A 57,671-nucleotide genomic window follows, 5' to 3' on the forward strand; every position below is an offset into this window, starting at 1 on the left:
GAGCAGACGGTAACCACCGCTATCATCACCGCCGGCATGGTGGCCTTCAGCACCAACCGGCCGATAGTCAACGCCGCCTCCTGCTCCAGTGCCTTGGGCGAGGCCCGCGGGTATTGGCTGAATCTCCTCAATGGTTCCGGCGCGATCGGCGTGACCGGTACTTGCGGCGGCACTCGCTCCTCCACCTTTGTCGGCGGCGGATTGCCCCCGTCCCCGGTGACCGGAATAGTCACCGTCAACGGCGCAGCGCAAAACGTGGTGATCGGCGCCGCCAAGCGTGACGGCACGGCCAGTACGGCGATCGGCGGGCAGGAGCTGAATCCATCCATTTCAACCAAGCGTTCCCGCATCTACTGGCGGACCGCCGGCGACACGTATTGACGGGTGACCGCAACGCCCTGTCCACGAAAGACCTGAAAAAAACGTCAAGCACATCTGTCTACGAAATACACGAAAGGAAAAACAACATCTTGGGTAGGCTGAGATTGCATTCAACGAAGTAATCGGCGGGCTGCAGCAAATCACGCCGAAGAAACGGTTGCCGAATTTGCCGTGGCATAGCGGAATGAGGTGCCTGAGAATACCAATTCCCCATCCGCAGATTCACGCAGATTATTTGAAACAGAATCTGCGAAAATCTGCATAATCTGTGGATTAAAAGTGTTTCTTGAGAGCCTACTCGCCGCGTAAGGCGCGTGTCGGGAGACAGGGTGTAGTTTTTCCTTTCGTGCTTTTCGTGGACCAACGCTTTTGACGTTTCTTCAGGAATGTGGTCAGGCCGAATACCAGGAAAAGCCCGACGTTATCGACATCATGCTCTCGACGAGGCGCACTCCACCTTATCTGGACTGCGCTAGCATGCGGGATATCCCACAGACGAGGCGCCGACCGGCGTGCAGATGCCCACCTTGCCGACAAGACTGAGATTTACCTGTGCCTGCTCTCCGAGAGCGGACTGGATACGGCATTGCCTGCCGGCGTAGCAAAGCCCCGCACTGGATCGAAGCTTGGATCCGATGCAAATGTGGCAGTGGTGAGTGTGGCGCCGGTGAAATTTCTGGAGCCGACCTGTTTCAGATCGCAACTGCCAGCCGTCGCGCAAGTGCAGGCGCTGCCGAGCTTCATCCCGTAGCACCATGATGCGCCGGTGGAGGAGTTGATAAATACAGTCTGCTTGCTTTTGATTGCTTGCAGGCGGGCAAATTGGAGATCGCCGCGCAGCGCGTCGGCCGCGCCTTTGAGCCAATATTTGTCGATTGCGTCCTGAAAGCTGGGCAATGCCCGAGCCGCCAAAATACCGATGATCGCAACCACAAGCAACCTTGTGACGATCGTGATGCCTTGCTGTCGCGTCCAGCGCAGCGCAGATTTCATCATTGACTCCGGAAAGTAGTGTTCGGATCATACTTTGTCGCTTCCCCCGGTCGGAAAAGGCGGTGCGGCCCAGCAAATCAGGCTCGCCAACCTGACCGACAACTATGCGACGAATCCGTCGAGTCCGCGCAATGTCTACACCTGCCTTGGATCAAGCTGCGCAGCCAACAGCCTGCTCTCATCGATGCCATTCGCAACCACCAATGCGAATATCACGGCGGCAATCCTCGGCACCAACGTTCCGGCGCTGGGCATCACATCGATCGCGCGCAGCAGCAGCACCGCGACCGTCACACTCTCTTCAGCGCCCAGTCCGGCACTGGTTGCAGGACAGTCCGTGACGATTGCAGGATCGCAATATCGAGAGTTCAACGGGACCTTCTCCATCACCCCGCTGACCACGACGACTTGCAGTTATCCCATCGCGATAGACCCGCCGACACCGTCGACCGGCACTTATACTGCCACTGTGCCGTCCAATCCGATCGCCGTATCGCTGACACGATCGGGTACGACCGTTACCGGCACGTCCACAGTTGCCCATGTCTATGCGACAGGACAGACGGTCACGATCGCGGGGGCGACCGGTTCGCGCTACAACGGCAGCTGGACGATCACCAACACGGGGACGAGTTGCACCGGGGGCACCAAGTCAGGCAACAAACCGCTTAGCTTCTGCTTCAATATCACCAGCACCCCCGCATCGCCAGACCCGAGCGCTGCAATTACTGCAGATGGTGGAACCAGTCCACTCGCCATCACGAGTATTTCTTACACCGTCGGCACCTGTTCCGCTACGGCCTATTCCACGGTTCTGGTCACGGCGGCCACATCTTCAGCGCCAACTTTTGTGGCCGGTGCCCTCGTCAGTGTGGGAGGTACGGTCGCGGCCAGCGAAAGTGCTTACGTTGGCAGCTTCAAGGTTGTCAGCGTTAAAACCAGTACGCCGTACAACTTCACCTATAACATTCCGACGAGCCCCGGAACTGCCGCGACCTGCACCGATTCCACCTCGGGCATGACCGCGTCGACGCAAGGTGTCAGCAGGGATTCGCTGATCAACTGGCTGCGCGGCGACGACAACATCGGCGACGAGGCCAGCCCCGGCAATGGCATCACGATCCGCCCCTCGGTGCACGGCGATATACTGCACTCGCGCCCTGCGGTCATCAATTACGGGCGCACGACCGGCATCGTCGTCTTCTATGGCGCCAACGACGGCACCTTCCGTGCCGTCAATGGCAATCAGCCGCCGGCCGCCAACGCTGCGCCGGCCCCGATGGGGTCGTGCACGCTATCCACGAAATGCAACATCGGGGGGATTCCTCCGGGCGGGGAGCTGTGGAGCTTCGTGCCGTCCGAGTTCTATCCGAAGCTGCAGCGGCTCTACAGCAACAGCCCCATCGTGCAGCTCGCCACCACGCCCACGGGCATCATGCCGACACCGCAGCCCAAGGACTACTACTTCGACGGCACGCCGGGCCTGTATCAGAACGCTGCGGCCGGCAAGGCCTACATCTTCCTGTCCGCGCGCCGCGGCGGGCGCCTGCTGTATGCGCTGGATGTGAGCGATCCCACTGCACCGAAGTTCATGTGGGAGCACACCAACGCGGATGCGGGCTTTTCCGAACTCGGACAGACCTGGTCGCAACCCAAGGTGGCCTTCATCAAAGGTAATACAAACCCCGTGCTGATCTTCGGCGCCGGGTACGACCCCAATGAGGATGCCGAGCCGCCCACCACCGATACCATGGGCCGCGGCATCTTCATCCTCGATGCCGTGACCGGCGCGTTGCTGTGGCAGGCCTCGCCCAACACTAGCTGTGCGACTGGCGCCACCTGCGTGCAGGTGACTGGCATGACCTATGCCATGCCGGCGGACATCACGCTGGTCGACCGCAACTTCGACGGCTACATCGACCGGCTCTACGCGGCCGATCTCGGCGGCAACATCTGGCGTGTGGACCTCGAACCCGTGTCGGGGAGCACTTCACTCAGCAAAGCACAAGTCACGCTGCTTGCGGCGCTGGGCGGAACAGGCACCACCAAGCGCAAGATGTTCTTCCCGCCGGACGTCGTACCGACGACAAAATACGACGTAGTCGTCGCGAGCACCGGCGATCGCGAACACCCGCTGTCCACCCAGCAGGCCGACAATATCGTGAACCGCTTCTATATGGTCAAGGACACCAATGTCGGCATGAGCGCCGCAGGCTGGACAGCCGTGTCCGATGCCACCAGCAGTACGGCCGACAACCAGCCCGCCATGCTGTTCAATGCAACGTCGACTACCTACGACAAGTCCCTCAGCGGCTTCTACATCACCTTGTCGGGAACGGGGGAGAAGGGCGTGAACGCGCCAACGACGGTCGGTGGTACTGTCTACTTCGGCACGAACAAGCCGGGCGCCGTCAGCACCACCAGCTGCCAAGGCAATCTCGGCACGGCGCAAGGCTACGCGGTGAACTTCATGACGGGGCAATGGACTTCCACGGTGTTCGCCGGCGGAGGGCTGCCGCCGTCCCCGGTGTACGGCATCGTCACGGTCAGCGTCAACGGTAAGCCGCGGCAGCTGCCTTTCCTGATCGGCAGTGGGACTGGCTCGGGCGTCGACTCGACGTCGGGCCTGGGCGTAGCGAAGGCGAATATTCCCGTTAAGTCGACGAGGAAGAGAACCTACTGGTATCGGAACGTCGATCAATGAGACGAAGAGGGCAAAGGCGCAGGGCTCTGCGCCAGCGCTTTGAAGGACAAGACCACCGTCATTACCAGGAGCACCACCACCATCGGTCTGGTCAATGTCCGCAGCAATGCGTGCGCTGAATATGAAGGTGCTGGAAGGCCGCGACGACGCCGAATCGTTCGCCTTCGTCGAGCAGGGCAACGCAGATGCCTGCGCGATGGACGACGTGCTGCTGTACAGCCTGCGCTTAACGACGGCGAATTCCAGAAGATATACAGCTACTGGTTCACCCAGCCGACCGGTCCCAAAGGGATCAATATGAGCATGCCGATGAGTTATCTGCTGCGTGATTCATTGGCCTGTCCGTCGGCCAAGACTGCCTACTGAGGGGGATATCCTGGCTGGCCAAAACCCCTCATCTTCGGGTATGAACATAGTAACGGGGGGCAAATTAAATACTTTAATTACCACGTGATTAAGGAGAGAACAATTTTTGCCATAATATACATAAAACAAGTGACGGTTTTGGTCACGTCAGTTCTCAAAAACGCCCAATTTTGTCAGATTTATACTGGATAAAACGAGATTTTATGTTGCTCAAGGGTAAGAATAACCTGGCACGTTCCCTGCGTTGTCGGGGGAGTAGTTCAAACTTAATCCACAGGGGGTTCCAAATGAATAAATCTATCCGTCGCATGTCGACACAGGCACAAAAGGGCTTCACACTTATCGAGTTGATGATCGTGGTGGCTATTATTGGTATTTTGGCTGCTGTGGCGTTGCCAGCTTACCAGGATTACACCACCAAAGCCAAAGTGCAGGAAGGGGTAAGCTTGGCCAGTCCAGCAATGACAGCAATGGGCGTGTCCTGCAGCGATGGCACTCTTGATGCGTCGACCAGCAATTCTAGTCTAGGATTGCCCGTGTCCACGACCATCACAGGTAAATATGTTACGTCCGTAACGGCTACAGGCATTTCCGCAGCTGCTGGCAAAATAGACATTTTGTATAATACTGTGATTGCAGATGCGCTCGTTAGTGGACAGACGCTCACATACACTGCCGCATGCAGTACATCTGGCTTGGTGTGGACACCTACAGGCCTCGGCAAATTTACGCCTAAAACCTAATAATCAATTCCGTATGATCGGCATATTTTGTGCTGACACGAACGGATCGAACTTTCAAAACACTCCATTCGTGGGGTGTTTTTATTTGTACGTGCAACTTTACCGTTATCTGAATCGTGGTCGTAGCCCCTTCACTTGAGGTTACTTTAGTCACCGTCGCGGCTACCTCTGATCAGTTTAAACACCGGGCTGGACAATTTTTTCGGAAGTAGCGCTACTAGGTCGCACCCGGGATAATGCACTTTATCGAAGTAATGCTATTTCGGTGATTTTTCCAAAGATAGGAATGGAATGTTTCGCAAAACAGAAAATAATCACGCTCTCACGTTATTGGCAGCGTGTCTGTCTCTTTCGTATTTGTTGCCATTTCATGTAACACCGTTCCGGGCCTTTTTCAATGATTGGCTTGCGATCTTGGGCATTGTGATTGTTCTTGCTTATTTTTTGGAAGATAAATCGGTATCGATACAGCTGCCATGGATCGCGATTATTCCTTTCGGGTTGGCGATGGTCATCGCGCTACAGACAACAATGGGCATGTTAAGTGAAAACTGGGATGCCCTTTTGCCCGTCGCCTATTTTTTAGTCGCCACAGTTGCGATCCTATTGGGAGCGAGCATTTCCGCTCGCCCGGGTGGCGCCGCCAAATTATGCATGGCGTTGGCAATTGCCCATTTATTTGCCGGGTTGGTATCTGTTGTCATTGCATCATTGCAATTCATAGGCGCTGAAATCCCGTTTGCACCCTTCATGATGCTGATGCTACATACAGCAGGGAGCCAGATGCGACCCTTTGCAAACATTGCCCAACCCAATACCTTGGCGCTGCTGTTCTGCATATCGATCGCCTCTGCCTGGTGGTTATTCCAGGCAGGACGAATAAAGTCGGGGGTGGCGATTGGAGCGGTAGTATGTTTGTTGTTTGGGCTGGTGCTGACACAATCGAGGATTGGATGGATCATCATCCCTTTATTTGCGTTCACGCTTCGATTCTGGCGTGGCAAAGTGGGCCCCAGACCGATATCAGGATGGGTAATCGTTGGGCTGCTGTTGAGCTACTTCGCGTTGGTGGGTGTTTTGCCATTGATAGCATCGGCATTCAATGTCTCGGTCTATTCACCTGTCTCGCATGCTGTAGGGACGCGCTCCGAGCGGATGGCGTTATTCGAGGAGGCCTTGAAAATCAGTTTGGCGCACCCCTGGTTTGGTGCCGGCTGGTTTCAATTTGGTCCGCAGCAAATAATGGCTGGGCTGGACTTCCCTACCAGCATGTATTCGCATTATGCCCATAATATTGTGTTGAATTTTGCCGCCGAACTGGGATGGCCCATCACTATTCTAGTTTTCGGGGTACTGGCATTCTGGTTTGTTCGGAGTTGCATTTCCCGTCCTGTCAGTATCGAGGTGGGGTTTTCCATGCTTTTTTTCCTGGCGGTGCTGGTGCATAGCTTGGTGGAATATCCTTTATGGTATGCATTCGTTCTATTGCCCGTATCCCTCCTTATCGGATTGGTTCACCGGGAACAGTTTGGGGCAACGACAAAGGTATTGTCGCGTCATTATTTGCTTGTACTGGTATTTCTCATGGCGTCGGGTTTAGTGGCCATCGGGATGGACTATCGGCGTGTCGTCGCCGGATTCCAGGAAATTGAATTTGAAGCGATGGGAATTACTTGGAATAAAGCCGCTACACGGCAACCTGGCATTACTGTTTTCCCGTACATGTTCGATTATTTTCGATTCCTTGGTATGACGGTGCATACACAGATGTCACAAGAAGAGATTGCTTTCATGGAGCGCGTTACAAAACGGTTTGGTGGAGCACTGATGTTGACCAGAATGTCTCAAGTGTATGCGATGAACGGAAGAGAAGACGACGCAGTCAACTCGGCATTAACGGTTCGGCGACTCCACGGGGGGCGCTACAAGCAGTTGTATGAAGATTGGCGTCATGCCCCAGAACAATATCAGACCATCTTCAAACGATTGCCTGCGCCAGTCTAAATACCAGGAAACGGAATTACCAAAGCTTTGGCTTGTTCAGATAATGCCAAAGAACAATCACTGAAATCAGACTCCTGTTGGGTATCCATCAGCATGGGCGCGTGCTCGTTGGACGCGAGAGTGCCATAACTTTTGTGTGCAGGGAATATCATGTCAGCAATTAAAAGGGCCATGAATGCCATGCGAGAAAATGGACTGCTAAATTTCAGCGCATCATTTGACGCCACCGGTAAATTTGAAGTCCGGCAGACGGGCGGATTTCCAGTCGAGTGTGTTTTGAACGGGGATCGACCTACGTCAGGATGAAAGGATACCGAGTGCCGACGACCTGCGGGTTGCTGCGCGATCTGCACGCAGCAACCCGCAGGAATTCCATGGTGAAGGTTTACTCAGTGAGGCCGCTGCAACGAATGGCAAGGTGCATCGCGCACCATGTTAAAACCGACGATGCATCTGGAAAGTGCGCCGAATTGCACCGTCATGAAGCACGAGTTCCACATTGTCACGATGCCCCAAATCAGAATTCGGCATCCAGTTCATCGATTTCTTCCGGCTCCAGTTTCGCAGCCGCCACCCATTCCTTCACCTGCGGCAACGCCATAACGGACTCGCAGTAGGCGCTACAGACCTCATCCAGCTTCACGTCGTAGGTCAGGAAACGCGTGACCACAGGTGCATACATGGCGTCGGCCATGCACGGTTTTGCACCAAAAAGATACGGCCCGCCATAAGTGTTGAGGCATTCGCGCCAGATGACTGCGATGCGTTCGATATCGGCCTGGGCGCGCGCCCAGACTTTGAAATTCTTGAAATGCCCCTTGAGGTTCATCGGAAGCGCCGAACGCAGGGCGGAAAAGCCGGAGTGCATTTCGCCGCAGATAGCGCGGCAGTGCGCGCGTGCGCCGCGATCGGCGGGCAGCAGGCCCGCCTTGGGCTTGACTTCGTTGAGATACTCGCCGATCGCGAGCGTGTCCCACACCTTGACGCCATTATGGGTGAGGCAGGGCACCAGTATCGACGGCGCCAGGAGTAGAATTTCTGCACGCATTGCCGGATCATCGGACGATATGATCTGTTCGTCGAAAGGAAGCGTGGCGAATTTCGCCAGCAACCAGCCGCGCATCGACCACGATGAATAATTCTTGCTGCTGATGGAGAGGATAGCTTGGGCCATTTTGCGTATTCCCTTCTGATTGCCTTGTTTGGGCGTAACCTACGGTAGACAACTCAACGAAAGTCCGAGCAAGCCGCGTGCCAGAACGGTGGTGGCCTGCAACTTGCTAAGAAGCTGTCTATGATCTGTAACCTCAGCTGCGCTGACCTGAGCGTCAGTTGGGTCACACGGCGCGGAGAAACCGGAATGGTCTTAAGACCATGAGAATTTTGAGCAGCGTTTAGCACCAATCACGTCTGCGCAGTAAGATCATAAACAGGTTCCAAGGCCTTGTATATCGTTCCCTCAAGGGAGACGGGAGGATCCATGAAGTATGAAGTCTATCAAGCGCAGTCTGACATGATGGCGAGGATGCGCTTGTTCACGGACGCTGCCGTCACAGCGATGTCTCATCCCTGGTTGAGTGCGCACCCCGGCATTCGCAAGCTCACGGCAGCCTATCAGGTGTTTTCGAGCGCGGAGGTCACGCACACGCGGCCGGATTTTTGCATCGGCAACATACGCGTCGGTATAGGTGAAAGTGCCTGCGAGGTAGCCGTGCACGAAGAGACGGCACATGTCGCGCCGTTCGGCACGCTGTTGCATTTCAAGAAAGAAGGCGTAAACGGTCAGCCGCGCGTGCTGATCGTCGCGCCCATGTCCGGCCATTTCGCGACACTGTTGCGCGAGACCGTGCGTACGATGCTGATCGACCACGATGTGTACATCACAGACTGGCACAATGCACGCGATGTGCCGTTGACGGCCGGCCGCTTCGGACTGGACGAATATGTACGTTACCTCATCACATTCCTGGAAGTCATGGGTCCGGGCGCGCACATGGTGGCAATCTGCCAGCCCTGCGTGTCCGCCCTGGTTGCGACTGCCATCATGGCCGAAGATGGCCACCCGGCGCAACCGCGCAGCCTGACGCTGATGGCGGGGCCAATCGACACGCGCGTCAATCCGAGCAAAGTCAACGAACTCGCCACCAGCAAGTCCATCGAATGGTTCGAGCAGAATCTCATTAGCACCGTACCGTTGCGCCACCCCGGCGCGATGCGCCGAGTGTACCCCGGCTTCCTGCAGCTCGCGGCTTTCATGAGCATGAACCTTGAACGGCATGTGGATTCCTTCAAGGGACTGTATAACCAACTGGTTGAAGGCGATCTGGTAAAGGCCAACACGACACGGGCCTTCTATGAAGAGTATTTCGCGGTGCAGGATATGGCCGCCGAGTTCTATCTGGAAACGATACGCCACATCTTCCAGGAGTACGCTTTGCCACTGGGCAAGCTGGAGTGGTGTGGACGCATCGTCAATCCTGCAGCCATCCGGCACACTGCGCTTCTGACTATCGAAGGCGAGCATGACGATATCTGCGCAATCGGGCAGACAATGGCCGCGCAGGACCTTTGCAGCCGCATCCCGGGTTATATGAAGTCGCACTACATGCAAACCGGTGTCGGGCATTACGGCGTGTTCAGCGGGCGGCGCTGGAACCAGGAGGTCTATCCCATCGTACGGGAAGTGATCCACGTCAGCCAGTGAAGCCGGGGGCCGCGCTGCTGCTACATCAGCAGCGTCCAAGATTCAAAAACGTGCACAACACTGGTGAATTTCAGATGCCCCATTCCTGGTAGCAACAATAAAGCGGCAAGCAAATTCAACCGTTACAATTCGTGACGAATGATTGGTCACAGCATATGCAAGAGCTCAGTACAATTGCATATGCTTATGAAACGCATCAAATACAAAAAAATGACTGGCATGGGCGGCCTCGTCGCCCTCGCATGGCTGGCTTTTACCACCGCAGTTGCCGTAGGCCAACGCAAGCTGATTTTCAATCCGGTGCGCGCCAAAGAAGTCGAGCGTCCCCGTAGCATCGGGCATCGGACCCGACCTGTCGTGTTGCGCAGCGCCGATGGCACCCGACTTTCAGGATGGTTGTTGACGCCGCGCGCGCCCGGCCCCCATCCAGCCGTCGTGTATTTCGGCGGTCGCTCGGAGGAAGTCTCCTGGGTGGCGCGCGATGCGTGGCGCATGTTCCCCCATATGACTGTTCTTGCCATTAACTATCGAGGCTATGGGGACTCGGAGGGGATTCCGGGGGAGCGTCATATGATAGAAGACGCTCACATGCTTTTCGACTGGTTGGTCGAGCACCGCCATATCATTGCCGGACAAATCGCCGTGGTCGGGCGCAGTCTTGGGTCGGGCGTCGCAGTGCAGGTAGCGGTTAGCCGGCCGGTCGCGGCCGTGGTATTGATTACGCCTTATGACTCGCTGCTGGCATTGGCAAAGCGCCGTTTTCCGTCCGTACCGGGTTTCGTTCTCAAGCATCGCTTCGATTCAGTGAAGCATGCGTCTTTGTTTTCCGCGCCGACCTTCATCATTCGCGCAGCCTCCGACGACGTGGTACCCGGCTCGCACACCGACTTGCTGGTGGCCAAATTGACGGCGACGCCACAGGACGAAACCATCGTTGGCTCCGACCATAGCAACATCCCGTATCTCGAAGCAACCCAGGAGCGTATCGCCGCCTTCCTGACGGATAAATTCAACGAAGTGACCAAAAATGACGTCGCCGGTACGCTTTAGGCTGTGGTTGGAAGTACAGTCTTGCGGTGTCGATTGCTGATATTGACGCGACTCTTAAATTTCGCTTGCGATCAAATCCGCAATTTCCGGGTAGGTACGCATTTGCGACTCGTCACAGTTAAGCGCATGTGAAAATGCGTGAAAATGCCGTTCGTTGAGCCAGTAGTATTCGTGGTCCCGTAGCGCTTCAACGAATTCTGCAGCATCTTCTGTCGTCGCAAATGCCTTGGCGATGAATGTGTCGCTGTCCTTGAAAACGCCGGCTTCCATTGCCAGTGTGATGGAGTCCAGCGCGTAATTGACTTGCATGCCGGAACCCTCAAGCTCGTCGGATATTTCTCCAAACCGCAAAGGTGTGTAGGCCTTCTTGGCTTCATCATATCCTCCAAACGACCGGTATTTGTCATAGGAAGTCGCGTTGAGTTCGACGGGTGTGAGTTGAATCGTGTAGGGCTTGATTGGCGACATGATGGCTTCTTTCGGTATAGCTGAATGAACGCAGATGTTACGCCGGATTGTAACGGGGTCGCGCAACTAATCGAACGAAACGCACGGTAAGGCCCGCACCGGCTTACGCTGCGGGCTTTTTTCTGCGCGAACGTCAACAACACATTAACCGACCAGCTCAAGCAACTTTTGGCGCAGCGCTGGGGGTTAAGATCGGGCGTTAAGGCGCTTTGATGTTCGAAGCCTGCTTGCCCTTAGGGCCTTGCGTAACGTCGAACTGAACTTTTTGCCCCTCTTTCAAGGTCTTGAAGCCGTCCATTGTGATGGCGGAGAAGTGGGCGAACAAATCCTCGCCGCCGTCGTCTGGTGTGATAAATCCGAAACCCTTGGAGTCGTTAAACCACTTTACTGTACCGGTTGCCATAATGAGTCTTTCAAAAATTGAATGATACGAACGTAGTCGGTAAGCAAGGCATTGCCCGCCCACTGCCGCACGCTCGAGTTCCGCCGAGACTTAATCTCGAAACGTGTTGGGTTAAGTATAGCGCGCAGTATTGCAATAAAGGTTACTTTTTTTACGGTGGCGGAGTAATGGGAAACCTGGCTCGACCTCAATTCCTATGGAGCGCTGTTCGCCTGCCAGATCACCTCGGATAATTCCGGCCAACGCGATTTGGCGACCCATGGCCCGCCTCAACTATCCGGTCCGTCGCGGCGGCGGCTGTAGCGAATGCGTGGGAAGATGGTATGGTGTGGTATCACGTGTTCCAAGCGGGTGCCGGCGTTGCACCCGGGATAGATGCTGTAGCCTTTTTTATCTGGCGGCATTTTAGATATCATTTATATGAAACTGAGAATTCTGGGGTGTAGCGGCGGCATCGGCGCTAACCTGCGCACAACCGCCATGCTGCTCGACGACGACGTGCTCATCGATGCCGGTACTGGCGTCGGTGATCTTACCCTCGACGAAATGGTGCGGGTCGACCATGTCTTCGTCACCCACTCGCATCTGGACCATATTTGCAGCATTCCTTTGCTGGTCGATACCGTCGGCTACAGGCGTAAAACACCGTTGACGGTGTACGCTACCAGAGAGACGCTCGATGCCTTGCGTGCCCACGTTTTCAATGATTGCATCTGGCCTGACTTCACCATGCTGCCTCTGCCTGAGGCACCCTATCTGCAGTATCGCGAGATAAACCGGGGCGAGACCGTGACGCTGGCCGGACGAAAAATTACCGCGCTCTGCGCCAATCACCTGGTGCCGGCCGTGGGGTACTGCCTGGATAGTGGCGTCGCGAGCTTAGTATTCACGGGCGATACCGGCCCCAACGATGCCTTGTGGAAAGTCGTCAACGGCATCGGCAATCTGCGTTATCTGATCATCGAGACCGCATTTTGCAACCGCGACTACGCGATCGCAATGGCCTCCAAGCACCTGTGTCCCAGCTTGCTTGCCAAGGAAATCAGGAAGTTGCGCCTTCCTGCGGAAATCTTCATCACCCATCTGAAGCCAGGCGATATGGCGCTCACCATGTCGGAAGTTGCCGCAGCCGTCAGTGCCTATCAGCCGAGACTGCTCGAACATGGGCAGGTATTTGAATTTTAAAAAGCGCTTCATCCGGCTGCGCGACTGGAAAACTGCACATTCGGCCTCATCCAATCACCATTTCTTAAAGAAATTCCTTGGCGATATCAATGCTCGAGCGCTGGCCGATGTGGCGGTAGTTTTCCTCGAGCCAGGCCTCGGCTTCGATCCGTCCCTTGTCACGCAACGAGCACAGGAAATCCCAGTCGGCGTTGTACTTGCTCGACACCCCGAGCGCAGCCATGGTCTGGTCGGACCGAATCGAGTGGATCAACATCTCCTTCATCTCGCCGCGCTCGATCTTGCCTTGCTGGATCAGCGTGGTGACGAAGGCGATGGCGCGCATCTCGCGCATCAGTGACGAATTGAAGCTCACTTCGTTGATGCGGTTGAGGATCTCGGCCGCCGTGGTCGGTACGCCGCGGCGCACGATCGGATTGATGTGGATAATCACCACATCGTGTGTGCTGCAGTTGTAGATCAGCGGGAAAATGGCCGGGTTGCCGACATAGCCGCCGTCCCAGTAATGTTCGCCGTTGATCTCTACCGCCTGGAACAGGGTCGGCAGGCAGGCCGAAGCAAGCACCGCCTCGATACACATGTCCTGACCCGAAAAGATGCGTATCTTGCTGGTCTCGACATTGGTGGCACAGAGATAAAGTTGGATCGGGCAATGCAGGCGCAACGCGGCGAAATCGACATGTTGCTCGAGTATCTTGCGCAGCGGATTCATGTTGTGGGGATTGAATTGGTACGGGGACAGGATGCGCAGCATGATATCCGCCATCAGGTACAGGGGCGAGTGGTCCAGTCCGAAGGTATGGGTTCCTTTCAACCATGGTATCTGGCGGAACGGGTTGTAGCTCTCCGCCGATTGTGCAACAGCACGCCAGAACTCGTGCAGCGCCTGGCGCGCGTTGTCGGCATCCCCCTTTAGCAGCCCGTAGGCCAGCACTGCGGCGTTCATCGCACCTGCGCTGGTCGCGCTGATGCCTTCAATTTCAAGCCGGCCGTCCTCCAGCAGCCGGTCGAGCACGCCCCAGGCGAACGCGCCGTGCATGCCGCCGCCTTGCAGTGCGAGCGCGATCCGCCGTTTTTTGTGCTTCGTAGCCATCAAACCTCCTCAGTGTTGGGTCCAGTCACGCCCGATTGCACCCGCCCGTTGCATTGCGGCAATGCCCGGCGATCATTCGGGTAATGCACTGCGCCTGCCGGCCAGGAACCAGGTATGCAGTTCACCCATCCCCTTGGCCTTGATGATGCCGCGCTCCTCGAACAGGAACGGCTCACCCAGCCGCCGCCGGGTCGCCTCCGTCACCTGCACGCGGCCGGCAACGCCGTGGGATTCCATCCGGCTGGCGGTGTTCACCGCATCACCCCACAGGTCGTAGATGAACTTGCGCTTGCCGATGACGCCGGCCACCACCGCGCCGCTGTTGATGCCGATGCGCAGCTGCAGGCGATAGCCGTTGCGCTGATTGAAGCGGTCCAGCGCGTCCAGCATGTCCAGCGCCATGTGCGCCGCCCGTGCCGCGTGATCTGCTGCCGGGACGGGCAGTCCTGCGGCCGCCATGTAGGCATCGCCAATGGTCTTGATCTTCTCCAGGCCACGGTGGTCGGCAATGCTGTCAAAGTCGGTGAAGATTTCGTTCAGCATGGCCACCAGTCGTTCGGCGCTCATGCCCGCCGACACCCTGGTGAATTCGACGATGTCCGCGAACAGCACCGTCACCTCCGGGAAGCGGTCGGCGATGGCTTCCGGGATGCCATCGGCGCTGAGGTCGGGGCGCGCCTTCAGGCGCTCGGCAATTGGCGAGGGCAGCAGGTTGAGCAGCAGCCGCTCCGACACCTTTTGCTCTGTCACGATTTTGTCGTACAGGCGCTTGATTTCGTCACTCTGGCGACGGATCAGGTCACGGCTTGCCACCGCTTCCTGCAGCGCCTGCGCCAGCATTTTGCTGTTATTCAGCGACTCCTTGTGCAACAGGCGCACTTCCAGCATGTTGTAGACGCGCGTCAGCACCTCGGCCAGATCAAACGGCTTGCTGACGAAATCCTTCGCGCCGGCTTGCAACGCGCGCAGCTTGTGACCCGGCTGGGCGGTGATCACGAGGACCGGAAGATAGCCATCCGTTTCGATTTCCTTCAAGCCTTCCATCACCTCGAATCCATCCATGCCGGGCATCTGCAGATCGAGCAGGATCAGGTCGTAGCGGTTTTTGCGGTGAAGCTCGCAGACCGCGTACGGATCCATCGTGGATGTGACGGCGGCATAACCGGCGCCCTGCAGCATCCGCTCAAGCAGCAGGACATTGGCTTCCATATCGTCAACGACCAGGACGCTGGCGTCAAGTATGTCGGATGAGCTGATCATGGTGTGCGTCCCGCCTCATTGGCGCTGGTTAACCTGCGCGAATTCCAGGGCCACGTTCAGCGCATCCATGAACGCATCGAGCTTGATTGGCTTGGTGACATAGCGGAAGAAGCCTGCCTGCATGCCTTTCTCGATGTCGCGCGGCATGGCATTTGCACTCAGGGCAATAACGGGGATGTGCGCCGTGGCCGGGTCGTGGCGCAGGATTTTCAGGGCGTCGGTGCCGTTGATATCCGGCAGATTGATGTCCATCACGATCACCTCCGGCTGCGCGCTGCGCGCCAGCGCGATGCCGAGCTGCCCGTTCACCGCGGTCAGCAGGCGCATCTCGGTGTGGCGCGCGATGAGTTGCTCGACCAGTGCCAGGTTGGCCGGATTGTCCTCGACATACAGCAGGGTGTGCTGCGCTGCGCCGTTCTGGACTTGCGCTTTGGCAACTGCGGCGGGTGCGGCGCCGCCAGCGGCGACTTGTGGTGCGGCCACAGCGAGCAGTTCGAACCAGAACACGCTACCCGCTCCGACGCTGCTTTCTGCGCCGATGGCGCCCCCCATGAGCTCGACCAGTCGCTTGGCCACCACGAGGCCGATGCCGGTGCCTTCCTCGGTGCCGGCTTCTTGTCCGAGACGATTGAACGGCTGGAACAGCTGCGCCAGCTTGTCCGGCGGCAATCCCGCGCCGGCGTCCCTGACGTTGACGCGCATGCGGTCTGGGGTGCTCGCAGTGCATGTGACGTCGACCGTTCCCTGCTCGCGGTTGTATTTGATCGCGTTGGACAGCAGGTTGATGAGAATCTGCTTGATCCGGGTCCGATCGCCATGGACGAAGCAAGGGACGTAGAACTGGGGAAAGGTTATGCGAAGGCCCCGCTGTTGCGCCTGCGGTTCGATCATGCCCTGGCATTCGAGCATGACTTCGGCCAGCGACACCGGTTCCTGCGACAGCGACACCTGTCCGGACTCGATCTTCGCGAGATCTAGGATTTCATTGATGAGCGTCAGCAAATGCCATCCGGCCCGGAGAATCTGGTCGATGCTGGCCTGCTGGGCGGGCGTCGGCGGCGGGGAGTCGGACGCCATCAGTTGGGCGAAACCGAGGATCGCATTCAACGGGCTGCGCAGCTCATGGCTCATGCCGGAAAGGAAATCCGATTTCGCGCGGTTGGCTCTTTCGGCTGCGGCCTGCAACTGCTTCTGGTCCTCGATGTCGGTGCTGGTTCCAACCCATCTGACGATATGTCCATTAGCGTCTTTCACCGGTAATGCGCGGCCAAGATGCCATCGATAGACGCCATCGGCGGCTCTTTTCATGCGGTATTCAATTTCATAAGCGTCGCCGTTCTCTAATGCGCACGTCCAGCGATCGATCACAGATTGCAAATCATCCGGGTGGAATACTCGACGCCACCAATCGTCCGCACGGCTTTGCTCCACCGTGAGTCCGGTATAGGTAAGCCACCGTTGGTTGCGGTACTCCTGGCGACCATCCGGCTCGACTGTCCACACCATTTGGGGAATCGCATCGGCAAGCGATCTGAAGCGTCGTTCGCCGTCATCTATTTCACCCTCGGCAGAAGGCGATTTTCCCGGGGGTTTGGTATGTTGTTTTCGCATGTTCGGCTACCTGAATAAGCGTAAATACACCTTTTTAGGCACCGCGCCCACGCTTTGGGAGGTGCACCCGACGTCCGGTTCCACCAACCCCCGTAAACGGTACCGCTTATCCCGCTCATCCATCACCGGATCTTGCACAGCATAGTGTGTGCCGTGATACAGGACACGTCAAGCTGCGGCCAGCGTGTAATCCGTAGGGCTAACGTTCCGTTCGACGAAAAGGAGCGCTGCTGGTTTATCGGTGACTTTGTGCATGCCAGCTGCTAGAACCAGCGAGGAACACGGCTTGCATACTGCGCCCAGCGCGCGCCGTGCGTGCGAGCCAACCAAGGCTCCTCGACCAACACGACCCGAAGGTGAAACGCCACCGCCACAACGATTGCGTAGACGACGAGGCCCCGAAATGCGAAGGAAACCGCCCAACCCAGAAGCATGAGGATAACGGCGATGTAGATGGGGTTTCGCGTGTAGCGATACAGGCCAACGACTACCAAACGAGCTGGCGGCGCCCACGGAGCAAGGGTGCCATTGCCCCAGACGCAGAAGTCGCGGACACACCAGAGCAGCGCGAACAAGCCAACACCCAAAGGCACCAACCCGAATGGGTGCACGAGATTCGTGTGGGAACTGACCGAAAGCCACGTGACCGGGACGGCAATGGCGACCACGCCCGGCAACGCCAGAAACGACAGAAACGCAAGCAGCGCGCGTGTAAACATGACCCACCAACAGTGTTTATGCGGGCGTTGGCGTCCGTATATTAATTGGTATTTTAATGCCAATTATGCCCTTGTATTTCATTGACTGACAACCAGGTGCCATGCCGTCTGGTATCTGCACTGCGAGCGCCCAACACAAAATTCGCAACTGGCTGTGGCACCGCGTTGATTTTTATCATTTTATGTTGCCGTCGCGATTAGCCAAAGCATTGTACTGGCAGCGTCTACAACATACTGAATACGCTGGCGACGGGAGATATTTGTAATGATTTTCCCGGAGAAACATTTAAATTTCTAAGTAAAACCGTCGTTCAGGCCAACGTATTTGGCAAACACATGGCTCTGGACGGGATAGAAAAGGAACACTTTGTCCGGTGGCTAGGCCTCTTTAGGCTCACAGTAAACGAAATCTAAGAAGGTGATGATGCGCAAGAGGTCGTGGAAGTCGCTGAGCGCATCGCCGGCAGCCTTCAATTCGGTTACTTCGGCGAACGCGTAGTCTGAGTGTATTAGTGGCGCAATTAATACCGTGCAGCCCCCATCTACCTCGCGGTTCTCATCGGCGCTCTGGGATTGTCGCTAGCTACGGAGAATTGGCTGCGAATGGCTTTGACTGGAGTTCTTCTCGTGTTTTTTGATATGAAGGCGCGCCGGGAAGAGCGTTGGGCCATCAAACATGCATTCCAGCACTCGAGTGACACTCTGCCACAACCAGCGGACCCAGGTCCCGATTTGAAATTAACCATTCAAACAAGACTGTCACGAGTCATCATGTTTACTATTTCGCGCGCCCATTTTCGTAGAAAGCCAAGCCGTCGTTTATGCGCCACTTCCAGATTCGGAGATAGCTTCCTCGCGTTCACTTGTCGTGGTGAACACCGCGATAGCGGCAGCCAAAAGGCATGCGGCGATGAAGGGGGTACGATAAGAGCCAGAAGTACTCAACGCAAAAGAAAGTGCCAAGGGAACGGTGACGACGCCCAAAAAACTCGACAGTAAACAGACACCCGTCGCTACAGCCACATCATGCGACTCGACTGATTTGGCAACTTCGGCGAGCGCGACTCCGTTCCAGGCAATAACTGCAGCGCCAAGCATGCAGACTGCAAGCGCAACCAGCAAAGGTGCAGTTTCTTGGTTTGACAGTGCTAAAACGAGAAAACCGGTCGCGCCCAATACTCCTAACGAACCGAGCAACTTCATCGCCGGCATACCTTGGTCTACTACATATCCCCAGACTAACCGGAAGGCTAGCCCGACACCACTCGATAGCGCTAGCATCGACGCTGCTTTGGGTACGCTCATGTTGCATTGTTCATCAAGGAAGGGAACCAACATCGCTATCAGACTAACTTGCAGGCCTCCAAAAATAAAAGCTGCGGCGGCAAGTGCCCTTAGGCGAGGGACGGACGCGAGCAATCTGAAGGAAGAGCGAGGGTTCTTCTCTAAACCACTCGAATTGTGCGAGCTGGTATCGATGTCGCTACTGAAGCGGAAAGTAACAAGTGCTATGGCAACGCAGGCTACAGACCCAAGTATGAAGGTCGCCGGTAAACCCAAGTAAATCGCACCAAATGGAAAAGTGACCGCCGCAAGAGCGGCGCCAGCCGGTACGCCGCTCTGTTTAATGGAAAACATCAAACTTCTGTATTTCGGTGGCGTAACTTTACTAAGAATATAAGAACTGGCAGGAGTTATCGGGCCATAACCCAGTCCCAGAAGCACTGCTCCGACAGCTACAAGAGGAATTCGACATGTCGCGATAAGGGCTAGTCCAACGGCACATAGAACTAGAGCTACCCGACTGACTCGGATTCCACCAAGCCGATGGACGTTGGCCCCGGAATAAACAGCCGAAATGGCTGCTCCGCCGTATAGCAACGACGTGTAGAGGCCAATCCATGAAGTTGGCACGGCGAGCTGACTAGCCATCAGCGGCGAGATTGCAGGAACTGCTGTCGCTGCGACCGAAGTCGCTATCTGGATAGTTGTCGTCAAAATCAAAATCGTTCGCGAATTCATAAATTTCCTAGGTTTCTACGCGCTCTTACCTTACACACAGCCCATCCCTTAATCAATCAATCGCCGTTTCCGATGTTGCGCCATTCCTCTTTAAAAACAGTCGCTTGCATTCATTGCGTTGCCCAAAATGGAACAAGGGTCATGCCCCATTGCGCTGGATGCACCGCATGCGAAACGTTAAATTCAGAGGTAGTCGAATAATCTATTGGAGACCCAGCATGACTGATGACCAGCTTGTCGATTTAATGCGCACCTGTCGCCGAGCAATACATGAAACGTCTGAGATGGCGTTCGAAGAGCACATGACCGCCGGCCTATTGGCAACGACGCTGCGCGACAATGGCATACAAGTATTCGAGGGAATTGGCAGGACGGGCGTGGTAGCTGTATTGCGAAATGGTGAAGGCCCTAGCATTGGTCTTCGAGCAGACATGAATATGTTGCCCGTCCATGAAGAAAATACGTTCGCTAACTGGACCAGGAACGGAGGTGAGAAGGACGCATACCGTCATGATGGACACGCCTCCATACTGCTCGGCGCAGCGCTCTACCTCAACGCAAACCGTGGTTGGACGGGTACTGTCCATTTCATCTTCAAGCCAGCGGAAGAACTGCTCGGCGGCGACAGGGGCACGCAGGCAGAAGGACTCTTCCAGCGCTTTCCCTGCGACGCGGTGTACGGCCTGCACAACTGGCCAGAACTACCAGCTAGTCCACTCGCGTTTGAGACCTTTGAAATCCATGTTGAAGGAAAGGGGGCATATGCCGCAATGCCTGAGAAGTGCATTGGCCCCGTCGTCATAGTCAGCAGGCTATTGGCAAGCACCGACGCCCGCCGCGAGAGCCGGCGCGATACTGGTCATAGTTACAGTTACGCAAATCCATGGGGGCGATGCTCGAAACGTCACACGGGAACGGGCAATCGGGCTGTTGCTTACCTGAAGTATTTCAAAAGTATTTGTAGCCCCTTTTAACCGGCATCGCGAATCAACCGCAACAGTAAGTGGTGAGTGCTTAAGCATAAAATCGATATCGCAATTCAGGCCGAAAAACGCACACTCACTTACCTTCACTGCGTTGCCAAAAACGGAACAAGAGTCGCGCCCCAATGTGCTGGTTGTGCTGCATGCGACACGGTAAATTCACAGGTCATTGAGTAATCTATTGGAGACCCAGCATGACTGATGAACAGCTTGTCGATTTAATGCGCACTTGTCGCAGAGCGATGCATGAAAAGCCTGAGACGGCGTTCGAAGAGCACTTGACCGCCAGCCTATTAGCAACAGCCCTGCGCGACAATGGCATAGAAGTATTCGAGGGTATTGGCAGGACGGGCTTGGTAGCTGTCCTACGAAATGGCGACGGCCCTTCCATCGGTCTTCGAGCAGACATGGACGCGCTGCCGGTCCATGAGGAAAATACGTTCGGGCACAGGTCCAGGCACGAAGGGAAGATGCACGCATGCGGTCATGACGGGCATGCTTCCATGCTGCTTGGCGCAGCGCTCTACCTCAACGCAAACCGCAGTTGGACGGGCACCGTGCACTTCATCTTCCAGCCAGCGGAGGAAGCGCTCGGCGGCGGCAAAGTCATGGTGGAGGAAGGACTCTTCCAACGCTTCCCCTGCGACGCTGTGTATGGCCTGCACAACTGGCCAGGACTGCCTGCTGGCTCCTTCGCTATCAATCATGGCCCGATGATGGCGGCGTTTGATACCTTTGAAATCCTTGTTGAAGGAAAGGGTGCGCACGCAGCGATGCCCGAGAAGGGCATTGACCCCCTGGTCATTGCAAGTCAGATAGTCATTTCTCTGCAGACCATTGTCAGTCGGAGGCTCTCTCCGCAGGAGCCGGCAGTAGTAACAGTGACGCAAATCCATGGGGGTGATGCCTGGAACGTCATTCCGGAACAGGCTATCCTGCGTGGCACAGCCCGCTGCTTCTCAGAGGCAGTTCAGAAGCAGATACATGCATTTATCAGCGACATCGCGACCTCAACGGCTTCAATGAACGGCGGACGTGCCTCCGTGACATACAACTATGCCTACCCGCCCACTATCAACACGAACAATGAAACCGATATCGCAATACAGGCCGCAAAGCGGACAGTCGGTTCAGAAAATGTACGGTACGATTGCACGCCATCAATGGCATCTGAAGATTTTGCGTTCATGCTGCTGGCCAAGCCTGGTGCTTACATTTGGATGGGGGTAGACGGTGACGTCCCTAGTGCATCCCTCCATAATCCGCATTACGATTTTAACGACGATACACTCATAGTGGGAATGCGCTATTGGTCAAATCTTGTGGAAACCGTCTGCGCACCGATAAAACTCTAAGTAGAACAGAGGGGGCTTGCCCCCTCGTCTATTGACTAGCACTCGACGATGTTAACCGCGAGACCTCCGCGTGATGTTTCCTTGTATTTGGTCTTCATATCCGCACCGGTTTCTTTCATGGTTTTAATCACCGAATCCAGCGAAACATAGTGCGTCCCATCACCGCGAAGTGCCATCCTGGCGGCGTTTACGGCCTTGCCCGCCCCCATTGCATTGCGCTCGATGCACGGAATCTGAACCAATCCACCCACTGGGTCGCATGTGAGACCTAGATTGTGTTCCATGCCAATTTCTGCCGCGTTCTCAACCTGGGCAACACTGCCTCCCATTACCGCGCAAAGCCCTGCGGCCGCCATCGAGCAAGCAACACCGACCTCGCCTTGGCAGCCAACCTCGGCACCGGAAATTGACGCATTCAGCTTGTATAGAATCCCGACGGCGCCTGCGGTGAGAAGAAAATCAACGATTCCGTCGTCGTTTGCGCCTGGTACGAAGCGGTCGTAATAGTGGAGAACCGCAGGAATGATGCCCGCTGCCCCGTTCGTCGGCGCTGTGACCACCCGGCCGCCGCAGGCATTCTCCTCGTTTACCGCCATCGCATACAGGTTAAGCCAGTCGAGGACCGAAAGCGGGTCTGAAAGCCCTCGCTCCCCCTTTCTGGTTAGCTGAGCATGGAGTTCTGGAGCGCGCCGTCGCACCTTCAATGGGCCGGGTAGTTCGCCCGATGCGTTACACCCTCGTTCAACGCAGCCTTGCATGACGCCCCAAATGCGCAACAGTTCCTCGCGGACAGCGGCTTCGCTCCGCCATACCTTCTCGTTTTCCAACATGACCTGTGCAATCGTCATTCCGGATTCACGACACATCTGCAATAGTTCATCCCCCGTGTGAAATGGAAATGGAAGCCTATCGATGGAATGCAGTATCTGCGAATTGGGGGCGCCAGAAGATACGACGAAGCCGCCGCCCACAGACAAGTAGGCTTTTTCAACAATACTTACGTTTTTCTTATCGACCGCATAAAATTTCATTCCATTCGGATGCTCCGGCATGACCTCGCGTCTCAGAAAAGCAATATGCTCCTTCTCTACAAACCGGACTGGATGCGTGTGGAGCAAGCGAAGCGAACCCGACGCGCGCAGTTCTGCAAGAAGTGTTTCGATGTGGTCGGGTTCGATGGAATCCGGAGCGTAGCCCATCAGTCCAAAGATGACGCCCTTGTCAGTGCCGTGCCCCTTCCCTGTCGCACCCAGGGACCCGTATAGCGCCACCCGCACTTCCGAGACGCCATCGAGTAAGCCGTGCTCATCCAGATATTGCGCAAACATTAGGGCGGCACGCATTGGCCCTACGGTGTGTGAACTGGAAGGACCAATCCCAATCTTGAAAAGGTCGAAAACACTGACTGCCATGGGAATCCCTTTTTAACAACGAGGCGCATCGCGCCTCGCGAAGTGGTCTTGTCACGCTGCTTACGCGTAGCCGAACGGTGTTGCGGGTGAAGCTGAGGTCTCTACCCAAATGCTCTTCGTCTGCGTGTACTCATACAGCGCTTCCACGCCGCTGGACCGCCCGTAGCCACTTCGGTTATATCCACCAAAGGGGGATGCGACGTTGATGGTCTTGTAAGAGTTAATCCAGAAGGTGCCAGCGTTGACCTGTGCGGCAACGCGGTGGGCACGCGCCACGTCATTCGTCCACACAGCGCCGGCCAAACCGAACTCACTGTCGTTTGCAATGGCAATAGCTTCCTCTTCTGTGTCGAACGGAATAGCCACCACGACAGGACCAAAGATTTCAGTGCGTGCGACGTCCATGTCATTCGACACGCCGGCGAGTACGGTCGGGGACACGAAATAGCCACCTTCGCTAAACGATTCCGGGGCAGTCGCGAGACGTGCACCGGATTCGACGCCCTTGGCTATCATGCGTTTGATGTGTTCGTACTGGTTCTTGTTGTTGATTGGTCCGACTTCTGTGGCGTCGTCCTGCGGATTGCCGACGCGGATTTTGCGAGCGCCTGCCGCAACAATCTCAACGATTTGGTCATAGACACCGCGTTGGATGAGCAGGCGAGAACCAGCGACGCAGCTTTGGCCCGCATTGCCGAAAATTGCCGCTTGAGCACCGATAGCGGCGTGACGAAGATTGGCATCGTCGAAAACGATGTTTGCGGACTTACCGCCAAGCTCCAACACGCAAGGCATGACGCGCTTGGCAGCAGCTTCCGCAATCCGACTGCCCGTTTCGGGCGAGCCGACAAAAACCACCTTCTTGACATTCCAGTCTGCAATCGCTGCCTGCGCGATGGTATGACCATAGCCAGCAAGGACGTTAATGAGACCAACCGGTACTCCTGCCTGTTCTGCAAGGGACGCAACGACCAACGACGAGAACGGGGTGAGTTCGGAAGGCTTCAGGAGAACGGCGTTACCCATCGCGATTGCCGGCGCAACTTGCCAACCGCAGGTGAAGATTGGCGCGTTCCATGGCGTAATCTGCAATACGGTACCAATCGGCTCACGACGCGTGTAGTTCAGGTGCGACGTCGGGACAGGAATGACTTCGCCATGGAACTTGTCGGCCCAGCCGCCGTAGTATTCGAATACCTCGGCAACTTTGGCCACCTCGCCCCGGCAGTCCCGAATCGGCTTGCCTGAGGAAAGAGATTCCAGCTGTGCAAGCTTTTCGACATGCTCGCGGATTTTCACAGCGACTGCGAACATGACGCGCCCGCGCGCAGCATGCGTCAACGCCCACCATTTTTTCTGCGCCTGATTTGCCGCGTTCGTCGCCTGGGCGACGATGGCCGCGCCACCATCGCGATACGACAGACTGGCAGCCCCGGTCGCGGGATTGAAGAGGTGAATTTCATCACCTGTGCCAGAAATTAACTTGCCCCCGACGTAAGAGCCGACTTCCTTCGCCCCTGGGAAAAATTGCGAAAATGCAAGAATGAGTTGTTCTGCTTCTGAATGTTTCATGGTTGTGCTCCGATTTCTGGTTATTGTTGGTTGACGTACTGAACGATGCGATTGAAGTCTTCGCCATCCGCAACCGAGTCAGCGCTCGCCGCCCACAGGCGGCCCGTTTCTTTAGCCAGTGGCACTGACGCGTTGAGTTCGTCAATGAGGCCCATCGCCAGACGGAAGTCTTTTCTCATCAGTTTCATGGTGAAGCCTGAATCGAATGCGTCATTGAAAATCCAGTTTGGGAAGTTATTCGACGTGACATTGCTACGTGCCGAACCTGCATTCAGGCCGTCAAAAATCAACTGTGGGTCCAGACCTGCCGCGGTGGCGATTCGTGCAGCTTCGCCAGCGATAATCAAATGTGCGCCGGTCACAAGATTATTGAGAAGTTTGGCGGTATGCCCCGCTCCGACTGGCCCGACATGCACCCGTTTTGCGCTCATTACCGACAGCACTGGCTCAATGGCATCGACGATTTCTTTTTCACCGCCGAGTACCATTCCCATCGTTGCGGTAATTGCTCCCTTTGGGCCGCCGCTGACAGGCGCATCCACAAATGAAATTTTTACGTCGGCGAGCGCTTTAGCTACCTTGCGTGTGCTGTTCGGGTCGGCAGTCGTGGTGTCAACCACGATTAATCCGGCACGGCCGGATTTCAAAATGCCATCGTCACCAAACACAACTTTCTCGACAATGTCAGAAGTCGGCAGGGAAAGAATAAGCACGTCAACTGAGCTTGCGATGGCAGCCAGGGACTCTGCAACGGTAATGCCATCGCCTCCTAATTTGCCTGCGATTTCCGGCGATGCGTCATAGCCCACGACGTCGAATCCGCTGCGCTTCAGCGACAAGGCCATACCGCGTCCCATGTTGCCTAAACCTACTACGCCTACTGTTTTCATGCTGCATCCTCACAATTAGTTGAATAGCCTCGCCGCGATAGGGCGACACTTGCAAAACTAGCGCATTCCTCGCGCCAAAATCATGCGCCGCACAACATCGCACCAATACCGAAATAATTAGCGTGCAATGCGTATCGGTTAGACGATTTTCGCTTTGCATGAAACTATTTTGGGCGTCTTGTATGCCATAATCAATTACAACGGATAGCTCCTTTTGTTCTAATCGAGAGAACACGGCAATGGCAGAAACAATCAATGAAAGCCGCATCGCGTACTTATATGAAGCGGTGCGATGTGGGACTGTCAGGGCTGCGGCCGATTGGCTGGACGTCGCTCCGTCGGCCGTTAGCCGGCAAATTTCGCTTCTCGAAGAAGAACTTGCTGTCGCCCTGATGGAACGACATAAACGGGGAGTCACGCCCACTCAGGCGGGTGAATTACTCATTGAGTATTTTCGCGAACAGCGCTCCCACCAGTCAGACCTTCTGTCCAAACTGCAGGAAATTCGTGGTCTAAGACGCGGCTCTATCGCCGTGGCCATGGGCGAGGGATTTGTCTCGGACATGATAGGTGGGCCCATCAAGCGGTTCTGCAAAAAGTATCCGGAAATTTCGATTGTGCTCGACCTGGGCGGAACGAATGAAGTCGTCCGGGCGGTGGCTGAGGACGACGCTGAAATTGGACTGGTGTTCAATCCGCCGCCTGATGCGAAAATAGTTAGCAGAGCCTTTTCCAAGCAGCCAATGCAGGCCATCGTAGGGTCGGACTTCCCACTTCTGGGTAAAGTGTCTTCGGTTAAAGTGAAAGATTTGTTGCCGTATCCGGTGGCCTTGACGCACCTGACTTATGGGACACGGCAACTGGTCGAGGCCGCAATGCTGATGGAAAAAGTACGTTTCACGCCTACAATAACGACCAACTCCATCGCAATCCTCAAACACTTCGTCAAGTCGGAGTTGGGCTTTACGCTATTACCGCCATTCGCAGTCTCAACCGAGTTGGCTAACGGTGAACTCCACGCGATTCCGGTAGACAATCCGCTGTTAAATGGCTCGGAGGCGCATTTGATTACGCGTGTCGGGCGAAAGCTCTCCACCGCAGCGAACAGGCTTCTGCAACATCTCGGCAGAGAGATGCCAGCATTCCAACAGCATTGACGTTCTCGTTTTTAGAACAAGGTAGCTGACGCTATGTAATTGCAGAAACGGGCAGTAGTGTCCAAACTCAATTTAACGAGTTTGGAGATCACGACATGAACGCAGAAGCCCTTTGGAGCACGATTCAACATGAAGCTCGTGCAGAACGCGAGCTGACTCCGCAACTTGCAGGATACCTCGATAGTACCGTGCTGCAGCACTCTTCGTTGGGCGCAGCACTTGCATATCAGTTGTCAGTTCAACTCACAAAATACGATTCAGCCCTGACTTCCTTTCGGCCGCAGTTCGAGGCCATGATTGACAAGTATCAAATCGAAGAAGCCGCAAGCGCCGACTTATTCAAGGTCGCATCTTCGAACCCCGCCTGCCCCAATGCACTCTCTGCATTCCTGTCATTTCGCGGTTTTCAATCGTTTCAACTTCATCGGATAGCGCACCGCTACTGGCACGAAGGCAACACTACGCTGGCGGTGCTCCTGCAAAACTGGGGCGCTCAAATTTACAACGTCGATATCCACCCGGCTGCAAAAGTCGGGAAAGGTCTTTTCGTGGACCATGCGATGGGCATCGTGGTCGGCGAAACGGCAGTCATTGAAGACGACGTATCAATCTGGCACGGCGTAACGCTCGGAAGTACGTTCTCAGAGTCGGGAGACCGTCATCCGAAGATTCGACGCGGCGCAACGCTTGCGGTCGGCGCCATCATCCTTGGCAACATCGAAATTGGCGAGGGTGCCGTCATCGCGGCAGGCAGCGTTGTATTGCAGTCAATTCCGCCCGGTATGGTTGCTGCGGGAGTGCCTGCCAAAGTCATCAAGTCCGCTGCAGCGGCATATGCAGCTATTACCACACAGAAACGATAACGCAAGGAGCAAACATGATTCCCCCGAAAAATCGCGCTTTTGGCATCGACCATCCACTCGTGTCCGTACGAGACTTTAAGCACGCATTCGATAACTACGAAAAGCTTGGATTCTCGCCGTCACCGGTTTCTTACCATCCATGGGGAACGGCTACGTCGCTGATGATGTTCGAGAATAATTTCATCGAACTTATTGGCGTGGACGACGCTTCGAAATTTGGCGCCAATTCAGTAAACGGATTTTGCTTCGGCCGCTTTCTCGGAAACTTTTTAGAGCGCTCGGAAGGCATTTCACTGGTTGCCCTTCACAGTAAAGGACTTGACGACGACTTAACAGGCGCCGTGGGACGTGGAATCAAGACGCAAGGCAAGATTAACTTTCGTCGAAAGATGACCAATCCCGACGGGACTCCAGGTGAAGCTGTTGTTGCACTTGGCATGCTGCTAGATGAACAGTTAGGCGACGTATCAAACTTCCTCTGTCAACAGCATCGGCCTGAACTCATTTGGATAAAGGAATGGCAACAACATCCGAATGGCGCCACGGGTATCAATGCCATCACCTACCTCGCTGACGAAACGGCGGCTCTTGAGAAACGGTGGACTGGCTTGTACGGCGAAAAGTCTGTGTTCGAAATTCTGGGTGGCATCGCAGTCGATTCGGGCTGCGGTGAGTTTCGCGCGATAGGCCTTAAGGAAGCGGCTAGCCGCTTTGGCGATGTGGGCTTGCCAGAGTCATATACCAAAGCGCCTCACGGCATCGCCATCACTGTATCTGTTCGCAATCTGGCCGAACTCAAGGCAATTCTTGACGCCAATTCCGTCCCCTACGGTAGTACCGAGACGGGTCTCGGTGTTTTACCACAATATTGCGGCAACGTTGTTCTCGAGTTCGTCGAGTAAGGCCTGCCGCCACTTCACCATACCTGATGATTCACACTAGTAGTTTAAAAAAACCGGAGGAACGCCATGAGCATCAAGAAGCTAAGTACTGTTGTTGTAGTGGGAGCATTGGTTGTCACAGCAGGGGCTGCGTTAGCCGAGGACCTGGCCGTTAAAATCGGCTTCGCGTCAGCACTCACTGGTGCGCAGGGACACTTGGGAAAGGATATAGAGAATGGCGCACGCCTGGCCGTTGCTGATATCAATGCCAATCCTCCGACTATTGGCGGCAAGAAGGCAAAGGTCGAGCTACTAGTCGAGGATGACCAAGCGGACCCCAGGCAGGCGAGTGCCGCCGCTCAACGACTCATCGACATGAACGTGGTGGGTATTGTCGGGCACTTCAACTCTGGAACGACAATTCCAGTTTCGAAGCTGTATTTTGCCGCTGGCATTCCTCAAGTCTCACCGTCATCGACGAACCCTGCGTATACCCATCAAGGCTTCGCGACTGCATTTCGCCTCGTGGCCAACGATGCACAACTTGGCTCCACGATGGGCAAGTATGCAGTTCAGTCGCTCAATGGCAAGAAAATCGCCGTCATCGACGACCGGACAGCCTATGGACAAGGGGTTGCGGCAGAGTTCGAAAAATCGGCAATCAAAGCTGGCGCACAGATAGTGTCCCGCCAATACACGAACGACAAAGCAACCGACTTCATGGCGATTCTGACCACGTTGAAATCAGCCAAACCAGATGTGGTGTTTTTTGGAGGGATGGATGCGCAAGGTGGCCCAATGCTGCGGCAGATGGCACAACTGGGCATGGATGCAAAGTTCATGGGCGGCGACGGTATTTGCTCTTCGGAACTGCCAAAACTGGCCGGAGATGCGCTAAATTCGATTCCAGTTTACTGTGCTGAAGCTGGCGGCATCACAGCCGAATATGCCCCCGGCATGGAAAAATTCCGGACCCGCTACAAGAAACAATATGGCCAGGATGTGGTGATTTACGCGCCATACGGCTATGACGCTGTGATGGTCCTCGTCGAGGCCATGAAAAAAGCGAACTCCATTGACCCAAAAGTCTATTTGCCGGTACTCAAAAAAACAGACTATAAGGGACTTATTGGTCATACTCGCTTTGACCCCAACGGTGACATCCTTGACGGCGTTCTGACTCTTTATACCTATAAACAAGGCCAACGAGTCAGTTTGGGCGTACAGCACTGAACTCGCTAGGTTAGGTGGTCTGGCGGCGACATAAGCGGCGCCAGATTTTCATCTTCTTGGACAGTTGTTGGCGTGTCGGTGATCACTGCCGGAGAAGCACCGGCGAATTGATCAGCTGTGACCAGCGCAGGGGGGGCAGGTTAAGCCGACAGGCGGCAACAAGACACACTACCCCCCCATTCAATTGGATACGTGCCCCCTATGTAGCGCCAGGGGGCGTGCCCAAATAGCACCCGGCCTATCTCGCCGCAGCAAAAATCAGGTGAAGGTCCATTATTTCGATTCCCATCCGCATGGATTTTCCCCTCCCCACCCCTTTGATCAATCAATTAAATGGGACGCCAGTGTGCGATCTCATGACTGCCATGGTCATATAGGTCCGCCCGGCCAAGTCAGCGAGGGATGCATGGCACCTGGTGAACGACTTGAACTCTGAGCAGAAACTCATGTTCCATCTGTTCCCACGCCAAGTCAGGGGAAAGTGCGGTCGAGTGTCAGTCACGAACTGGTGATCTCATTTGCTGGAATAGGGGGCAATGCTGTGGAAGATAATGCAGGAATACCGGAGGCTGCTCAAGGCGATCAGATAGTGATAGCTGCCAAACAGGGGATGGGGTATAGGGTGCTCAACAAGCCGCTGAGTTGGATGACGGGTCTACTATAGGTCTACAATGCAGAAATGAAAAAGCCCCGCATTGCTGCGAGGCTCTTGTATTCTGGCTCCCCGACCTGGACTCGAACCAGGGACCTGCGGATTAACAGTACGGCAAACCGGATCGATTACAAACGCTGCTTCCCGGCACACTTTCGGGTTACTTGAGCTATGTTCCTTGCCCAGCAAATTCATCCAGCGAACGTGACGCCCGACATTCACGCTCTTTTTATGCGAAAACTAGACCAGATAGAGACCAGACACTCGCAAAACGTACCGGACGGTGACCAGAAAAAAGGTGAGGACTATCAGTTCATTCGCCGGTACCGGTCATTCGCATTCAAAGATATTTAGCACACTTAGTTAGCGAGCGATTTGTGTTTGGCTGTCTTTCACAAGCACGTTAGAAACGCCACCACTTCGTCAAACTTTCGCGGTAAATTACGACAACTACCTTTTTTGCAGACCTTGTCAGAACAAACGAAAAGCAACATGACTACGGTCAGCCGACGGCGTAGTGTGCTGGATTGGGGAGTCCAGTTGCACCGCCCTCCCATTCCCTCACTGTTTTTATTTCCGACCTCCAACACTCAAAAAGAAAGGGCAAGAAATGAAGCATCTCATCATTGCCACACTTATCGCAGCCGCAAGCTTTCCAGCGATAGCATCTAACGACCGCCCGCTACATACCACCGTTGAATGGTCCGGTGCATGCGACAACACCCGTGTACTGACACAAACCTCAGGGTTCGTGCCACTTGGTATTGCTGCAGTTGCCATAGTAGGACCGAAGTTGATTAGCGGCGCCATCGATGCAGCTGCCACAGCACTCAAGAAAGCTGGGGAAGACACCGAGTTGGCGAAAACCAGCGTAAGCGACGAAATTTCCCCCTACGCGTTAGACGAGGCCGGCGATCTCTTCATACCTGGCGACATGAAGTGCGGTGGTCAAGTAATTTCGGACACAACAATAGGTTCTCTTGCTGCCATTTTCCGCTCGTAGGCGGCGGGCGGCAGATTGCCCAATACTGAATTCAATCGCTCGGTGTTGTAGAAGCCGACGATGTACGCAGTGATGTCTTTCCTTGCTTCGGCGTGGTTGGCATACTGACGCTGCCAGACGCGCTCCATCTTGAGATTTAAGAAGAAGCGTTCCGCGACGGCGTTATCCCAACAATTTCCTTTGCGACTCATGCTACAAACAAAGCCATGTTCGTCGAGAAGGTCCTGGTACAACTCGCTTGCATATTGACTGCCACGGTCAGAATGGACGATCAGCCCGCGGGCTGGCCGCCGCTGCTGAATCGCCATGTTCAGAGCAGCACAGACTAGTTCAGCAGGCATGCTCGGGGCCATGGCCCAGCCGACCACTTTGCGTGCGAACAAGTCCAGCACGATGGCCAGATAAAGCCATCCAGAACCGGTACGGATGTAGGTAATGTCGGTCACGTACGCCATGTCCGGCGCGACAGGATTGAACTGCCGATTGAGGATGTTGGCAGCGACCGGCAAGTTGTGCTTGCTATCGGTGGTGTAGACGAATTTACGCTTCCACACGGGCTTTAGGGCAGCTTTGCGCATCAGACTGCGCACCTTGTGGCGTCCAACCTGGATACCTTGGTTCGCCATCGCGGTGACCATCCGACGGCTCCCATAGCTTTGATGGCTGGCCATGAAAGCAGCCTTTAGGTGGACGCTCGCTTTGCATAAAACCGGTTTAGCAGAACGACGCTGCGCCTCGTAATAGCCAGAACGGCTGACCGACAGAACGCGGCAACAGTGCTGCACAGGGAAGGCCTTCTCTTGCAGTTGACGAATGAGTTGATAGCTCATTTCAGTTCGCGGGCAAAGAAGGCCGATGCTTTTTTTAAAATATCTACATCCTGGCGAAGTTGGCGATTCTCGAGTTCCAATTGTCGTATGCGTTGTTGCTCTGACGTGAGCGGCAAACCAATCCCTGCCTGGCCGTTCTGCTCGGCGCTGTACTGCGTAACCCAACGACGGATCGCCGTCGGACCAATGTTCATACTTTCGCTGACATGCTGGACGCTCAGGCCCTGTTCTTTGATCATGCGCACGACTTCCAGCTTCAGACTCGTGTCGAACTTCTTGCGTTGCTTTGCCATGTACTTTTCCTCAGTTGATGGATTATCCACCTATTGAGGTGTCCGGCAAAATTAGACCACAGCAAAGTGTGTCAGCGTCTACTGGGGCACCTTCGACAAGTACGGCGAGCCCACCAAGAACTCGGTGCTGACTTTCCGGGCGAAGATTGAACAGGTGAAGGGAACGACCTACTTCCGTCTGCTGCCAACCTACCTTAGCGTTGGCGAATTCGCTGAGTCCTCTGTCTTTTCCAGAAACAAGCGCGATTACACCATCGCATTGACTCTGTCTATTCCCGGCGCGGAAAAGCCGTTTGCATCCACGACGTTCACATTCAAGAACATTGCTCCAGGTGAGATTCGCGGAGACGATCTGCGCCTCACGTCACAGCGATCTACATTGCTTGCGCTCCCGCCCGAACCGGAAAGCGGCAAGAAGGCTCAGACTGCACGAGTAGCCGAAATTGCTCCATATGTGCTGGCAGCAGACATACTAAACAGAAGGAAAGCTGAAGATCAAAAGAAAAGCAAATTAGACAAAATACCGTCCATCTACACGGACGAAGTCAAAACCCCAATCAAAACGTATTGTGACGAGCAAGGGATATTCAACAAAGGACATCCGATCCAGTTCGCACTGAACGATGACCTGTGTGCGTATCACGTCACCATCCTAAAGGCAGCAGCGACTGCCGAGATAGCAAAAGCTGGCATAAGCGGCGATACGCTGAAGTGGGCGAAGAGCGTATGCACCCAAGCTGCCAACGAAAATCGGGGGGGAGTCGCGACGATGAGCGATAGGCTGCAATCTCAGTCACAGACAGCTCCGTCTGATGATAGCCAAACACCTGAACAGCCGGAGTGCCCCTACCCGAAATTCGGGGACGCCAAATCAGAGCGCTACGGCGTAATGACTACCACCGTAGCCATAGTGGGTAAGCCCCCGGCGATCCCATCTTGACGACAAAGCCGTTAAGGCTAGATCGGGACCGCCGGCTTCCAACGGTGCGGCAGCAATTCGCCGATGTCGCTCGCTCGTTGCGTCGGCAGCCGCGTGATGACATCCTTGAGATAGGCATACGGATCGTGACCGTTGAGCTGCGCTGACCGGATCAGACTCATGATGGCCGCCGCGCGCTGGCCCGCCCGCAATGAGCCCGCGAACAACCAGTTCGAACGACCAATGGCCCACGGCCGGATTTGATTCTCGACCCAATTATTGTCAATGGGAACAGATCCGTCATCCAGGTAACGCGTGAGCGCCGCCCATCGCTTAAGGCTGTAATCGAGTGCCTTCATGATGGCAGAACCTTCCGGCACCCGTTCGCGCTGGCCAATCATCCATCTGTGCAACGCGTCGGCCACCGGTTTGGCGCGTTCCTGGCGAACCGCGCGCCGGTCGTACGGGTTGATGTCGGCAATGTCACGCTCGATGTCGTACAGCGTGCCGAAGAACTTCAAGGCTTGCTCGGCAATCTGGCTCTTGTTGGTGGCGTGCAGGTCGAAGAACTTCCGGCGCGCGTGGGCGGCGCAACCGATTTCGGTAATACCCTGCTGGAATCCGGCTTTATAGCCACCGTAATCGTCGCAAACCAGCTTGCCCTGCCACTCACCGAGGAAGTTGCGGGCATGCTCGCCGGCGCGACTTTCTGCAAAGTCATACACAACGGCACGTAAATCGGTGAATTGCGTTGCGGTATAGGCCCACAGGTAGGCACGATGGGTCTTGCCCTTGCCCGGACTGAGTATTTGCACCGGCGTCTCGTCGGCATGCAAGACCGCTTGCTGCAAGAGTTCTTCACGCAGCGTTTCGACGATGGGCTGCAAGCGCACGCCGCATACGCCAACCCATGCGCCAAGTGTCGATTGGGGAATGGCGAATCCGGCCCTGGCAAAGATCCGCTCGAGCCGGTACAGAGGCAAGTGGTCGGCGTACTTTGACACCAGAATCCATGCAAGCAGCGCTGCGGTGGGAATGCCCTTGTCGATCACATGCGCGGGAACGGGTGCCTGAATCAGTGTTTCACAGGGCTTGCAGACCCACTTGCCACGAATATGGCGTTCGACCGTGAACACGCCTGGCGTGTAGTCGAGCTTCTCGCTGATGTCTTCGCCGATGCGAACCCGTTGGCAGCCGCACGCGCAGGTGAGGTCATCGGGTTCATGGTGAATGTCGGTGCGGGGCAGGTGCGCCGGCAAGGGTGCGCGTTTCGGCTGCTCGCGTGGCTTGCGCTCGGATGCCGGCGATTGCAGCGCGTCGAGTTCGATTTCCAGCGCGGTCAGATCCGCGTCGACGCTTTCCTCGAGCAGGCTGGCCTGTCCGACACTGAGTTGCTCACTACGCTTGCCATAGCGAAAGCGCTTGAGCATGGCAAGTTCCTGCGTGAGCAAGTCGATGCGCGTTTGACGGTAAAGCAATTCAGAATCGCGCCGGCCGACCGTGACGATCAGCTCGGCAGCCAGTAGGCGAAGCTGTTCCGGGCTGAGGGTGTCGAGGTCTGCGATGGAGGTCATGCACCCAAGTTTGCCAGAACCGGGCGCACCAGGGAATCGAAACAGTTTACGTCTTTGTGCAGAAAGTGCTACACCACCGCAATTTCATGGTCGTCAGCCAGCGTCTTCCACGGCAGCCCGATGACGAGCGCATGAAGCTGCTCGGCGTTGAGCGGCACGGCGATGGCCGTCTGCCCATTGGTCCAGACGAACCGCCCCTTGTTCAATCGACGCGCGGCGAGCCAGATGCCGAAGCCGTCATAGACGAGTACCTTCATGCGCGTCGAACTGCGGTTGGCAAACAAATAGGCATGGTGCGGCCGGGCCGCACCGAACACCTTGACCACCCGCGCCAGCACCGTATCGGTGCCGGCCCGCATGTCCAGCGGCTCGGTTGCCAGCCAGATGGTGTCGATGCGGATCACCGCAACCAGCCTTGTAGCCAGGTTGCGCAGTCGGCAGCCGCCGAAGTCGGCCAGCGGACCGTGACCGTCGCAGCGCCACGCCGGACTTCGATCACGATCTCCTGCATGGCTGCGGCGGACGGCGCCGGGGGCAGTTGCAGTGGTACGAATTCGGGAACCGCAGCCGTCATCGCTTGTCGCGCCTGGGCGATACCATCTCGTTGCGCCTGCGCAGCGACCCAACGTCGCAAGAGATTGGCATTCAATCGATAGCGCAGTGCGACTGCTGCGACTGAAATACCTGGTTGACTGCAGGCTTTGACGACCTCCGCCTTGAACTCTGGGCTATGTTGCCGGCGCCTGGCCGGTGAAACATCGATATGCTCTTCCATGGCGTACACGTGTCCACTTAAATTGTTGGTGGACACGATCCTCGCAGAAGCTAGCACGTCACTTCAAGATGGGATCGCCGGGGGCTTACCATAGTGGAGATCAGGCCAGGTAACAAATTCGCAGAATTTCTCGGGAACGCCTTGGCATCGTCCAAGGACGATCTATCGAAGGAAATCGCCACCCGGGTAATTCCAAGTCTGAGAGACGCAGCTGATGCCGCCGACACCGCGGCCGACCGTACCGCTAGACGGGGTGTTCTGGTGGCGGACCTACAAGTCACCAAGGCCAGCAATCTTTTGGCAGAAGCACTGGCCGCCAGCCCGCTAGTTCAGTCAAACATCACGGCAGCTCGCGCAATGCTTCTTCAGGCAGAAATGGCGGCAAATGATGCATATCGTCTTGCAGGTCAGGCGACACCCTATCCTGCGGTAGATTAGCTGCGCAAAAAAAAAAGCCACTGACTGTAGCTATGAAATTCAGGGGCTTTGGGATTCCCGGCACATTTTCAGGTTGTTGAGCTATGTTTCTTACCCAGCAAATTCATCAAGCGAACGTGAAGCCCGCCATTTACATTCTTTTTATGCGAAAACTAGACCAGATATATGACCAGACACTCGTAAAACATACCGGACTGTGACCAGAAACGGAGCGAGGAATTCGCCCCCCGCACGTCTACTCTGGCATCATTGCCTGAGGCAATTCATTGGTTGCTGTAAGCAATTGCCTCTGCGCTTCCGCCTTAGCTTTTTCGTGCGCGCTATGTATCTCGCCTAAATGGCCAAGAAGTTTGTAGCCTAGTGTGCGTGGTCGGTCACCCAATTTCGAGATCATCCGTTCAAGACGATCGCGCGTCGGCTCATGTAGCAGGGCCAAGATGGCGATTCCAACCAAAATAAGCCAAACATAGCTAGGGATCTTCTTCACGCCTTTAAATATTGTCTTCGCAAACCGCCCTACGAGTCGCATCGTTTGAAACGTCACCACAAGTGTACCAATGCCGCCTACCTTGACTGTGTATTCCACAGCGACATGACGCGCATAAAATCGCAGAGTTGTCATCACCGCTGGCTTAATAACCGCGCCTCCCATGCGTGTGATATGTGGGTCGTGGGAGTAGATTAAGTGCCCAGTTTGACGCTGCAACTTGATGTAGGGCGCGTCCTTTGGGTCGATGAATGCGGGATCTGGGCCGCCAGTATCGATGAATTTGATAAATGCACGAAAACTTTCCCAGTGTTTTTCCAGCTCGACTGCTGAAATCTTATGCATTGCCGCGATCTCAGGAATCTTCTTTTGGATTTCCTCAAGTAAGAACGTTGGCGCCACTGCGATGACCGTTTGGGAGTGAAGTAATTCGACGAACTCAGACCTTGCTTCAGCTCTCACTCGTTTGCGTACGGCCCACAGAATATCTTTCAACACAATATTGGCATCGACAACGATTGTGAGCTGGAAGATAGGCGCGAAAATCTTTAGAATCTCGACGCGCTCGATCAAAGGACGTAGCGTCGCTAGAGAGTCCGAGCGAATGGCAGAAAAAATTGCATTGTCCATTTCTGTTTAACCAGCACCATCAGTTTGTTGTTTGGCCAGGACTCTACACGCCGCGTATTAAGGATTACTCTGCAAGTATGAAATTTTCTACGCCATCTGAAAATCACACTTTCTCAATCGTGGTTACCGGACTGCGACCAGAGACTGACTTGTTCGATCGACAGCGACCCTAATGTTGACCTTCACTTATCCTGTTTAATTTCCGGAACTTCTAGCTATGTGCTGGCGGCAGTAAAGCTCACCTTCGAAAATTTTAGTTGGCATCTCATCGCAGCCGTCATAACAACATGATGACCCCAAAGAAATAGTGGCCTTATAAGATGGAATATCACGTTCGTCCACGTCTGGTTTAACATGGAATTCACAAACTGGAACGCCATCAAGACTAAAAGCCGGTTTCCGTTCGCACTTTTTGCAATATGGATCCGTACCCATATATGGGCCAGGGAGACGCATGTAAGAATGGTCAACTGACGTCGAATTTTCTGCTTTAAAACCTACCTGACAGTACCATTCGCTATTGGCTAATGCTTGGGTCAACGCGGTTTGCCAGGAATTTTTGTGAATTTCACAATAACTTTTCGCCGTATCTCTTAGGTGCTGTTGGCGAGACACCTCGTCCGAAAAATTTGAAAGGTAATTACGAATTGCCGCAAGTTCGGTAGCAACTTGAATCGAAAATCGATCGGCTAGCTTAAAATCTTTAAAGTGCGAAGCAACGCGCTCCTTAGACACGTTATCCCAACCGATAGGTGCCTCGACGTAAAAATCTACCGTGGCAGGTGAAGTACTCAGTACTTTTGCAAAGAGCCATTGCTCGGAAAAAAAGTGCTCAGCATCATAGTACGGATGAATAGACTGCGCTCCTGCCGTGTTCGCCATCGAAGCCAATTTCTCAGTGTTGCAGTCTCTGCACGCAGGTATCAAGTTATGCGGCAAGACGGAATACAGCGGGAATTTAGATTTCGGGAGATAGTGGTCGAGTGTCTTTACATGTCCAAAGCCACACAACGGGCATAGTTTGTTAGCTGAAAGACTGCGTAAGGTTTCATAGATCATACGGGCAGGCTTTGACTTTCCGACCATCTGGGAGGTATAGAGTGCTCTAAGTTCACCCTTCGATACCTTGCCCAAAACAATGGTTTCGTCTTCTCCCTTATACGGAGGGATAATAAACAGCTCGGACTTCTTTGCCTTTGCGTCGTACTCCTCTGCCGCCGCATATATATCTAACGAAATTGCTTTTAGCCTATTTTTTAAATCTATACTCCCGATGCTCTCGACGCACATGCTAAAAACAATATTAGCTTCATAAGTTGGCTTGTTAATTCTTCGCATTAGACACGGTCCTGCGATCTGCTTCTGTTTGAAATGAGAGCCCGCAATATTGCCTTTCCCTCAAATCCGACTTGACCGCTATATTCGGCCAAAACCTCCTCATAGCTTTTTCCCTCGCTCACAGATTTCGACAGGAGATCATGAAAGCCAGATGCGTTGACCTCAAGGCTAAAAACCTCGCGGGTGAGAATGCCCACGTTTTCCGCAAACGTTTCCATTTCAGGTCGTTCTCGCGAAGCATCCAATCTAGTGCGATACAACTTCCATACACAGCTTTTCGGAACTTCTTGCAGCACCACTGGAGAATGCGTAGCAATGATGGCGATCCCATTTGTCTTGTTCAGAAGATCTGCAAGCGCGCGCGTGAACGCCGACAGTAATGGGGGATGGAGGTGACTTTCAGGCTCGTCTATGATAATTAAGGTTTTTTCGTCGGCTCTTTCGACAAGCTTGGTTATAGTAAGTAGGACAATTGCGTGTCCAGAACTCATCTTTAAAAACGTATTTTTTGCGCGCTGCTTAAGATCCTCTTGGTTCTCGACCTGCAGAAGTCTGCCAAGATCCATCTCAGAGAAGTTCAGATCAGATTCCAAAAATTGGATCGCATTTTTCCATCTCTCTCTTTTGGCGGACAGTCCAAAACAGCTAACTAAGCTTGGTACAAAATCATCGCTTAATGCTTCTAAATCCTTATGCTCGCTATCGCGTTTCTCATCTTTGACACAAACCTTTTTAAGCCCGATATACGAATAGTGCTGTGGTCTAATTTTGCCGGACACCTCAATAGGTGGATAATCCATCAACTGAGGAAAAGTACATGGCAAAGCAACGCAAGAAGTTCGACACGAGTCTGAAGCTGGAAGTCGTGCGCATGATCAAAGAACAGGGCCTGAGCGTCCAGCATGTCAGCGAAAGTATGAACATTGGTCCGACGGCGATCCGTCGTTGGGTTACGCAGTACAGCGCCGAGCAGAACGGCCAGGCAGGGATTGGTTTGCCGCTCACGTCAGAGCAACAACGCATACGACAATTGGAACTCGAGAATCGCCAACTTCGCCAGGATGTAGATATTTTAAAAAAAGCATCGGCCTTCTTTGCCCGCGAACTGAAATGAGCTATCAACTCATTCGTCAACTGCAAGAGAAGGCCTTCCCTCCCCCCGTGCCAATATAACTTGAGACACCTACCCAATTAATTTAGAGTACAACGGTAGGTTCCCAATATGCAAAACCGAAAGCAGCAGATTATCAACATAGCAGACGCCATTGCGCCGGAAGAAGCCACGCAAGGAGCCCGCAGGGCGACTGAAGAGGCTTCTTCCGGCGCGGCGCGGCCCAATCCCGAAGTCGTGGCAACGGCGAAACGGCGCTCCTTTTCCAAGGCCGAGAAGCAGCGCATTCTCATCGCCGCTGACGCTTGCGTCGCAGTTGGCGACATTGGCGCGCTGTTGCGCCGGGAAGGCATCTACTCGTCGCATCTGGCGACCTGGCGCAAGCAGCGCGACGCCGCGGAACAGGCACTTCTCGTCGAGCGCAAGCGCGGCCCAAAAATCAAACCGGGCGCGGCAGAGGCCCGTCTGGTGCTTGAACTGACGCGTGAGAATGAACGCTTGCGCAACAAGCTGGCCAAGGCAGACCTCATCATCGACGTCCAAAAAAAACTTTCCATTCTGTTAGGCCTGACCACGGCCGACGCGCCCAGCGAGCCCAAGTGATGAATGCAGCCATCAGCTTGTCCGCCGACGTTGGTTTGGCCCACGCCTGCCGCGCCTTGCATCTGCCACGCAGTGCGGTCTATCGCGAACGCCTGGCGCGGCGTGCCAGGATGATGCCGCCATCGTCCGCACTGACCATCCCGGCGCCAGCACGGCGCCCGCCGTTGGCTCTGTCTGGCGATGAGCGGCAGGCCGTACTCAACGCGCTCAATAGCCCGCGCTTCGTCAATTGTGCGCCAGCTGCCGTGTATGCCCAGTTGCTCGACGAAGGGTGCTACCTGGCATCGGTAAGGACCATGTACCGCCTATTGCAAGGCTGTACCGCCGTGCGCGAACGACGCAATCAGCTCAGGCATCCGGAATACACCAAGCCGGAGTTGTTGGCTGTGACGCCGAACCAGGTGTGGAGCTGGGACATTACAAAATTGAAGGGGCCAGTCAGGGGCACCTGCTTCCACCTGTATGTCATCCTCGACATCTTCAGCCGGTATGTCGTCGGCTGGATGGTGGCCGAGCAGGAAACCGCCGAACTGGCCGAACAACTGATTGCCGACAGTGCCGCGAAAGAATGTATCGTGCCTGGCATGCTGACCTTGCATGCCGACCGTGGCAGCAGCATGCGTTCCAAGCCTGTGGCCACATTGTTAGCCGATCTGGGAATCGTCAAATCGCACAGCCGGCCATATGTCTCCGACGACAACCCCTATTCGGAAGCGCAATTCAAGACCTTGAAATATCAGCCCGGTTTCCCGTCACGCTTTGGTTCGATCGCCGATGCAAGAGCGCACTGCGTACCGTTCTTCGCCTGGTATAACACCCAGCACCGGCACTCCGGGATCGGCATGATGACGCCGGAGAACGTCCATACGGGCCGCGCTGCAGAAGTGCGCCAACAACGGCAGATCACGCTAAGCGTGGCGTTTCAGCGCAACCCAAATCGTTTCAAGAGCCGGCTGCCGCAACCACACAAACTGCCCACTGCCGCTTGGATTAACCCACCAACCAGGGAGAAAAACGCTGCTTGATACTGAGATTTAGACTCTCATCGCATTCAAACTGGTGTTTCAAATCAATTGACACATTCCGCCTGTGCAGCACTGTTGCCGCGTTCTGTCGGTCAGCCGTTCTGGCTATTACGAGGCGCAGCGTCGTTCTGCTAAACCGGTTTTATGCAAAGCGAGCGTCCACCTAAAGGCTGCTTTCATGGCCAGCCATCAAAGCTATGGGAGCCGTCGGATGGTCACCGCGATGGCGAACCAAGGTATCCAGGTTGGACGCCACAAGGTGCGCAGTCTGATGCGCAAAGCTGCCCTAAAGCCCGTGTGGAAGCGTAAATTCGTCTACACCACCGATAGCAAGCACAACTTGCCGGTCGCTGCCAACATCCTCAATCGGCAGTTCAATCCTGTCGCGCCGGACATGGCGTACGTGACCGACATTACCTACATCCGTACCGGTTCTGGATGGCTTTATCTGGCCATCGTGCTGGACTTGTTCGCACGCAAAGTGGTCGGCTGCGTTTTCCGCGGCAAACTGGACACCCATTCCACGGCAAACCGATCACCGATTCCACGGCAAACCGGCCACCCGGTCCAGCGCAAACTGGACAGCAATTCCGCTTCAAACTGGACAGTTTGAAACGGCCTGAAAGAGCGTAGCGACGCGGGATAACTGTGGCACTCTGGCAAGTTTTTGCCGGAGAAAGGCTTATGGCCAACAACAGGTTATCCATGCGTAAAATCACTGAAGTTCTTCGGCTGTACTTTGAGCACAGCCGCTCCAAACGGGAAATAGCCCGCATCATCGGCGCCTCGCCGAGTACCGTCACCGACTACCTCTCCCGCGCCAAACTGGCGGGCCTTTCCTATCCTTTGCCGCCCGGCTTGGACGATGCGGCGCTGGAACGCCAGCTGTTTCCGCCCAGCGAACCGTCGGCTGTGCAGCGCCCCGCACCAGACTGGGCGGCGGTCCATGCCGGCCTGCGCCGCAAGGGCGTCACCCTTGACCTGCTGTGGCAGGAATACAAGGCAGAACAGACCGATGGCTTCCAGTACAGCGCCTTCTGCGAGCACTACCGGCGCTGGCGCCAACATCTGTCGCTATCGATGCGGCAGACCCACACGCCGGGCGAGCGGCTATTCATCGACTATGCCGGCCCGACCGTAGAAATCACCGAGATGCACAGTGGCGAAATCCGGCAAGCGCAGATCTTCGTGGCCGTGCTGGGCGCGTCGAACTACACCTACATCGAGGCGACCTGGTCGCAACAACTGCCGGACTGGATCGGCAGCCACGTGCGGGCGCTCGATTTCTTCGGCGGCGCCACCGAACTGTGGGTACCCGACAACCTGCGCAGCGGCGTCAGCAAGGCTTCGCGCTACGAGCCGGACATCAACCCGACCTACCAGGACCTGGCCACCCACTACGACGTGGCGGTGCTGCCTGCGCGCGCCCGCAAGCCCAAGGACAAGGCCAAGGTCGAGAACGGCGTGCTCGTGGTCGAGCGCTGGGTGCTGGCGCGCCTGCGCCATCAACGCTTCTTCAGTCTCAATGAGCTCAACCGCATGCTGCGCACGTTGCTGGCCGACCTGAACCAGCGCCCGTTCAAGAAGCTGCCCGGCAGCCGCGCAAGCGCCTTCGCCGATATGGACCAGCCAGCCCTGCGCGCCTTGCCGCTCAAGGCCTACGAGTACGCTGAATGGAAGCTGGCCCGCGTTGGCGTCGACTACCACGTCGAGGCCGACGGCCACTTCTACTCGGTGCCTTGCCAGCATGCACGTCAAGAGGTCGACGTCCGCATCACGGCCGCTACAGTCGAGATCTTCCGGCGCGGCGCGCGCCTGAGCAGCCACCTGCGCAGCACGGTCAAAGGCCGTCACACAACGATCGATGAACACATGCCGCCGGCACACCGCGCGATGGCCGGCGTGAGCGCAGAGAGCCTGCGCAACCAGGCCGTCGCCATCGGGCCGCGTACCGAAACCCTGATCGAACGCTTGCTGCACCAGCGGCGCCATCCGCAGCAAGCCTTCCGCAGTTGCCTGGGTGTGCTGCAGTTGGGCCGGCAGTTCGGCAGCACGCGCCTGGAGGCGGCCTGCGCGCGTGCCCTCAAGCACAACGCGGTCAGCTGGAAGAGCCTGCAATCGATCCTCAAGCACGGCCTGGACCAGCAGGCGCCGGACGACTACCAGCGCGCGCTCGACCTGCCCGAGCACGAGAATGTGCGCGGCCCCGCCTACTACCAATCCAATCTCAGTTTGCACTAAACCACCCACCCGAGGACGACAATGCTGAACCACCCCACCCACGAGAAACTGAACCAGCTCAAGCTCTTTGGCATGGCCCGTGCCCTGGCCGAACAGAGCGCGTTGGACCTTGACCACCTCGGTTTCGAGGAACGCCTTGGCCTGCTGGTCGACCGCGAAACGACCGACCGCGATGGCCGCCTGCTGGCCCAGCGCCTGCTGCGCGCCAAGCTCAAGCCGAACACGGCTGCCGAGGACACCGACTTCCGCCATGCACGCGGCTTGGACAAGATGCTCTACCAGCGGCTGCTGGCTGGGCAGTGGCTGCGCGAGAAGCAGAATGTGCTGTTCACCGGGAAGACCGGCGTCGGCAAGACCTGGCTAGCCTGCGCCTTGGCCCACCAGGCTTGCCGGCAGGGCTACAGCGCCTACTACGTTCGCCTGCCGCGTCTGCTCGACGAGTTAAGCATCGGGCGCGCCGACGGCCGCTACGGCAAGCTGCTCAAGCAATTGGCAAGGATCGATGTGATCGTGATCGATGACTGGGGACTCGCTGTCCTCAACGACACGCACCGCCGCGATCTGCTGGAGGTGCTAGACGACCGGCACGGCGCACGTTCGACCGTGGTGACCAGCCAACTTCCGATCGATCACTGGCATGCCGCCATCGGTGACGCCACGCTGGCCGACGCCATCCTCGACCGGCTCGTCCACAACGCCCACCAGATCAATTTGAATGGGGATTCGCTGCGTAAAAAGCGTGCTCGTTTGACAAGCTCACCTGATCAGGAGTAAAACCTCAAGCTCGACCCCGCGTCGTTACGCCCGAAGTGTCCAGTTTGGCGTGGAATGCCTGTCCAGTTTGCGGCGGTTTGGGTGTCCAGTTTCCGTGGAATACGCAGTCGGCTGGGCCATGGCCCCGAGCATGCCTGCTGAACTAGTCTGTGCTGCTCTGAACATGGCGATTCAGCAGCGGCGGCCAGCCCGCGGGCTGATCGTCCATTCTGACCGTGGCAGTCAATATGCAAGCGAGTTGTACCAGGACCTTCTCGACGAACATGGCTTTGTTTGTAGCATGAGTCGCAAAGGAAATTGTTGGGATAACGCCGTCGCGGAACGCTTCTTCTTAAATCTCAAGATGGAGCGCGTCTGGCAGCGTCAGTATGCCAACCACGCCGAAGCAAGGAAAGACATCACTGCGTACATCGTCGGCTTCTACAACACCGAGCGATTGAATTCAGTATTGGGCAATCTGCCGCCCGCCGCCTACGAGCGGAAAATGGCAGCAAGAGAACCTATTGTTGTGTCCGAAATTACTTGACCACCGCATAGCGAAGCGCGGTAGCGTCGCCATCCTGATCAAGTGGTGGGGTAAAGGGGTCAAAAGCGCTAAAAGAAACAGATACGACGCCGCTGAAATACCCCTTTTCTATTGTCCGGGGACGCTTCAGTGCAGTATCCAAAAATTGCCCAGTTCCCTCCCTTAACGGATGTTCACCGACAAGCGACTCGATCATCCCATTTAATAAAGTGGTTTTCCCAATGCCGTTCCTCCCAATTAATACGTGGATGTTTGTGGAAGGTTTAACATTCGGAATGACATCGAATGTGAGATCAAATCCGGCTCGATCTATAGTAGCTTCTGTTTTAAATCCAAAATGAAACTCAGTCAAAACAGCTCTGCCTTCGAGAACTTGTTTGAACTGTTCTGAAATTGTCGAGTAATTGACTCCTCTCAACATCGACTCTTTAAAGACTTGCTCCTGTTCCGCAATATCTAAATTACGTTTGTCAAATACAACATCGGACAATGCTTCGAGGAACTCCCTCCGAAGTTCGGGGGAAAGGGTTTGTAAATTACGGTAATACTCTACGTCCTGACCAAGCGAAAAGTAGCCTGGGCCTAAACTTGGAAATACGTCTGGCAGCGCGTTTCCAGTCCAGCCATGTGATTGTCCAACATAGCCAATTTTGATTTGGCCGATTTTATGTTCTTTGCCAGACGTGTCATACACAGTCGCATTGAACGTTGTTTTGAAGCTAAAATCGTCCCAATTATCAATAATTAGATAGACGGTATTCTTTTCGATGCCGCCAAATTTTGACGAACTAGCTTTTTTGAATACTAGAGGCATTATTTCCTTTTATTGACACCTTCGGTCTTGCTGATGCTGGTCTGCTACTCAATTTATTCCGAAGTCAACTGTGAGTCTACGGTACAAAGTCCCCTGCAAGTTGATTTGGTGTTTGGTAGCCCCTTGAACTGGCAAACCTTCGATCTGCCTCAGCGTCAGAGATATGGCATTTAACGCAATAATCTAATTCATTTCTTTCCGGTGGGCGAGAAGATTCCAAAAGCAGCTCCGCCGTCAATGGATTTAATTCTATCCTTGATTGTGGCAAGGTTTGCGACAAGCAGCGCAATAGCAAATCGCAGGATTAATGCGCGGCCTTTCTTGCTATAAATCTGACCAGCTTCCTGTAAGTTTGTGGACCAGAACTCCGTATCGGAGAATGATTTTGCTAACTCGTCCACTCGTTGTGACATGGGACCGTTATCGAGATCGACTCTCTCAATATTATGAGCGCATTCATTGCGAATACCACGCATCAAATGGATCTTGTTTGCAAATGACTTATCAATTACGCCCACCGCGTGGGCCATATGAATTTTTGCGCTAAAGGTTCCTAGTGGGCCATTAAATTTGAAAAGGTCAGCACTTGGCTCAATGAGCCGAGCCTTAAAAATATCCGTTAGCAATTCATCAATCTGAGCAGCGCCAAGGATGACCGATGCGCGGTCGGATTCATTCATGAATTCGTTTAAAAAGTTACTATATTCATCAGTATCCAAAGTGTCTCTTCCTATCAAAATTTCACAAAAAAATAACGGCTCTTGTCTCAAGGGGTTTACTTAATTGGTTGAGGAATTCGCCAGCGGCCGCATCCTATAAGGGTTTGTGGCCGTTTTTTCCTTATGGCTTGCGAATTTAGATGAAGAAGACCCGCAAAGCCAGTGGCCATGCGGGGCTTGAAGCAAATCAACAGCGTTTATCCACCGGTTAAGTGAACCGCTTGCTCTTGTCTCTGTCTCTCTATTTTAACAAATGGACACCTCGAAAAAATCGTGGCATGCGGTTCAATGTCGGAACGTACGGATGCAAATACCGAGCTTGGCGCACGTGCAATGAAGGCGGGAGTCACCCGCCTCAATTTAAAATGAAAGCCCCACACGGTCGTTACCCCTCCAAGATCTATCATGCCCTACTACGGATACGCTCTTGTTCTTGAATCCGCTCACGAATCTGTGTATACAATTGGGCTCGTTGGTTGTCACGATCGACTACAGTGACAACTAACGCATAAGGCTCCTGCTCAAGGGCCACGACTTTGCCCCAATCTCGATCTTGACGGGTGACTACAACAAACCACTTTTCACTCGGTTTGCGGCTGCGAAATCGCCAAATGGATGACTGGACTGTGCCTTTGTCTCGCAGTTGAGCGGTAATGCAACGATTATCGGCCGCATCATCGTTGCGCGTCTTTGTATCGGCCTGTGTGTCGTGGTTAAAATGTTTTTGTACTTCTTGAATCGATGACCCTTTTACCAGCCGGTAGCTGATGCGCGTAGCGAGGTAATCCAAACGTGTCGTGCGGACTTCGGGGGAGGAGGCTAAACTGACTCTAAGCTCACGCGTCGCAACCTGTGAACGTAAGTATTCTGGTGGCAGCGGCAACTCAAAAAATTGATGTGAATCGTTCTCAATTAGATCTTCTACCATAAGCACCACGACATTTTCGCTAGAGCGATACAGAGCATCTTCATCAATCCTGCCGTAACCGGCAACATCTCGTGCAATCTCCCGATTTAGGGTTGCTGTTGCCTTTTTGTAAGTATTTTGCATTTCTTCTGGAAACGCTGCTGCGGTCTCATGAGGTAAGTTTGCGTGGTTTACCAACATGGCGCGTAAAAGGTTTGCTGATGCGTTTGGATATTCGTTTAATAACCGTCCCGCCAAGTGGGTGATGTAGGGCGCCGCAAAACTAGTTCCAGATAATTCAGAAAATAGGGTATTACCGACAAATCCGTGATTGCATGTCAATACTCCTAAATGGGTATCGGTAGGTTGCCATTGTTTACCTTCAAATCGCATTGGTGAAGCCAAATTACCTCCGTGGGCAACCAAATCAGGCTTTAATGCACCTTTTACCGATGGGCCATGCCGCGTAAAAGGTGATGGTTGGTTCTCTGTGGCTGGCGAAAGTTGCGATATGTCATCGGGTCGATATTGCGCTTCTTTCGTTGCGTTATGACGCGCCAGACTGCCAATAGTGAGTACATTCAGCGCAGGCGCGGGATCGATAATCACGCTTTCACTACTTAGTAGATATTCGGGGTATTCGTCGCGCCAACTTTCTTTAGGAACAAGCTTCTCCTGGCTGCCGTTGAAGTTTCCGGCTGAAACGATCAATAGAATGTCGAATTGGCGTGCTAGCTTGTCTAGCAAATAGGCGATTCCACGGACGTGTCTACCGTCATAAGGCGCATTCTCATTACCAAGTGATAAATTAAAAATTCGACAGCCTAGGTCTGCGAAATATTGAACCGCTTCGATGAGTGTTTTTTCTATAGTGCATTCATCAAAATTACCGTTGGCATCAAGTACCTTTCCGTTATAAAGCCAAAGCTCCGGCTGCCAGAAGTTACTTGCATTACATGCTTCTAAGTCGCCATACAATGCAATACCTGCAACCGCAGTGCCATGACCGTGTTGATCGGATTCATCTTGTCCTGCAATAAAAGAAGCACTCTCGGCAATCGACGACTTTAGCAACGGATGATTGGTATTTATACCACTATCCAGAATGCATATTTTGGCCGCATCGACTTTAGGTGAAGGAATATTAAGGGGTATTGTGTTGATATCGCGGTTAAGCTGATGGTAGCTTAGGCCGGTGGAGGGAGGCAGGTCAACCAAGCGCACATCTCTATGGTTAAGCAAGAGATCTGCCTGTTTACGTGATACATGAACGCGATACATGAGCAAACTATCCAGGTTCACTTTGTCAAGTCGCGTGATCTTTTGTTCTGTAAGCCAGCGCTCAAACGAATCGCAGAGTTGATTGCGCTCAGGGTGACGCGCGTTCTTTACAGGCCAAAGCTCTACATCTAATTTAAAAATATCTGTGTCAGGGTAGCCTTTATGTTCAACCGCCCAGCTAGTCCGGTCTGCCGGCGTCCAATTGTCTATCCCTTCTAAGGCCTCTAGTATTTGCTTGTAGGTGATGTCTGAGTCATTTAAACCAAGTCGGGCGAGATGATCTGCAAATATCGCCAAGCCTTTTTCATCGGCGAAAACGACGCAAACCTGCTTATCTTCTTGGCTTATGAATTCAACGCCATGTACTTGAAGATTTTCGAATGTCAATGCACCGTCATAACGCAGTTTAAAAACATAATTGCCCTCACTTGACGCTATTTGCGTTCTGGCAATTTGTGTTGCCCGCTCAAAATAAGCATTGAGTTTTTGCCCGTGGGCGCGAAGATCATCTCGCTTGGTAAATCTTGGCGGTTGTTTCGTTCTTCTTGGGTTTTCTAAAACGTCTCTTTTGATAGTCAGGTGTTTGAAGGTGCTCGGCATTGATCAATCCAGCGAAGTTGGATGTAAATTAGTTGCACGTTGATTTTCTCTTGCGAGCGCATTTTTCAAATCTTTGATGGTGAGAAATTCCTGACTACGCAGAATCATGCGCTTAATAGCTCTGCGTGCGACGCGTTCAATGTCAGAGCCGCTTTTCTTAGCAAAACAGGATATCAGCGCGTTATCGTCCAGCTCGAACTGGCGGCGAATACCCCGTAGTTTGAGTTGGAGCAGTTGACCAACCTGCTCGGTGTCAGGGAGAGGAAACTCAATGGTTTCGTCGAACCGCCGCCAGATGGCAGTGTCCAAGATCTGTTCGTGATTAGTCGCAGCCAAGATCAGACTTTTCCCCTGATATGCGTCCATCATCTGTAAAACGGCATTAACGACGCGGCGCAGCTCACCGTGTTCGCCGCTATCTCCGCGTTCTTTGCCGATTGCGTCAAATTCGTCAAACAACACCACCATTGGATGCTCGGCGATAAAATCGAAGACTTTGCGCAAGTTTGCTGCCGTTTCGCCTAGAAAAGAAGAAACCAGTGCATCTAGTCGCACAATAGCTAACGGTCGATCAAGCTCAAACGCGATCACCTCGGCGGCCAACGTTTTACCGCATCCTGGAGGGCCATAAAATATCACTTTGCCGGATGCCTTCATGCCGTAGCTGCGCAGCACATCAGCACGTCGATGTTCTTCCAGCAATTCTTCAAGGGCCACTACGCTTAATGTCGGCAGGATAATTTCTTCCAGCGCGCGTTGCGGCTGCTTGATATCAAGTAGCGGCAAGCCGCGCTCTTTGTCAACTGGTGCATTGGGTATCAAGCGATTGGAATTTTTAGGAGCTTGTTGAAGATGCTCTCCATACAGAATTTGCTCAAGATCATTGGCAAGCAAATGGTGCTGCTTCTGGCGTTCGCTTTCGATAATTGCTTCTGAGGCACGACGAAATACCGCAGAGTCGCCAGTTGCGCCTGCTTTGATCAATTGTCTTAAAATTTTACCGTTCATCGTGTTTCGCTTCTCAGCGGTGGCTTCAACATTAAGGATACATGTACGCCTGCTGTTATAACCGCAATATTATGTGCGAATTTTCAACTTTATGCTAGCATTTAACCCTGACTCATCTTTGATGAAATGCAGTGTAAGTTGTTGATTTTAAACTATAAAAATTATGATGCTAGCTTGTTATATTTCCCCTGCAAAAATAAACTTTGCCACCTCCAAAGCGGGAAAGCGATCTTTCATCAACTGCAAGAAAATTGTGACAGCTTCACAACTAGGCACTACATTTTCGTTCAACACGCTGCGACCAGCATTTTTGACGTCATTCACCGTCGTTTTGTAACCCAACCCGGTGAGCCACGACGCGAGTTTTGGGCCAGTCATCTCACGAGTTAGACCCCAAGATTGGCGAACGTAGGCTGCTAAGAACGTCCTGCGGGCAACGCCAACGTAACCATCCTTGGTGCGATTGACACGACCGCCTCCACCGCGAACACCATCATCACTTCCCGACGGTTGAGCCAAATTTTTATTCTTTTCACCACGCTTCTTATTGCCGATGCTCAATTGATAACGAGCTTGCCAGCTATCCCAATCCGCCATCGTCTTGAGGCAACCGGTTCTGCGCCAGTCATCGAAAATCGTTCTTGCCAATACCCCATCATCGGCGTGTTTCCAAGGTTTTGTGTCAAACGCCAGATGTGATACCCCTCGAATTATCTGCATACGTGGATTGATGGGGCAGCGCTTGAAGTCGAATTCAAGGTTAAGCGTCACCTCACTTTCCTGCATTTGTATGTCGTATCCTTTAAGGATTTGATCACGCATGGAAATCATCGAGGATTGGCTTGTTTTTTGCCCAGGCAGCCTATTCAAGAACAGGTCGATCATATAGGTATTAGGATCACGTGTGCCGCGAGGCGGCTTGACACTTGTCTTTGCCAACACTATCGGATGATCACCATCACGCTCCCCCGTCAACTGACCACGAATCCGCATGGCAACGATTTGTTGCACTTGATGTTTGCATTCCAGCATCGCTGATCCAGGAGTGACCATCTCGCAGATTTCTATAAATCTCTGGCAAATATCACCACTCAAATCCAAATCTTTCAAGGGCAAATCCACCAAAAAGCCATCTGTAGTCACAGAAACAACGGTCGCAGTTTCAGGCATTTTCCATAATAGTTCACCCAATACCGCACGGACGAATCCACATACCAATGAAGCACAGGCGGGGTCAGTTATCCGCGACGGCCCTATCAGAACACTATCGAGTTCACGTACACCAAACGCTTTTTTCTGCTTGAGCCCTTGACCCGTCTTGCCATAGAGCGAATTGCCAATGAGTTTTACAAACTCATTGAGCAGTGTTTTTTTTGGAAACTTCTTACGTAAGCGTCGGATGGCGCGTGTAAAACTTAAAAATGGCCTGTAACCCTCTTCATCATCTTGACCATCCGGCAATGCGAAGAGATCGGAACGCTTCTTCCAGGGGATCACCAAACCGTACAAAATCTTGACAGTACAGCCCATCTTCACCGCAAGTTCAATTTCCGGCGCGGTACAGAGGCTGACACCGTTTAACGGAAAATAAATGCCGCGATTTTCAGCAGACACAGGCATACAAGGAAACCTTGTCTCTTCCGGAAAAGAGAACTCGGCTTGCGCAAAGCCAGCAACGTGACCAATGTAGTCATTTAAATCGGTGGTTAGTTTTACCCGACTATAGTCGAGCGCCTTCATATACGCCAAACCCGTCACATAAGCGCCAGCCAGATCATGATCGTAAAAGCGGCTGACGGCCGTGCCACCAAAGATAAAGCACTCGTTTCGCCCACCTAAATATGTATCGGCAAGAAAATCGCCACACCACCTCCTGGCATCGGTCGGACAGCGTATCGCTTTTTGCGTGTAACGCTTCCCCTCTTTACTATATTTAGTAATGCCACTGACGTTTTTAAAATTCAACGCCTGATCGACATCGGCACCATCCTTGCGCATGCAAAGCTCTGCCATTTTTACGGCCAGCCCTCCGGCGGTGGCAGACAGGCCATCCAAGCCAAGTTGAGTCTTGGACATCCACAAAACAAATAGGACGTATTCGACGGCAATCTTGGCATCGATCAAGCCGTATTCTTCAAACCCCTTAACATCCTTACGCTGGAATTCCGACATCCTTTCAATGGAATAGGGAAAGGGAATTTCAACCTTTTCCAGACCAAGAAGCGTACCGATATCTTTTAGTGAATATCCGACCGGTGCAAGGCGGCTAGCATCGATTAATCTGAGGGAAAGATGCTTGGGATCGTACGTGTCACCAACTACGTACGAATAATTCCATTTCAGTTGATCCACGCGCTCCGGCTTCATGGGCAATTCAAGATCCAGATCGCCTTTGACACTCGCCATAGTTCCGCCGACACCATCCAATTGCGGACGCATTTTCCTAAAATCGGAAAAGACAGTGATATCACCACGTGTAAAAAAACCGACCAAAAAAACGTCGCCCGGCCAGTCTTCGATCACACCCAGATCCAACGCCTCTTCCAATAATTCATAGAGAGCGTCAGCCAGTCGAGGGCGCTCTTGAGCATTTTGGCCACGGAAGTGAATCACCTTCGGCAGCCATTCATACCCCGGACCCACCAATTGAAATTGCACGCTTAATAGTCGATTTTTCCCAGGAGAGAGGTATTCCCACTCGGCGTCAAAGCCGATATACACGGTCGGACCAAGTCCCCGTTGCGGTTGGGCATCGCCTCCAATACCTGCGATAGACAGCGAAGCTATATTTGTATTAAATCTGGCAAGAGTTTTTGCCATATCAGTCTTATACGAGGCCAGCATTAAGTTGTTATCCGCTTTGATTGCATCAAGTGGTGATAAATGAGAGCCAGCGCCGTCACCATCATTTTCATCATGATCGGAAGTAGGAATCAGATTTTTAAAGCGGTCATGCAGACAACGAAGAAACTGCTCATGACCTTGCTGCTTGATCGTTTTGGGTTTTTTGCCATCACTTGTTTTACTACTAACAATCGAGGTGGGGAGCGTAGTGTCAATTTGCATGTTTACACTCCCCTACGCACATAATGACACTGGACAGATAGGTACTGTCCAGAGCGGGTAGCGACAAAGCAAAGAGGGCCGATGGCCGTAAATACAGACGTCTAACAGACACATTTAGATCAATAATCATGTTTTATTGGTAATTAATATGAAATTTAGGCGAAAAAAATGACCGAGCCAGACACTCGGTCATTTTTCTCGAAGAAAGGCCTGACCCTCTATCGGGTCATAGCCACATCAGCACGAGGCCTGCGACGGTGCGCAAGCCTTTGCGGCTATTTGGCTTTGATAAGCTTGGTAGCCTCGATTGATTCACTGACGCCGACAAGCTTTGGGGCTTCACTCCCGATGAAGCTCCAGTCGGGTTGATTCGCACGGCGGCGGTCATTGATGATCTTGTCGAATATATCCATCACCGTATCGCTCTGGGTTTTATCAATTACGTCTAACCACCCGATCATCTTGTTACGAAAGTCCAAGAGGCCAATACCATTCTCAAAGCGTTTCACGCCTGCAATGGCCTCAACTGAAACCAGATCTTTATTCGGGAGTTTCACTGCACGAACATACATAGCCATATCAAATCCAATACAAAAATATTAATAAAAAAGAAACGAAACTAAAATATTTAAAGATGTGCCCACAAGTTGGCGGGGGAGCGCGTATTGACGTCATCAAGGTCACGCCACCAACCCAGGTGCCGTGAATGACATCAAGATTTGGCTCACCTTTTCACATTGTTGGTGCATGTGCAGGTCGGACTGAACGACATAGCGTGCCGTCATGCCGGTACTTTGGTGACGCAACATGGCCTTTAAATCACCTCGTTATACACAAGTCTGACACTTCTCTGACCAGACACAAAAATCTCGTTAACTTTCAATGACTTGCCGCAGCCCTTGTAAACTGGCGCCGTTTCAGGTTTACTCTCGTCTTTTGAGTGAACGAATTGGCTATCGCACCGACACCCTGGACAGAGACAGAATTTGAACAACTCGACCTGGGCGATGCGCGCCTGAACAAGCGAGCGAGGATATTGATGGAGCGACTGGCAGCCGAGCCGACGGCGAGCGTGCCCAAAGCCTGCAATGGCTGGGGCGAGACGATGGGGGCATATCGCTTTTTTGACAATGCAGCCGTTGACTGGCGCGAGATTCTGGAGCCGCACTGGCAGCAGACGCAGGAGCGGATGAGAGCGCAGCCGGTGGTGTTGTGCCTTCAGGATAGTACCGAACTTGACTTCAATGGCCAGTCGGCCCGTGGCCTTGGCCCGCTGAGCTATGAGGCGCAGCGCGGCATGTACCTGCACCCGACCTATGCCGTCACGACCGAGCGCGAGCCGCTGGGCATTCTCGACGCCTGGATGTGGGCGCGTGAAAAAAAAGATGCTTCTGGAAAGCGCGGCGGACCGAAGGAAAGCCTGCGCTGGGTCGAGGGTTACGAACGGCTGGCCGAACTGGCGCCGCAATTGCCCGCCACCCGCTTGGTGTACGTGGCCGACCGCGAAGCGGACATGATGCCTTTGATGGCACGTGCGCTGCAATTGGGGACGCCGGCCGATTGGCTGGTACGCGCCAAGCACAACCGCTGCCTGCCGGACGGGGACACCTTGTGGGCACACACCTGCATCGGGGAAGCGCTGGGACAAATCGAGTTTGCGATGTCGGCGCGGCACGGCGTGAAGGCACGTACGGTCCGTCAGCAACTGTGGGCACGTCGCGTCGAACTGCCGGCCGGAAAAGGCAAGACGGTCAGCGCTACCTGCATCATTGCGCGCGAGATCGACGCGCCGGCCGACGTCAAACCGATCGAATGGCGTTTGCTCACTAACCGCGATGCAGAAACGGTCGAAGCTGTTGTTGAACTCATCAATTGGTATCGCTGCAGATGGGAAATTGAAATCCTGTTCGATGTGCTGAAGAATGCGTGCCGTGTCGAGGCACTCCAGCTTGGCGCGATCGAACGCATCGAGCGCGCGCTCGCGCTGTATCTGGTGGTGGCATGGCGAATCGCCCATCTGATGCGGCTGGGGCGAACGTGCCCTGACCTGGATGCGAAATTGTTCTTCGATCCGGACGAGATCCAGGCGGCTTACCTGCTGCGCAACAAGGTACCGCCGGAGAAGCCGCGGCTGAATGACGTCGTGCGCCAGATCGCATGCCTGGGTGGCTTCCTTGCCCGCAAAGGTGACGGCGAGCCCGGCGTCAAGACAATCTGGCTGGGTTTGAAGGATGTTCACGTGGCGGTCAAGACAATGCGTGCGCTACGCAGAAATGTCGCTCAGCAGACTTGTGTATAACGAGGTGCCTTTAAATCCAGTAAACCAACGCCTGCTTCACTTGCCCGCGTAGCGTATGTACGTCTGAGCGTATGGAAAGAAACGCCTTGCAATCCCGCCGCTGCTACCACCTTCATCATCGCTTTTCCGGGGCGCGCTAAATGCCCTCCAAAGCGACCGGCAAACAAATATTCACTAGTACGGATTTCGGAAAGCCGAGCAATCACTGTCATAGCCATGGCGGTAAGATTGACTGTTTGGGGGCGCCCACTTTTTGTTTGCGGAAGGTGCAGTATCTTTCGTGCAAGTTCCAAATCGACATACCGTGCTGATAGTAATTCACCAACACGACAGCCTGTGGCCAGCAGTAAAAGCACCAGCAGTTTTAGCCACTCAGGCCCGGCTTCAAGCGCTATTTTCAGTGCTGACAACTCATCATCACTCAAGACCCTTTTGCATTCATTTACCGGTTTAATTAGCTTAATATTCCGAGCTGGGCTGCGATCTATATATTCCAGCCGCTCGGCACATGTAAAAATGCTTTTCTTCAGCGCTTCGATTTGGTAAACGCTTCCAGCAGCAAAACGAGTAGGGAGTTGGTCGGTTATACGCTGCAACAACTGCCGCGTAACGCTGCCGAGTTCGACTCCGCCGATCACATTCTCGAAGTATTTTTTAAACCGATATTCATCGTCCTTCCATGACTTCTTATCTTTTTCGGCTTTCTTAAGATAAATGTTATAAAAGAAACTATTGGCTGTCATCATAGAGCCGCGCGGATCAATGCCGTTTGCCAGTTTTTGTGTGATCGCATACGCTTTCGCGGCAACTTCATGGAATGGCATGGCCCGAGCGTCACCAAGAGTTATTACATTCTTAGTTTTTGTAATTGCGTTCGTGTATCTCTGAGCCCAGACGGCAGAACCTGTCTCAGCCAAGCTTGATTCGGGCGACTTTGCATAAACCAAAAGCACCAAACCGGGCAAAGGCTTATACCGCGCCTCTGTCTGCTTGCGTCCTGGTCTTAATTTGAGCTTGCATTTTTGAAAGAGACTTGCAGTAGGCTCCATCAAAAGCAGATCATTGTTTTCATAAATAGCCATTCGAATCCTATTATTTTTCTATCAGTTTTCTTCAAAAATCGAGCCATGACACGTCTGGCATGAACGGATCATACGCATGGAAAACGGGAAATAGAAGACTGTTTTATGACCACAAAACACTTTGTAAGTGCTTGTTTTTAAATGATTAGATAAAATTACAGCAGTTCTGCCAATGGGCAATAAGTTGCGTCAAGGATATGCCCAAGGCGTTTGGATTTATAATGAAAAATCTATCTAATTAATATGCAATTAAAAATGACAATTTCTGTCCATTAAATGAAAATAGAAGCTGAGGAAAATACCCCTAAAGGGGGGCGTAAGCCAGGAGAACGGCGTGGCAGAGCGGAAGGGGAGAAGCGTTTGCTTTCGCCAGAACAGGAAAAATTAGTCTTAAAAAAGATTAATGAAATACCATCTAAAGCTCTCCCCGCCAAGCTCCAGCGACAAAGCACCTCTGGTATCAAAGCACTTATCGAGAGCTTAACGGGAGTGGTGATGAGTGAGCGCTCGGTGGGCAACTACCTCAAGCGATGGTCGTTATCAGCAGGAAAGCTGAAAAGAGGGAGGCCACAGGTTCAGCCCGACAAAAGATATCTGAATGCAATAGCTCAACTATTGCAATTA

50 protein-coding genes and 1 pseudogene (2 of these 51 cut by a window edge) are annotated in these 57,671 nt (G+C 54.0%); 25 read left to right on the forward strand and 26 right to left on the reverse strand.

The window, feature by feature from the left end; all coding sequences use genetic code 11:
- Positions 1 to 381, forward strand: partial view of a pilus assembly protein gene (locus AC3CHX_RS03660; protein ID WP_488642747.1) — the 3' end only. The gene continues 3,753 nt to the left of window position 1, outside the view; only the last 381 of its 4,134 coding nucleotides appear in the window; its start codon lies off the left edge, out of view; it ends in the stop codon at positions 379 to 381.
- 546 nt (positions 382 to 927) lie between these two features.
- Here the strand turns inward: AC3CHX_RS03660 and AC3CHX_RS03665 are convergent.
- Positions 928 to 1,377, reverse strand: coding sequence for a GspH/FimT family pseudopilin (locus tag AC3CHX_RS03665; RefSeq protein ID WP_488642748.1), 450 nt, complete (start codon positions 1,375 to 1,377; stop codon positions 928 to 930).
- A gap of 31 nt (positions 1,378 to 1,408) precedes the next feature.
- Between AC3CHX_RS03665 and AC3CHX_RS03670 the strand changes: the two genes are divergently transcribed.
- The 4 genes from AC3CHX_RS03670 (at position 1,409) to AC3CHX_RS03685 (ending at position 7,191) form a co-directional block, all read left to right on the forward strand.
- On the forward strand, positions 1,409 to 4,078 hold the full coding sequence (locus tag AC3CHX_RS03670) for a pilus assembly protein (protein WP_488642749.1): 2,670 nt from the start codon (positions 1,409 to 1,411) through the stop codon (positions 4,076 to 4,078).
- Between the two features lie 94 nt (positions 4,079 to 4,172).
- The gene (locus AC3CHX_RS03675; RefSeq protein ID WP_488642750.1) at positions 4,173 to 4,379 is read left to right on the forward strand and encodes a hypothetical protein; all 207 of its coding nucleotides are present in this window, start codon (positions 4,173 to 4,175) and stop codon (positions 4,377 to 4,379) included.
- A 373-nt stretch (positions 4,380 to 4,752) separates the two neighbouring features.
- A complete protein-coding gene (locus tag AC3CHX_RS03680) occupies positions 4,753 to 5,187 on the forward strand; it encodes a pilin (protein ID WP_488644716.1) in 435 nt (144 codons plus the stop codon).
- Between the two features lie 291 nt (positions 5,188 to 5,478).
- Entirely contained in the window at positions 5,479 to 7,191 is a 1,713-nt protein-coding gene (locus AC3CHX_RS03685) for a PglL family O-oligosaccharyltransferase (protein WP_488642751.1), read from the forward strand.
- 517 nt (positions 7,192 to 7,708) lie between these two features.
- Here the strand turns inward: AC3CHX_RS03685 and AC3CHX_RS03690 are convergent.
- Positions 7,709 to 8,365: a glutathione S-transferase family protein gene (locus AC3CHX_RS03690; protein WP_488642752.1), complete on the reverse strand. Its 657-nt coding sequence runs from the start codon at positions 8,363 to 8,365 to the stop codon at positions 7,709 to 7,711.
- A gap of 306 nt (positions 8,366 to 8,671) precedes the next feature.
- On the opposite strand from AC3CHX_RS03690, the gene AC3CHX_RS03695 reads away from it, so the two are divergent.
- Together AC3CHX_RS03695 and AC3CHX_RS03700 are read left to right on the forward strand one after the other, a co-directional pair.
- Complete coding sequence (locus AC3CHX_RS03695) at positions 8,672 to 9,895, forward strand: polyhydroxyalkanoate depolymerase (RefSeq protein ID WP_488642753.1); 1,224 nt, start codon at positions 8,672 to 8,674, stop codon at positions 9,893 to 9,895.
- 186 nt (positions 9,896 to 10,081) lie between these two features.
- The gene (locus tag AC3CHX_RS03700) at positions 10,082 to 10,945 is read left to right on the forward strand and encodes an alpha/beta hydrolase (RefSeq protein WP_488642754.1); all 864 of its coding nucleotides are present in this window, start codon (positions 10,082 to 10,084) and stop codon (positions 10,943 to 10,945) included.
- A 54-nt stretch (positions 10,946 to 10,999) separates the two neighbouring features.
- Here AC3CHX_RS03700 and AC3CHX_RS03705 read toward each other — a convergent pair whose 3' ends face one another.
- Both AC3CHX_RS03705 and cspE read right to left on the reverse strand, forming a co-directional pair.
- Entirely contained in the window at positions 11,000 to 11,413 is a 414-nt protein-coding gene (locus tag AC3CHX_RS03705; RefSeq protein ID WP_488642755.1) for a hypothetical protein, read from the reverse strand.
- 199 nt (positions 11,414 to 11,612) lie between these two features.
- The gene (cspE, locus tag AC3CHX_RS03710; RefSeq protein ID WP_098492995.1) at positions 11,613 to 11,816 is read right to left on the reverse strand and encodes a transcription antiterminator/RNA stability regulator CspE; all 204 of its coding nucleotides are present in this window, start codon (positions 11,814 to 11,816) and stop codon (positions 11,613 to 11,615) included.
- A gap of 420 nt (positions 11,817 to 12,236) precedes the next feature.
- On the opposite strand from cspE, the gene AC3CHX_RS03715 reads away from it, so the two are divergent.
- Positions 12,237 to 13,001: a 3',5'-cyclic-nucleotide phosphodiesterase gene (locus AC3CHX_RS03715; protein WP_488642756.1), complete on the forward strand. Its 765-nt coding sequence runs from the start codon at positions 12,237 to 12,239 to the stop codon at positions 12,999 to 13,001.
- 64 nt (positions 13,002 to 13,065) lie between these two features.
- On the opposite strand, the gene AC3CHX_RS03720 is transcribed toward AC3CHX_RS03715, so the two are convergent.
- The 5 genes from AC3CHX_RS03720 to AC3CHX_RS03740 all read right to left on the reverse strand — a co-directional run bounded on the left by AC3CHX_RS03720 (position 13,066) and on the right by AC3CHX_RS03740 (position 19,706).
- Entirely contained in the window at positions 13,066 to 14,094 is a 1,029-nt protein-coding gene (locus AC3CHX_RS03720) for a patatin-like phospholipase family protein (RefSeq protein ID WP_488642757.1), read from the reverse strand.
- A 72-nt stretch (positions 14,095 to 14,166) separates the two neighbouring features.
- Positions 14,167 to 15,354 carry an adenylate/guanylate cyclase domain-containing protein gene (locus AC3CHX_RS03725; protein ID WP_488642758.1) on the reverse strand — a complete coding sequence of 396 codons (1,188 nt, stop codon included), beginning with the start codon at positions 15,352 to 15,354 and terminating at the stop codon, positions 14,167 to 14,169.
- A gap of 15 nt (positions 15,355 to 15,369) precedes the next feature.
- A complete protein-coding gene (locus AC3CHX_RS03730) occupies positions 15,370 to 16,965 on the reverse strand; it encodes an ATP-binding response regulator (protein ID WP_488642759.1) in 1,596 nt (531 codons plus the stop codon).
- Positions 16,966 to 17,228: 263 nt separating this feature from the next.
- Entirely contained in the window at positions 17,229 to 17,684 is a 456-nt protein-coding gene (locus AC3CHX_RS03735; RefSeq protein ID WP_488642760.1) for a methyltransferase family protein, read from the reverse strand.
- Between the two features lie 819 nt (positions 17,685 to 18,503).
- Entirely contained in the window at positions 18,504 to 19,706 is a 1,203-nt protein-coding gene (locus tag AC3CHX_RS03740; RefSeq protein ID WP_488642761.1) for an MFS transporter, read from the reverse strand.
- A 218-nt stretch (positions 19,707 to 19,924) separates the two neighbouring features.
- Between AC3CHX_RS03740 and AC3CHX_RS03745 the strand changes: the two genes are divergently transcribed.
- Positions 19,925 to 20,680, forward strand: coding sequence for a M20/M25/M40 family metallo-hydrolase (locus AC3CHX_RS03745; RefSeq protein WP_488642762.1), 756 nt, complete (start codon positions 19,925 to 19,927; stop codon positions 20,678 to 20,680).
- 203 nt (positions 20,681 to 20,883) lie between these two features.
- Positions 20,884 to 22,044, forward strand: coding sequence for a M20 aminoacylase family protein (locus AC3CHX_RS03750; RefSeq protein WP_488642763.1), 1,161 nt, complete (start codon positions 20,884 to 20,886; stop codon positions 22,042 to 22,044).
- A 35-nt stretch (positions 22,045 to 22,079) separates the two neighbouring features.
- Here AC3CHX_RS03750 and AC3CHX_RS03755 read toward each other — a convergent pair whose 3' ends face one another.
- The 3 genes from AC3CHX_RS03755 to AC3CHX_RS03765 are packed head-to-tail and all read right to left on the reverse strand — an operon-like array spanning position 22,080 to position 25,918.
- Entirely contained in the window at positions 22,080 to 23,456 is a 1,377-nt protein-coding gene (locus AC3CHX_RS03755; RefSeq protein WP_488642764.1) for an L-serine ammonia-lyase, read from the reverse strand.
- 60 nt (positions 23,457 to 23,516) lie between these two features.
- Positions 23,517 to 25,028: an aldehyde dehydrogenase family protein gene (locus AC3CHX_RS03760; RefSeq protein WP_488642765.1), complete on the reverse strand. Its 1,512-nt coding sequence runs from the start codon at positions 25,026 to 25,028 to the stop codon at positions 23,517 to 23,519.
- 20 nt (positions 25,029 to 25,048) lie between these two features.
- Complete coding sequence (locus tag AC3CHX_RS03765; protein WP_488642766.1) at positions 25,049 to 25,918, reverse strand: NAD(P)-dependent oxidoreductase; 870 nt, start codon at positions 25,916 to 25,918, stop codon at positions 25,049 to 25,051.
- Between the two features lie 239 nt (positions 25,919 to 26,157).
- On the opposite strand from AC3CHX_RS03765, the gene AC3CHX_RS03770 reads away from it, so the two are divergent.
- The 5 genes from AC3CHX_RS03770 (at position 26,158) to AC3CHX_RS03790 (ending at position 31,707) form a co-directional block, all read left to right on the forward strand.
- Positions 26,158 to 27,075, forward strand: coding sequence for a LysR family transcriptional regulator (locus tag AC3CHX_RS03770; protein ID WP_488642767.1), 918 nt, complete (start codon positions 26,158 to 26,160; stop codon positions 27,073 to 27,075).
- 95 nt (positions 27,076 to 27,170) lie between these two features.
- Positions 27,171 to 27,938: a serine O-acetyltransferase EpsC gene (epsC, locus tag AC3CHX_RS03775; RefSeq protein WP_488642768.1), complete on the forward strand. Its 768-nt coding sequence runs from the start codon at positions 27,171 to 27,173 to the stop codon at positions 27,936 to 27,938.
- 14 nt (positions 27,939 to 27,952) lie between these two features.
- Positions 27,953 to 28,840, forward strand: a complete 888-nt coding sequence (locus tag AC3CHX_RS03780) for a VOC family protein (protein ID WP_488642769.1) — start codon at positions 27,953 to 27,955, stop codon at positions 28,838 to 28,840.
- 72 nt (positions 28,841 to 28,912) lie between these two features.
- Positions 28,913 to 30,052, forward strand: coding sequence for a branched-chain amino acid ABC transporter substrate-binding protein (locus AC3CHX_RS03785; protein WP_488644717.1), 1,140 nt, complete (start codon positions 28,913 to 28,915; stop codon positions 30,050 to 30,052).
- A 1,262-nt stretch (positions 30,053 to 31,314) separates the two neighbouring features.
- Entirely contained in the window at positions 31,315 to 31,707 is a 393-nt protein-coding gene (locus AC3CHX_RS03790; RefSeq protein WP_488642770.1) for a hypothetical protein, read from the forward strand.
- Here AC3CHX_RS03790 and AC3CHX_RS03795 read toward each other — a convergent pair.
- Positions 31,653 to 32,830 (reverse strand): IS3 family transposase gene (locus tag AC3CHX_RS03795; RefSeq protein WP_488642771.1). Its coding sequence is split into 2 segments (ribosomal slippage): positions 31,653 to 32,563 and positions 32,563 to 32,830, totalling 1,179 coding nucleotides; the frame shifts between segments, so codons are not numbered across the junction. The two genes, AC3CHX_RS03790 and AC3CHX_RS03795, sit on opposite strands and share 55 nt — an antisense overlap.
- Positions 32,831 to 32,984: 154 nt before the next feature.
- Between AC3CHX_RS03795 and AC3CHX_RS03800 the strand changes: the two genes are divergently transcribed.
- On the forward strand, positions 32,985 to 33,770 hold the full coding sequence (locus AC3CHX_RS03800) for a hypothetical protein (RefSeq protein ID WP_488642772.1): 786 nt from the start codon (positions 32,985 to 32,987) through the stop codon (positions 33,768 to 33,770).
- Positions 33,771 to 33,787: 17 nt separating this feature from the next.
- Here the strand turns inward: AC3CHX_RS03800 and tnpC are convergent, their stop codons facing one another.
- From tnpC to tnpA, 3 genes are all read right to left on the reverse strand, one after another.
- On the reverse strand, positions 33,788 to 35,323 hold the full coding sequence (gene tnpC, locus AC3CHX_RS03805; protein WP_488642773.1) for an IS66 family transposase: 1,536 nt from the start codon (positions 35,321 to 35,323) through the stop codon (positions 33,788 to 33,790).
- 68 nt (positions 35,324 to 35,391) lie between these two features.
- On the reverse strand, positions 35,392 to 35,727 hold the full coding sequence (gene tnpB, locus AC3CHX_RS03810; RefSeq protein WP_488629139.1) for an IS66 family insertion sequence element accessory protein TnpB: 336 nt from the start codon (positions 35,725 to 35,727) through the stop codon (positions 35,392 to 35,394).
- Positions 35,724 to 36,134 (reverse strand): IS66-like element accessory protein TnpA, encoded by a 411-nt coding sequence (tnpA, locus tag AC3CHX_RS03815; protein WP_488629140.1) that lies wholly within the window; start codon positions 36,132 to 36,134, stop codon positions 35,724 to 35,726. Before tnpA ends, tnpB begins: the two co-directional genes overlap by 4 nt.
- A 105-nt stretch (positions 36,135 to 36,239) precedes the next feature.
- On the opposite strand from tnpA, the gene AC3CHX_RS03820 reads away from it, so the two are divergent.
- A complete protein-coding gene (locus AC3CHX_RS03820; RefSeq protein ID WP_488642774.1) occupies positions 36,240 to 36,536 on the forward strand; it encodes a hypothetical protein in 297 nt (98 codons plus the stop codon).
- A gap of 235 nt (positions 36,537 to 36,771) precedes the next feature.
- On the opposite strand, the gene AC3CHX_RS03825 is transcribed toward AC3CHX_RS03820, so the two are convergent.
- The 3 genes from AC3CHX_RS03825 to AC3CHX_RS03835 form a co-directional block, all read right to left on the reverse strand.
- Entirely contained in the window at positions 36,772 to 37,653 is an 882-nt protein-coding gene (locus AC3CHX_RS03825; protein ID WP_488642775.1) for a PIN domain-containing protein, read from the reverse strand.
- Between the two features lie 195 nt (positions 37,654 to 37,848).
- Positions 37,849 to 38,991: an HNH endonuclease gene (locus AC3CHX_RS03830; RefSeq protein ID WP_488642776.1), complete on the reverse strand. Its 1,143-nt coding sequence runs from the start codon at positions 38,989 to 38,991 to the stop codon at positions 37,849 to 37,851.
- The gene (locus AC3CHX_RS03835; RefSeq protein WP_488642777.1) at positions 38,991 to 39,791 is read right to left on the reverse strand and encodes an AAA family ATPase; all 801 of its coding nucleotides are present in this window, start codon (positions 39,789 to 39,791) and stop codon (positions 38,991 to 38,993) included. Before AC3CHX_RS03835 ends, AC3CHX_RS03830 begins: the two co-directional genes overlap by 1 nt.
- A 17-nt stretch (positions 39,792 to 39,808) precedes the next feature.
- On the opposite strand from AC3CHX_RS03835, the gene AC3CHX_RS03840 reads away from it, so the two are divergent.
- From AC3CHX_RS03840 to AC3CHX_RS03865, 6 genes and pseudogenes are all read left to right on the forward strand, one after another.
- Entirely contained in the window at positions 39,809 to 40,105 is a 297-nt protein-coding gene (locus tag AC3CHX_RS03840; protein ID WP_488642778.1) for a transposase, read from the forward strand.
- 150 nt (positions 40,106 to 40,255) lie between these two features.
- A protein-coding gene (locus tag AC3CHX_RS03845; protein WP_488644718.1) for an IS3 family transposase occupies positions 40,256 to 41,730 on the forward strand; the annotation gives its coding sequence in 2 pieces (ribosomal slippage) (positions 40,256 to 40,684 and positions 40,687 to 41,730; 1,473 coding nt in all).
- Positions 41,731 to 41,794: 64 nt separating this feature from the next.
- Positions 41,795 to 42,343 (forward strand): IS3 family transposase, encoded by a 549-nt coding sequence (locus AC3CHX_RS03850; protein ID WP_488642779.1) that lies wholly within the window; start codon positions 41,795 to 41,797, stop codon positions 42,341 to 42,343.
- Positions 42,344 to 42,414: 71 nt separating this feature from the next.
- Entirely contained in the window at positions 42,415 to 43,971 is a 1,557-nt protein-coding gene (gene istA, locus AC3CHX_RS03855) for an IS21 family transposase (protein WP_488629776.1), read from the forward strand.
- Between the two features lie 21 nt (positions 43,972 to 43,992).
- On the forward strand, positions 43,993 to 44,745 hold the full coding sequence (gene istB / locus AC3CHX_RS03860) for an IS21-like element helper ATPase IstB (protein ID WP_488629775.1): 753 nt from the start codon (positions 43,993 to 43,995) through the stop codon (positions 44,743 to 44,745).
- A gap of 106 nt (positions 44,746 to 44,851) precedes the next feature.
- A pseudogene (locus tag AC3CHX_RS03865) lies at positions 44,852 to 45,271 on the forward strand (IS3 family transposase); the annotation flags it as partial.
- Here AC3CHX_RS03865 and AC3CHX_RS03870 read toward each other — a convergent pair.
- The 6 genes from AC3CHX_RS03870 to AC3CHX_RS03895 all read right to left on the reverse strand — a co-directional run bounded on the left by AC3CHX_RS03870 (position 45,264) and on the right by AC3CHX_RS03895 (position 54,244).
- Positions 45,264 to 46,085, reverse strand: coding sequence for a hypothetical protein (locus AC3CHX_RS03870; protein WP_488642780.1), 822 nt, complete (start codon positions 46,083 to 46,085; stop codon positions 45,264 to 45,266). The pseudogene AC3CHX_RS03865 and the gene AC3CHX_RS03870 sit on opposite strands and share 8 nt — an antisense overlap.
- A 188-nt stretch (positions 46,086 to 46,273) precedes the next feature.
- Positions 46,274 to 46,804 (reverse strand): hypothetical protein, encoded by a 531-nt coding sequence (locus tag AC3CHX_RS03875; protein WP_488642781.1) that lies wholly within the window; start codon positions 46,802 to 46,804, stop codon positions 46,274 to 46,276.
- 403 nt (positions 46,805 to 47,207) lie between these two features.
- Positions 47,208 to 49,592, reverse strand: coding sequence for a S8 family peptidase (locus AC3CHX_RS03880; protein ID WP_488642782.1), 2,385 nt, complete (start codon positions 49,590 to 49,592; stop codon positions 47,208 to 47,210).
- Positions 49,593 to 49,595: 3 nt separating this feature from the next.
- Complete coding sequence (locus AC3CHX_RS03885) at positions 49,596 to 50,600, reverse strand: AAA family ATPase (RefSeq protein WP_488642783.1); 1,005 nt, start codon at positions 50,598 to 50,600, stop codon at positions 49,596 to 49,598.
- Positions 50,601 to 50,777: 177 nt separating this feature from the next.
- Positions 50,778 to 53,666: a hypothetical protein gene (locus tag AC3CHX_RS03890; RefSeq protein ID WP_488642784.1), complete on the reverse strand. Its 2,889-nt coding sequence runs from the start codon at positions 53,664 to 53,666 to the stop codon at positions 50,778 to 50,780.
- A gap of 275 nt (positions 53,667 to 53,941) precedes the next feature.
- Positions 53,942 to 54,244: a hypothetical protein gene (locus tag AC3CHX_RS03895; RefSeq protein WP_488642785.1), complete on the reverse strand. Its 303-nt coding sequence runs from the start codon at positions 54,242 to 54,244 to the stop codon at positions 53,942 to 53,944.
- A gap of 371 nt (positions 54,245 to 54,615) precedes the next feature.
- Between AC3CHX_RS03895 and AC3CHX_RS03900 the strand changes: the two genes are divergently transcribed.
- Positions 54,616 to 55,965: an IS4 family transposase gene (locus AC3CHX_RS03900; RefSeq protein WP_488630736.1), complete on the forward strand. Its 1,350-nt coding sequence runs from the start codon at positions 54,616 to 54,618 to the stop codon at positions 55,963 to 55,965.
- Here the strand turns inward: AC3CHX_RS03900 and AC3CHX_RS03905 are convergent.
- On the reverse strand, positions 55,947 to 57,047 hold the full coding sequence (locus AC3CHX_RS03905) for a tyrosine-type recombinase/integrase (protein ID WP_488642786.1): 1,101 nt from the start codon (positions 57,045 to 57,047) through the stop codon (positions 55,947 to 55,949). The genes AC3CHX_RS03900 and AC3CHX_RS03905 overlap by 19 nt on opposite strands.
- Before the next feature lie 276 nt (positions 57,048 to 57,323).
- Between AC3CHX_RS03905 and AC3CHX_RS03910 the strand changes: the two genes are divergently transcribed.
- Positions 57,324 to 57,671, forward strand: partial view of a hypothetical protein gene (locus AC3CHX_RS03910; protein ID WP_488642787.1) — the 5' portion only. Its footprint extends 864 nt past the window's final position; the window shows 348 of its 1,212 coding nt (coding positions 1–348); it begins with the start codon at positions 57,324 to 57,326; the stop codon falls past the right edge of the window.

It is taken from the genome of Glaciimonas sp. OK215 (assembly GCF_057787885.1).

What these genes read in the sequence shown, in the direction of transcription:
- AC3CHX_RS03675 (WP_488642750.1), top strand. Translation starts at nt 4,173, where the DNA reads ATGTCCGCAGCAATGCGTGCGCTGAATATGAAGGTGCTGGAAGGCCGC.
- AC3CHX_RS03685 (WP_488642751.1), top strand. Translation starts at nt 5,479, where the DNA reads ATGTTTCGCAAAACAGAAAATAATCACGCTCTCACGTTATTGGCAGCG.
- AC3CHX_RS03770 (WP_488642767.1), top strand. Translation starts at nt 26,158, where the DNA reads ATGGCAGAAACAATCAATGAAAGCCGCATCGCGTACTTATATGAAGCG.
- AC3CHX_RS03695 (WP_488642753.1), top strand. Translation starts at nt 8,672, where the DNA reads ATGAAGTATGAAGTCTATCAAGCGCAGTCTGACATGATGGCGAGGATG.
- AC3CHX_RS03780 (WP_488642769.1), top strand. Translation starts at nt 27,953, where the DNA reads ATGATTCCCCCGAAAAATCGCGCTTTTGGCATCGACCATCCACTCGTG.
- AC3CHX_RS03730 (WP_488642759.1), bottom strand. Translation starts at nt 16,965, where the DNA reads ATGCGAAAACAACATACCAAACCCCCGGGAAAATCGCCTTCTGCCGAG.
- AC3CHX_RS03755 (WP_488642764.1), bottom strand. Translation starts at nt 23,456, where the DNA reads ATGGCAGTCAGTGTTTTCGACCTTTTCAAGATTGGGATTGGTCCTTCC.
- AC3CHX_RS03720 (WP_488642757.1), bottom strand. Translation starts at nt 14,094, where the DNA reads ATGGCTACGAAGCACAAAAAACGGCGGATCGCGCTCGCACTGCAAGGC.
- AC3CHX_RS03835 (WP_488642777.1), bottom strand. Translation starts at nt 39,791, where the DNA reads ATGGATTATCCACCTATTGAGGTGTCCGGCAAAATTAGACCACAGCAC.
- AC3CHX_RS03680 (WP_488644716.1), top strand. Translation starts at nt 4,753, where the DNA reads ATGTCGACACAGGCACAAAAGGGCTTCACACTTATCGAGTTGATGATC.
- AC3CHX_RS03705 (WP_488642755.1), bottom strand. Translation starts at nt 11,413, where the DNA reads ATGTCGCCAATCAAGCCCTACACGATTCAACTCACACCCGTCGAACTC.
- istA (WP_488629776.1), top strand. Translation starts at nt 42,415, where the DNA reads ATGGCCAACAACAGGTTATCCATGCGTAAAATCACTGAAGTTCTTCGG.
- AC3CHX_RS03880 (WP_488642782.1), bottom strand. Translation starts at nt 49,592, where the DNA reads ATGCCGAGCACCTTCAAACACCTGACTATCAAAAGAGACGTTTTAGAA.
- AC3CHX_RS03750 (WP_488642763.1), top strand. Translation starts at nt 20,884, where the DNA reads ATGACTGATGAACAGCTTGTCGATTTAATGCGCACTTGTCGCAGAGCG.
- AC3CHX_RS03760 (WP_488642765.1), bottom strand. Translation starts at nt 25,028, where the DNA reads ATGAAACATTCAGAAGCAGAACAACTCATTCTTGCATTTTCGCAATTT.
- AC3CHX_RS03715 (WP_488642756.1), top strand. Translation starts at nt 12,237, where the DNA reads ATGAAACTGAGAATTCTGGGGTGTAGCGGCGGCATCGGCGCTAACCTG.
- AC3CHX_RS03905 (WP_488642786.1), bottom strand. Translation starts at nt 57,047, where the DNA reads ATGGCTATTTATGAAAACAATGATCTGCTTTTGATGGAGCCTACTGCA.
- AC3CHX_RS03870 (WP_488642780.1), bottom strand. Translation starts at nt 46,085, where the DNA reads ATGCCTCTAGTATTCAAAAAAGCTAGTTCGTCAAAATTTGGCGGCATC.
- tnpC (WP_488642773.1), bottom strand. Translation starts at nt 35,323, where the DNA reads ATGACCTCCATCGCAGACCTCGACACCCTCAGCCCGGAACAGCTTCGC.
- AC3CHX_RS03690 (WP_488642752.1), bottom strand. Translation starts at nt 8,365, where the DNA reads ATGGCCCAAGCTATCCTCTCCATCAGCAGCAAGAATTATTCATCGTGG.
- cspE (WP_098492995.1), bottom strand. Translation starts at nt 11,816, where the DNA reads ATGGCAACCGGTACAGTAAAGTGGTTTAACGACTCCAAGGGTTTCGGA.
- AC3CHX_RS03790 (WP_488642770.1), top strand. Translation starts at nt 31,315, where the DNA reads ATGAAGCATCTCATCATTGCCACACTTATCGCAGCCGCAAGCTTTCCA.
- istB (WP_488629775.1), top strand. Translation starts at nt 43,993, where the DNA reads ATGCTGAACCACCCCACCCACGAGAAACTGAACCAGCTCAAGCTCTTT.
- AC3CHX_RS03725 (WP_488642758.1), bottom strand. Translation starts at nt 15,354, where the DNA reads ATGATCAGCTCATCCGACATACTTGACGCCAGCGTCCTGGTCGTTGAC.
- AC3CHX_RS03740 (WP_488642761.1), bottom strand. Translation starts at nt 19,706, where the DNA reads ATGAATTCGCGAACGATTTTGATTTTGACGACAACTATCCAGATAGCG.
- AC3CHX_RS03885 (WP_488642783.1), bottom strand. Translation starts at nt 50,600, where the DNA reads ATGAACGGTAAAATTTTAAGACAATTGATCAAAGCAGGCGCAACTGGC.
- AC3CHX_RS03700 (WP_488642754.1), top strand. Translation starts at nt 10,082, where the DNA reads ATGAAACGCATCAAATACAAAAAAATGACTGGCATGGGCGGCCTCGTC.
- AC3CHX_RS03665 (WP_488642748.1), bottom strand. Translation starts at nt 1,377, where the DNA reads ATGATGAAATCTGCGCTGCGCTGGACGCGACAGCAAGGCATCACGATC.
- AC3CHX_RS03830 (WP_488642776.1), bottom strand. Translation starts at nt 38,991, where the DNA reads ATGCGAAGAATTAACAAGCCAACTTATGAAGCTAATATTGTTTTTAGC.
- AC3CHX_RS03840 (WP_488642778.1), top strand. Translation starts at nt 39,809, where the DNA reads ATGGCAAAGCAACGCAAGAAGTTCGACACGAGTCTGAAGCTGGAAGTC.
- epsC (WP_488642768.1), top strand. Translation starts at nt 27,171, where the DNA reads ATGAACGCAGAAGCCCTTTGGAGCACGATTCAACATGAAGCTCGTGCA.
- AC3CHX_RS03825 (WP_488642775.1), bottom strand. Translation starts at nt 37,653, where the DNA reads ATGGACAATGCAATTTTTTCTGCCATTCGCTCGGACTCTCTAGCGACG.
- AC3CHX_RS03745 (WP_488642762.1), top strand. Translation starts at nt 19,925, where the DNA reads ATGACTGATGACCAGCTTGTCGATTTAATGCGCACCTGTCGCCGAGCA.
- AC3CHX_RS03735 (WP_488642760.1), bottom strand. Translation starts at nt 17,684, where the DNA reads ATGTTTACACGCGCGCTGCTTGCGTTTCTGTCGTTTCTGGCGTTGCCG.
- AC3CHX_RS03765 (WP_488642766.1), bottom strand. Translation starts at nt 25,918, where the DNA reads ATGAAAACAGTAGGCGTAGTAGGTTTAGGCAACATGGGACGCGGTATG.
- AC3CHX_RS03890 (WP_488642784.1), bottom strand. Translation starts at nt 53,666, where the DNA reads ATGCAAATTGACACTACGCTCCCCACCTCGATTGTTAGTAGTAAAACA.
- AC3CHX_RS03895 (WP_488642785.1), bottom strand. Translation starts at nt 54,244, where the DNA reads ATGGCTATGTATGTTCGTGCAGTGAAACTCCCGAATAAAGATCTGGTT.